At 45.6% G+C, this 57,671-nt stretch carries 48 protein-coding genes and 1 tRNA gene (1 of these 49 running past the window's edge); 26 read left to right on the forward strand and 23 right to left on the reverse strand.

The genetic code is table 11. The features are described from left to right. Window positions 1-81: 81 nt before the first annotated feature. On the forward strand, window positions 82-489 hold the full coding sequence (locus tag QUA36_RS07135; protein WP_333456549.1) for an IS110 family transposase: 408 nt from the start codon (window positions 82-84) through the stop codon (window positions 487-489). A gap of 79 nt (window positions 490-568) precedes the next feature. Then, the gene (locus QUA36_RS07140) at window positions 569-955 is read left to right on the forward strand and encodes a transposase (protein WP_333456411.1); all 387 of its coding nucleotides are present in this window, start codon (window positions 569-571) and stop codon (window positions 953-955) included. Between the two features lie 46 nt (window positions 956-1,001). Here QUA36_RS07140 and QUA36_RS07145 read toward each other — a convergent pair whose 3' ends face one another. Together QUA36_RS07145 and QUA36_RS07150 are read right to left on the reverse strand one after the other, a co-directional pair. Further along, a complete protein-coding gene (locus QUA36_RS07145; protein WP_333158103.1) occupies window positions 1,002-1,916 on the reverse strand; it encodes a DUF6999 family protein in 915 nt (304 codons plus the stop codon). After that, entirely contained in the window at window positions 1,916-3,784 is a 1,869-nt protein-coding gene (locus QUA36_RS07150; RefSeq protein WP_333456413.1) for a 3-oxoacyl-[acyl-carrier-protein] synthase III C-terminal domain-containing protein, read from the reverse strand. Before QUA36_RS07150 ends, QUA36_RS07145 begins: the two co-directional genes overlap by 1 nt. Window positions 3,785-4,030: 246 nt before the next feature. On the opposite strand from QUA36_RS07150, the gene QUA36_RS07155 reads away from it, so the two are divergent. After that, complete coding sequence (locus tag QUA36_RS07155) at window positions 4,031-5,047, forward strand: hypothetical protein (RefSeq protein ID WP_333158099.1); 1,017 nt, start codon at window positions 4,031-4,033, stop codon at window positions 5,045-5,047. Window positions 5,048-5,522: 475 nt separating this feature from the next. Here the strand turns inward: QUA36_RS07155 and serS are convergent, their stop codons facing one another. From serS to QUA36_RS07180, 5 genes are all read right to left on the reverse strand, one after another. Next, window positions 5,523-6,803, reverse strand: coding sequence for a serine--tRNA ligase (gene serS, locus QUA36_RS07160; RefSeq protein ID WP_333456414.1), 1,281 nt, complete (start codon window positions 6,801-6,803; stop codon window positions 5,523-5,525). A 368-nt stretch (window positions 6,804-7,171) separates the two neighbouring features. Then, a complete protein-coding gene (locus QUA36_RS07165; RefSeq protein WP_333456416.1) occupies window positions 7,172-8,806 on the reverse strand; it encodes an iron uptake porin in 1,635 nt (544 codons plus the stop codon). Between the two features lie 233 nt (window positions 8,807-9,039). Then, window positions 9,040-10,044 carry an ABC transporter permease subunit gene (locus tag QUA36_RS07170; protein ID WP_333456418.1) on the reverse strand — a complete coding sequence of 335 codons (1,005 nt, stop codon included), beginning with the start codon at window positions 10,042-10,044 and terminating at the stop codon, window positions 9,040-9,042. Beyond that, window positions 10,041-11,585 (reverse strand): sugar ABC transporter ATP-binding protein, encoded by a 1,545-nt coding sequence (locus tag QUA36_RS07175; RefSeq protein WP_333456419.1) that lies wholly within the window; start codon window positions 11,583-11,585, stop codon window positions 10,041-10,043. Before QUA36_RS07175 ends, QUA36_RS07170 begins: the two co-directional genes overlap by 4 nt. A gap of 175 nt (window positions 11,586-11,760) precedes the next feature. Continuing rightward, window positions 11,761-12,807 (reverse strand): ABC transporter substrate-binding protein, encoded by a 1,047-nt coding sequence (locus tag QUA36_RS07180; RefSeq protein ID WP_333229338.1) that lies wholly within the window; start codon window positions 12,805-12,807, stop codon window positions 11,761-11,763. A 769-nt stretch (window positions 12,808-13,576) separates the two neighbouring features. Between QUA36_RS07180 and QUA36_RS07185 the strand changes: the two genes are divergently transcribed. Both QUA36_RS07185 and QUA36_RS07190 read left to right on the forward strand, forming a co-directional pair. Further along, window positions 13,577-14,752: a glycosyltransferase family 4 protein gene (locus QUA36_RS07185; RefSeq protein WP_333456421.1), complete on the forward strand. Its 1,176-nt coding sequence runs from the start codon at window positions 13,577-13,579 to the stop codon at window positions 14,750-14,752. Between the two features lie 118 nt (window positions 14,753-14,870). Continuing rightward, entirely contained in the window at window positions 14,871-15,251 is a 381-nt protein-coding gene (locus QUA36_RS07190; RefSeq protein ID WP_190737398.1) for a hypothetical protein, read from the forward strand. Window positions 15,252-15,488: 237 nt separating this feature from the next. On the opposite strand, the gene QUA36_RS07195 is transcribed toward QUA36_RS07190, so the two are convergent. Further along, a complete protein-coding gene (locus QUA36_RS07195) occupies window positions 15,489-15,737 on the reverse strand; it encodes a chlororespiratory reduction protein 7 (RefSeq protein WP_333158082.1) in 249 nt (82 codons plus the stop codon). Window positions 15,738-16,035: 298 nt separating this feature from the next. Here QUA36_RS07195 and sir point away from each other — a divergent pair, with 298 nt between their 5' ends. From sir to QUA36_RS07220, 5 genes are all read left to right on the forward strand, one after another. After that, window positions 16,036-18,024, forward strand: a complete 1,989-nt coding sequence (sir, locus tag QUA36_RS07200; protein ID WP_333456423.1) for a sulfite reductase, ferredoxin dependent — start codon at window positions 16,036-16,038, stop codon at window positions 18,022-18,024. Between the two features lie 261 nt (window positions 18,025-18,285). After that, window positions 18,286-19,098 (forward strand): 16S rRNA (uracil(1498)-N(3))-methyltransferase, encoded by an 813-nt coding sequence (locus QUA36_RS07205; protein ID WP_333456425.1) that lies wholly within the window; start codon window positions 18,286-18,288, stop codon window positions 19,096-19,098. Between the two features lie 47 nt (window positions 19,099-19,145). Further along, complete coding sequence (locus QUA36_RS07210; RefSeq protein WP_333456427.1) at window positions 19,146-19,580, forward strand: lysozyme inhibitor LprI family protein; 435 nt, start codon at window positions 19,146-19,148, stop codon at window positions 19,578-19,580. A 59-nt stretch (window positions 19,581-19,639) separates the two neighbouring features. Next, on the forward strand, window positions 19,640-20,104 hold the full coding sequence (locus QUA36_RS07215; protein ID WP_333158074.1) for a hypothetical protein: 465 nt from the start codon (window positions 19,640-19,642) through the stop codon (window positions 20,102-20,104). Window positions 20,105-20,597: 493 nt separating this feature from the next. Next, a complete protein-coding gene (locus QUA36_RS07220) occupies window positions 20,598-21,755 on the forward strand; it encodes a tetratricopeptide repeat protein (protein WP_333456551.1) in 1,158 nt (385 codons plus the stop codon). A 104-nt stretch (window positions 21,756-21,859) separates the two neighbouring features. On the opposite strand, the gene QUA36_RS07225 is transcribed toward QUA36_RS07220, so the two are convergent. Then, a complete protein-coding gene (locus tag QUA36_RS07225) occupies window positions 21,860-22,339 on the reverse strand; it encodes a hypothetical protein (protein ID WP_333456429.1) in 480 nt (159 codons plus the stop codon). Window positions 22,340-22,656: 317 nt separating this feature from the next. Here QUA36_RS07225 and QUA36_RS07230 point away from each other — a divergent pair, with 317 nt between their 5' ends. From QUA36_RS07230 to QUA36_RS07245, 4 genes are all read left to right on the forward strand, one after another. Beyond that, window positions 22,657-23,274 (forward strand): alpha/beta fold hydrolase, encoded by a 618-nt coding sequence (locus tag QUA36_RS07230; RefSeq protein ID WP_333456431.1) that lies wholly within the window; start codon window positions 22,657-22,659, stop codon window positions 23,272-23,274. Window positions 23,275-23,276: 2 nt separating this feature from the next. Beyond that, window positions 23,277-23,888: an alpha/beta fold hydrolase gene (locus QUA36_RS07235; protein ID WP_333456432.1), complete on the forward strand. Its 612-nt coding sequence runs from the start codon at window positions 23,277-23,279 to the stop codon at window positions 23,886-23,888. A 144-nt stretch (window positions 23,889-24,032) separates the two neighbouring features. After that, window positions 24,033-24,305, forward strand: a complete 273-nt coding sequence (locus QUA36_RS07240) for a hypothetical protein (RefSeq protein WP_333158061.1) — start codon at window positions 24,033-24,035, stop codon at window positions 24,303-24,305. 2 nt (window positions 24,306-24,307) lie between these two features. Further along, the gene (locus tag QUA36_RS07245; protein ID WP_333456434.1) at window positions 24,308-24,760 is read left to right on the forward strand and encodes an HNH endonuclease; all 453 of its coding nucleotides are present in this window, start codon (window positions 24,308-24,310) and stop codon (window positions 24,758-24,760) included. Between the two features lie 33 nt (window positions 24,761-24,793). Here the strand turns inward: QUA36_RS07245 and QUA36_RS07250 are convergent, their stop codons facing one another. After that, window positions 24,794-25,225, reverse strand: a complete 432-nt coding sequence (locus tag QUA36_RS07250) for a VOC family protein (RefSeq protein ID WP_333058980.1) — start codon at window positions 25,223-25,225, stop codon at window positions 24,794-24,796. Window positions 25,226-25,236: 11 nt separating this feature from the next. Here QUA36_RS07250 and QUA36_RS07255 point away from each other — a divergent pair, with 11 nt between their 5' ends. Further along, window positions 25,237-26,049: a TIGR00297 family protein gene (locus QUA36_RS07255; protein WP_333456436.1), complete on the forward strand. Its 813-nt coding sequence runs from the start codon at window positions 25,237-25,239 to the stop codon at window positions 26,047-26,049. A 175-nt stretch (window positions 26,050-26,224) separates the two neighbouring features. Here the strand turns inward: QUA36_RS07255 and hetR are convergent, their stop codons facing one another. From hetR to QUA36_RS07280, 5 genes are all read right to left on the reverse strand, one after another. Next, window positions 26,225-27,130 (reverse strand): heterocyst differentiation master regulator HetR, encoded by a 906-nt coding sequence (gene hetR / locus QUA36_RS07260; protein WP_333077431.1) that lies wholly within the window; start codon window positions 27,128-27,130, stop codon window positions 26,225-26,227. Window positions 27,131-27,398: 268 nt separating this feature from the next. Beyond that, a complete protein-coding gene (locus tag QUA36_RS07265; protein ID WP_333434126.1) occupies window positions 27,399-27,560 on the reverse strand; it encodes a hypothetical protein in 162 nt (53 codons plus the stop codon). Window positions 27,561-27,983: 423 nt separating this feature from the next. After that, on the reverse strand, window positions 27,984-28,211 hold the full coding sequence (locus QUA36_RS07270) for a hypothetical protein (protein ID WP_333456438.1): 228 nt from the start codon (window positions 28,209-28,211) through the stop codon (window positions 27,984-27,986). A gap of 609 nt (window positions 28,212-28,820) precedes the next feature. Next, window positions 28,821-29,048, reverse strand: coding sequence for a heterocyst-inhibiting protein PatX (gene patX, locus QUA36_RS07275; protein ID WP_333158053.1), 228 nt, complete (start codon window positions 29,046-29,048; stop codon window positions 28,821-28,823). A gap of 98 nt (window positions 29,049-29,146) precedes the next feature. Continuing rightward, the gene (locus QUA36_RS07280) at window positions 29,147-30,949 is read right to left on the reverse strand and encodes an FAD-dependent oxidoreductase (RefSeq protein ID WP_333456439.1); all 1,803 of its coding nucleotides are present in this window, start codon (window positions 30,947-30,949) and stop codon (window positions 29,147-29,149) included. A 348-nt stretch (window positions 30,950-31,297) separates the two neighbouring features. Between QUA36_RS07280 and cysC the strand changes: the two genes are divergently transcribed. From cysC to QUA36_RS07305, 5 genes are all read left to right on the forward strand, one after another. Next, a complete protein-coding gene (cysC, locus tag QUA36_RS07285; protein WP_333456441.1) occupies window positions 31,298-31,822 on the forward strand; it encodes an adenylyl-sulfate kinase in 525 nt (174 codons plus the stop codon). 37 nt (window positions 31,823-31,859) lie between these two features. Then, window positions 31,860-33,581, forward strand: a complete 1,722-nt coding sequence (locus tag QUA36_RS07290; RefSeq protein WP_333456443.1) for an SLBB domain-containing protein — start codon at window positions 31,860-31,862, stop codon at window positions 33,579-33,581. Between the two features lie 143 nt (window positions 33,582-33,724). After that, complete coding sequence (locus tag QUA36_RS07295; protein ID WP_333158045.1) at window positions 33,725-36,049, forward strand: polysaccharide biosynthesis tyrosine autokinase; 2,325 nt, start codon at window positions 33,725-33,727, stop codon at window positions 36,047-36,049. A 422-nt stretch (window positions 36,050-36,471) separates the two neighbouring features. Further along, window positions 36,472-37,839 (forward strand): NAD-dependent succinate-semialdehyde dehydrogenase, encoded by a 1,368-nt coding sequence (locus QUA36_RS07300; protein WP_333456445.1) that lies wholly within the window; start codon window positions 36,472-36,474, stop codon window positions 37,837-37,839. A 144-nt stretch (window positions 37,840-37,983) separates the two neighbouring features. Next, a complete protein-coding gene (locus tag QUA36_RS07305; protein WP_333456447.1) occupies window positions 37,984-39,621 on the forward strand; it encodes an acetolactate synthase large subunit in 1,638 nt (545 codons plus the stop codon). Window positions 39,622-39,785: 164 nt separating this feature from the next. Here QUA36_RS07305 and QUA36_RS07310 read toward each other — a convergent pair whose 3' ends face one another. From QUA36_RS07310 to murA, 5 genes are all read right to left on the reverse strand, one after another. After that, on the reverse strand, window positions 39,786-39,971 hold the full coding sequence (locus tag QUA36_RS07310) for a hypothetical protein (RefSeq protein ID WP_333456449.1): 186 nt from the start codon (window positions 39,969-39,971) through the stop codon (window positions 39,786-39,788). An 88-nt stretch (window positions 39,972-40,059) separates the two neighbouring features. Further along, window positions 40,060-40,935, reverse strand: a complete 876-nt coding sequence (locus tag QUA36_RS07315; RefSeq protein WP_333158040.1) for a DMT family transporter — start codon at window positions 40,933-40,935, stop codon at window positions 40,060-40,062. A 170-nt stretch (window positions 40,936-41,105) separates the two neighbouring features. Then, window positions 41,106-41,187, reverse strand: a tRNA-Leu gene (locus QUA36_RS07320). Further along, window positions 41,166-42,035, reverse strand: coding sequence for a M48 family metallopeptidase (locus QUA36_RS07325; protein WP_333456553.1), 870 nt, complete (start codon window positions 42,033-42,035; stop codon window positions 41,166-41,168). Before QUA36_RS07325 ends, QUA36_RS07320 begins: the two co-directional genes overlap by 22 nt. Before the next feature lie 122 nt (window positions 42,036-42,157). Continuing rightward, entirely contained in the window at window positions 42,158-43,573 is a 1,416-nt protein-coding gene (gene murA, locus QUA36_RS07330; protein WP_333456451.1) for a UDP-N-acetylglucosamine 1-carboxyvinyltransferase, read from the reverse strand. Window positions 43,574-43,938: 365 nt separating this feature from the next. On the opposite strand from murA, the gene smc reads away from it, so the two are divergent. The 6 genes from smc (at window position 43,939) to QUA36_RS07360 (ending at window position 54,368) form a co-directional block, all read left to right on the forward strand. Continuing rightward, on the forward strand, window positions 43,939-47,829 hold the full coding sequence (gene smc, locus QUA36_RS07335; RefSeq protein ID WP_333456453.1) for a chromosome segregation protein SMC: 3,891 nt from the start codon (window positions 43,939-43,941) through the stop codon (window positions 47,827-47,829). Window positions 47,830-47,897: 68 nt separating this feature from the next. Beyond that, entirely contained in the window at window positions 47,898-48,923 is a 1,026-nt protein-coding gene (locus QUA36_RS07340) for a PRC-barrel domain-containing protein (RefSeq protein WP_333456455.1), read from the forward strand. Between the two features lie 55 nt (window positions 48,924-48,978). Further along, a complete protein-coding gene (locus QUA36_RS07345) occupies window positions 48,979-49,101 on the forward strand; it encodes a hypothetical protein (RefSeq protein WP_333456457.1) in 123 nt (40 codons plus the stop codon). A gap of 134 nt (window positions 49,102-49,235) precedes the next feature. Next, the gene (locus tag QUA36_RS07350; RefSeq protein WP_333456459.1) at window positions 49,236-50,261 is read left to right on the forward strand and encodes an SGNH/GDSL hydrolase family protein; all 1,026 of its coding nucleotides are present in this window, start codon (window positions 49,236-49,238) and stop codon (window positions 50,259-50,261) included. A gap of 81 nt (window positions 50,262-50,342) precedes the next feature. Continuing rightward, window positions 50,343-52,523, forward strand: coding sequence for a hypothetical protein (locus QUA36_RS07355; RefSeq protein WP_333456461.1), 2,181 nt, complete (start codon window positions 50,343-50,345; stop codon window positions 52,521-52,523). Window positions 52,524-52,535: 12 nt separating this feature from the next. Next, window positions 52,536-54,368 carry a DUF6798 domain-containing protein gene (locus QUA36_RS07360; protein ID WP_333456462.1) on the forward strand — a complete coding sequence of 611 codons (1,833 nt, stop codon included), beginning with the start codon at window positions 52,536-52,538 and terminating at the stop codon, window positions 54,366-54,368. A gap of 136 nt (window positions 54,369-54,504) precedes the next feature. Here QUA36_RS07360 and QUA36_RS07365 read toward each other — a convergent pair whose 3' ends face one another. The 3 genes from QUA36_RS07365 to rfbD all read right to left on the reverse strand — a co-directional run. Further along, window positions 54,505-55,479, reverse strand: a complete 975-nt coding sequence (locus QUA36_RS07365; RefSeq protein ID WP_333158033.1) for a glycosyltransferase family 2 protein — start codon at window positions 55,477-55,479, stop codon at window positions 54,505-54,507. A gap of 92 nt (window positions 55,480-55,571) precedes the next feature. Beyond that, window positions 55,572-57,362, reverse strand: coding sequence for a hypothetical protein (locus QUA36_RS07370; RefSeq protein ID WP_333456464.1), 1,791 nt, complete (start codon window positions 57,360-57,362; stop codon window positions 55,572-55,574). Between the two features lie 106 nt (window positions 57,363-57,468). Further along, window positions 57,469-57,671 carry the final stretch of a dTDP-4-dehydrorhamnose reductase gene (rfbD, locus tag QUA36_RS07375; RefSeq protein WP_333456465.1) on the reverse strand. 670 nt of this gene lie beyond the right edge of the window, so 203 of the gene's 873 nt are visible here — the last part of the coding sequence; its start codon lies off the right edge, out of view — the gene reads right to left on this strand; the stop codon is at window positions 57,469-57,471.

Below are 57,671 nucleotides of genomic sequence, written 5' to 3' on the forward strand. Positions count from 1 at the left end.
GTTTTAGGTCGGGGAGTTTTTCCATTCTTTGATCTAATGTCTATCTTGTCTTCTTGTCAAGGGGGTTGAGCAATTACCAATATTCAAGGGTTTGAGAGTTTGCATAACTGGCTCAAACAACAAAGTGTAGTCGAGCTCCATGCTTGTATGGAAGCTACTAGCATCTACGGGGAGGCTTTAGCCGAATTCCTCTATGGGAATGGCTTTCAGGTTAGTATTGTCAATCCAGCTCGGATTAAAGGGTTTGCCAAAAGCGAACTTCTACGAACTAAAACAGACTCCGTAGATGCGGCACTGATTGCTCGTTTTTGTGCGGCGATGAAACCGGCTCTGTGGACACCAACCGCGCCCGAAGTCAAGGAATTACAAGCTTTGTTGCGACGGCTCGAATCTGTCACAGAAATGATGACGAGCGAACAAAACCGTTTGGAGACAGCTACCTACGCCAACTGTTGCTGCCCTTACCCTCGAACATTTGGAGTATCTTAAACAACAGCAACAGCTAATCAAAAAACTGATTAGTGACCATTTTGACCAACACCCACACTTAAAACAACAGCGTGACTTGTTGACCTCAATTCCTGGCATTGGCGATTTAACAGCTTCTATATTATTAGCTGAAATTGGTGAGGTTTCCGATTACGATAATGCTCGTCAATTAGCAGCCTATGCTGGTCTAACTCCCAGCGAACGGAGTTCTGGGACTTCGGTTAAAGGCAAAACTCGTTTGTCCTGCACCGGAAACGTCCGACTGCGAAAAGCATTATATATGCCAGCAGTAGTGGCGATGCGTTACAATCCCTTGCTGAAAGCCATGAGTGAGAGATTATTGGGTCGTGGAAAGGTCAAAATGCAGGTGATTGGTGCGCTGATGAGGAAACTGGTGCATTTGGCTTTTGGGATTTTAAAATCCCAAAAGCCTTTCGACCCCAATTATTTGACTGCTACCCCTTGACAGGTCAAGACAGTATCTACGGTATTTAGGGTTATTTAATCGGAGTTTAGTTCATCTCTTTTTGCAGTTCCAAATACCGATAGAGATATTCCGAAATTATCCCGTGCAAAAACAAGTCGCGTGCCGCATTAAATGGACTGTTGGGCGCTAGCGGATGGCGATTAACAATTACATGATTCCAGTCGCAATTTCCGGTAATCTCGCTGACGTATACTCCGAAGTTTTCATCTAACTGAAGCGACATCACTGCTCGCGCAAATTCGTCGCTAGTCAAACACAGAGAATAAAAGACTTTAAACAATTCGATCGCCGATTCTAAATCCAGAATGTTTAGCCATCTGCGTTTTTCAAAATCTATAGCAACTTCTACTGGTTGAATACTATCATAATTTATTCCCCGTTTTTTGACGACTTCCAACCAGTTACGATTTGTCAGCATTGCCTGGTTGTAATCCCAGACAAAGTTATAGAGAATTAAGTCGTGTTCGAGAAACGCATTTTCAGCTAAATCGCTAACAGTGCGCGGATAAAGCTTTGACTTTTCTATCTGGGTGTCGGGGCCGTTGTCTATCAAGAAGTTGATAATATTGGAGCCGATGCAGATGTGTCGGACAATTAAGTAACAAGCTTCTGGCGAGACAAAGTTATTTAGGAAAAATGCAGCCGATTTGTGCATTAAAGTGTAAGCGCGAAATTGAAATGGCAACAGGCGCTTTGTTGTCATAATTACCGCCAGCAACAAGTTAGCAATTACTTTGATGGGAATGAGTAAATAATTGCGAGTCCAGTTTCGCAAATCCCGCATCATGTAGGCTTTTGCGACTAAATCGACGGGAATAGCTCGATCGCAAAACAGCACATCCCAAACATTCGGATCTCGGCGGTTGTAGGGTTTGGTAGCGTAAGGGATTTTTTGCTCATCTGGGAGATTTTCGGTATCTTGTTTTTGCAGCTTTTGCATTAGCGAATTTCCTCCAATTGCAGCAAATATAAACGAGCAGTAACGCGAGCGGTTTTGACAATGCGGCGGGCAATATCATCTGTCATCCATTCGGCATTAATCAAATTTTCCAGCTTGGCTAAATGCGACTCGTCATTAGATCCGTGATACGCTAAAAACGATACTTGTTCATCTTGCAAACCGAGAGTTTCTTGAATTTGTTTTGCCCACTTTCCCGCCAACCGATTGCCCAATCCTTCGATAATAAACATACTGCCAATTAAATCAACCGGATTTTCCCGCGATGCTTGGTGGAAGATAAAAGCTGATAGTGCTTCGCTGCCAATATTTTTATCATATTCCACAATTTTTGCCAATTCACCGCCCACAGAAACATAATTTTGTTCTAGCATTTGATAGTCGCGGTGTTCGTCTTGGGCATGGCCGATAAAAGTCGAGCGCAGGCGAAAGTCAATCATGTTAGAAGCAGCGCGAGCAATCCAGCGAGCTCCCTCTACAACTTGCGGCCGGAGATTGCACAGCAAAGCTTGATAATCTTCTATTGTAAACTCTCCTCGGTACAATTTGCGGACAATGGGAACGGAACGAATTTCGCGATCGAACTTCAGCCAAATCCATGCTAACTCCCGCAACAAATAAGCTTGCGGAGAGTTGGGGTGTGCAGGTTTCACACTTTCGAGAGGCGAAGCTTCGGGAACCTCATGAAAGTTAGAAATTTGAGAACTCATAGGCTTATGGGTATTTTCCACAGCAGTTAACATCATATATGCCGTGGTAAAGCGCCCGCTTTCCGGGACAAAACAAAAGATTTTCTGTCCTGGCTGCAACTTGCCCGAATTGAATAATTCCTCTAACATTAAATAAATCGAGGCGCAACCTGTATTTCCGCGTGTGTATAAGTTGGTAAACCATTTTTCTTCAGGAATCATGCAGCCTGCTTGTTCCAGAAGTTCTACAATTTGCCCCCGGAAAAAGTGAGACGAATAGTGGCACAGCAGCCAGTCGATTTCCTGCGGACAAACTCTCCCGCCTTTAATCAACTGCAGCCAACCTTCAACGCCTAATTTCATTACATTGTCCAGCAAGCGAATATTTTGCCGCAAGTCAAAAGCTCCCGCTGTGGCTGCATCGAGGTAGGAGGAATAATCCAACCAGCTTTTAGTTGATGTTTCGTTGGCTAATCCTGAATACATACAAACAGGATAAGCATTGGCGTGAGAAACGAGTTCAATCCATTCTATTTTTAAACTAATTCCTGTCGCGCTGGGATGGTTTTGGAGCAACAATGCTCCCGCACCGTCGGAGAGCATCCAGCGCAGAAATTCTGTATCGAAAGGCAGGGGTTTGCCCGCTTGCACGGAAGTTTTTGCTTCAAATTTAGTGTTTTTGAACAGGCGCGAGGGAAATTCGGAAGCAACGGCAATGGCGGTTTGTTTCTTGCCGAGTTCGATTTGAGAGGCGGCGTAATTTAAAGCACTAACTCCGGCACAGCAAACTCCTTGAGTTGAAACTATTTCTAGGGGAGATAATTCGGAAAGTTCCCCGTGTACTGTGCTGGCAAATCCCGGTACTAATAAATCTGGTAAAGTGGTAGCGCAGGCCAATAAGTCGATCGCCCCTGGTTCCAGATTTGACTGAGAAATCGCGTCACGGACGGCAAACGCTGCCATTTGGCTGTTAGAATATAGTGTTTGCTGCTGTTTGTCGATCGCGTAGTAGCGCTGTTGAATCCCGTTGCTGTTGAGAATTCGCTGCCTGACTCTCGAAGGGCGCGAGGCAATTTTGCCGAGATACTCTTCCATCTCATCATTATTAATTGGTTCTCCCGGCAAAAATTTTCCCATCCGATTGATATAAGCACTGTACATGGCGTAAACCTCTAAAGTTGCTAATTTACTCGGGTGCGTTGGTTTGTTAAATCAAGCCCAAAAATATCTAAAATTGATAGTGCTTTGTGAAGCAGTGAACTTGCAAGGAGCAAGCAGCTATCTTGTAGAGTCGCCGGAAATTAGGCAAGTTGAGCAACAGCGGCAACAAGTAACCTGAAGTAGGGTGAAGTTTATGGTAATTGAGCCAATATGTAACTAGAGTTCCTTCGCTGCTTCTCGACTGAAATGGATATTGCAAAACTAGATACTTGGTATTCTCCTTCTCAACGCCGCACGGCTGTTTCGCTGTTGATGAAACGAGTAGGCGTAACCCGCACTAGGGCTGAATGCTTTATCAGGCTTTGGGTTTACTTATCGGTGAAACAGCTTCAGGAAAGCCAGCCCCGTCTCAAACCACCGCTGGCGAAACTGGAAGTGCCAGCAACAGAAGTGCAGTGTACTCACCGGGAAGCCGCCGAACTATTTTACTGCGATTCCGATCGCGGGAGCGATCGCGCCGCCGGAATGATGTTAGATAAATTAGCAGCACTCGGATTAATCGCAAAACACTTTGATGGTAACGCTACGGCAATTCAAATTCAACCAGTTTCAGAAATTTTAGATGCCGCCGAACCTCAAAAGCCTGTACAACTCCACTTAGATGATTTCAACCCTCGGTGCGACGCAATTATCGTTGCCAATTTATTAGCCACCAATTACAACTGGATGAACCGAAACACTAACACCGTCCCCCACAAAATTGCTAAAATTCTCCGGCTTTTGACCGATCAATACTCAAAGGGAATGCGAGTTTTGCGTCGCTCAGATAATCTCAACCCAGTCGGGTTTTACTTACTTTATCCAACAGCTAGCGAATCAGAAGTCAATTTTTTTAATGCTCCTAGCAAAAGCCTTCATTTAAGTTCTATTTCCGATATCGATCCTTTCAAGATGGCGCTACCAGGAGATATAAATTGCCAGTCAGTATTTGTCCGCAGTTGGATAATCGAGCCAGAGTATTTGTCAGAATACCGCATTGCTTTTCTCGAAGACACACAAAAAGTTTTAGGCGAAATGCAAACAGATTTTCCCAATCTTTGCGACTTGTACACGCTGATGATTCACCCTATGTACGAAAAACTGTGCCTCGCTTTGGGATTTCAGAAGACTAGCAGCGATAGTCAGTTATCTGTTTATTGGATGTATCTAGCATTGGATAGATTTTTAGCATTAAATATCAAAGAAGCGTTGCTCAAACTGTAAGTAGAAGGAAGAAGGAAGTTCGGCAACGGATTCGCTCGACGGATGTAACGGATGCCAGGAAGAAGGAAGAAGGAAGAAGGAAGAAGGAAGAAGTCGATAAAAAATAGAACACCTAGATCCCCGACTTCGCCGAAGTTGTCGGGTATCTAACAGCATTCGGGTTTTACGTTATTTTTTAGTCCCCTTCTGCTGGGACGAAAGTTTGTATAGGAGCGATTTCAATCGCGGAGTAATATCAAATCTGGTAGCATCGTCTGGCGTCAAATCCAGCCTCCATTTAACCACGAAAGGTCAAGCGGAATTTCTCTAATTCATCTGCGTTAATCTGTGTTTATCTGCCCTCATCTGCGGTAAAAAAAAGAGAATTTCTGAACCGCAGATGACAAGAAGGGATTCACGCTGATTCATGCAGAGGTCTAGAATAGAGATAGGAATAATTCCGATACTAACCGATTTGATATAACTACAAACTTGTTTATAAAACTTCCCGTCCCAAATAGGGTTGTAAGGCTTCCGGCACTTTTACAGTTCCGTCTGGCTTCTGGTAATTCTCCAAAATAGCTGCCATTGTGCGGCCCACAGCTAAACCCGAACCGTTCAGCGCGTGAACGAATTGAGTGCCTTTTTTACCTGCTTCTTTAAAGCGAATATTTGCCCGCCGCGCCTGAAAATCTGCGACGTTGGAACAACTGGAAATCTCCCGGTATTTGCCCGCAGATGGCAGCCACACCTCTAAATCGTAGGTTTTGGCGGCCGCGAAACCCAAGTCGCCGGTACACAGTGCGATCGCCCGATAAGGCAATTTCAGCGCCTGCAAAACTCCCTCAGCATCCTGCACTAACTTTTCGTGCTCTGCCTCGGAGGTACTCGGATGCACGAGTTTCACCAATTCAACTTTATTAAATTGGTGCAATCGAATTAATCCCCTCGTATCTTTGCCGTAACTGCCAGCTTCGCGGCGAAAACAAGGAGTATAAGAACAGTGATAAATTGGCAACTGTTCTGCTGCCAAAATTTCACCTCTGTACAAATTGACCACCGGAACTTCGGAAGTAGGAATTAACCATAAATCATCTTGGTCGCACTTGAAACTTTCTTCAGCAAATTTGGGTAATTGACCCGTAGCAGTCAGGGATTCAGTGTTAACTAAAAATGGGGGAATAACTTCTACATAACCTGCTTTTGTGTGGCGATCGAGCATAAATTGAATTATCGCTCTTTCCAGGGCTGCCCCGGCTCCCATTAAGCTCACAAATCGGGGCTGAGCGATTTTTACTGCCCGTTCAAAGTTGATAATTCCTAACTTTTCGCCGATTTCCCAGTGCGGTAAAATACCGGAATTTTGGGGAATGTATTCGTCTCCCCAGCGCCGGATTTCGACGTTTTCCTCTTCATTTTTGCCGATCGGCGTTGACGGATTCGGCAAGTTTGGCAGCGGCAGCAATAAAGCTTCTATTTGAGCTTTTAGCTCTTTTTCCTGTGCTTGCAGTTCGTTCGACTCGGTGCCGACTGCGTTGCCTTCTGCCTGCAGTTCCTGAATTTCGGGAGATTCGAGGGGTAAACCCGATTTTCTTTTTTGACCGATGAGTTTGGCAATTTCGTTGCTGCGGGCTTGTAGTTGCGATCGCTTGCCTTCCAACTCCCGCTGCTGTTTGTCTAATTGCAAAATCGGCTCGATTTCATAGTTACCTCCGCGCAGGTTGAGGCTTTCTTGCACGGCTTGCGGGTTTTCTCGGATTAATTTGAGGTCTAGCACAGATTTATTCTAAATCTTAAATTTTAGAGCGGCTGGGACAGAACGAGATGATATAAAAGCTTTGTTAATCATTGGCATATTAAATCATAACTTATTCTGACCTAAATTCCTCGTTGGGTGTCACCCATGAAGGGTGACACCCCACAAATGTATGTTATAGTTGCAAATATTAGTAGATGCACCCTGATAATTTTCTACCCCAGCCAGCGATGGTAGGGGTTTTTTGTTGTCTGGCATGGAATTGAAGCCCTGGATGCACTATCAATCTAAAAAACCCAGTTTCTCGCGATTATCGTCTCAAATGAGGCAATTACGTCAAGAAACTGGGTTTTTGCGTCCTGGACTAGGTTACTAAAATATCTTTCCGGTTAAAAGTTAAAGCCCGTGCGAAGCAACCAAACCCATTGAGTGTCGTTGCGACTGTCATTCTCAGGATTAACAACGACCCAAGCAGCAGGGGTGATAGAAATGTTGTCGTTGACCTGAAAGCGATAGAAGGCTTCAATGTGATAGGAAGTATCTCGCTCGCGGCGCACATTACTGCTCGTCACGCGACCTGGTAAACCCACTAAAATCCCCGGTAGGTTGCCTTCACCTCCAACATCTGGGAAACTTATCCCGATCGCTGCATACACAATATCGGCGCGATCGTCCCCGTCAACATTTAGCAAAACCACGCCACCTCTACCATCAGAAACGCTGCTAACGCCAGAATTTTCGGCATTGGCGCGAGTATAAACGCCCCAACCGTGAACTTGCAACCGGGGAGCAAGGCGGTAAAATCCTTGTACGCCTACAGAATCGCTCGATGTAGCAATATTGTCCCCAAAAGGTCGCGCAGCCAAAAAACTACCCGTACCGCCTGTGAGGTCGGCTTTACCGCTTGGTGCAAAGGTACGAGAATAGGCTACGCCAATGGCTCCGCGATCGCCCCGGTAGGCAAGCTGAACCAGAGCATTGTAGGAACCGTTGAATAAACCGTTACTTTGCTGCGAGAGATTGGGATTGCCGGCAACATAGCCCACAGTCAGGGTGAGGTTTTTGACGATCGTCCAGTTGACAGCAGCACCGCCACCTCCCCGGCGGTAGAGGGGATTGTATTGTCCGAACTTCGAGGGAATTCCCTCACTATCGCTGGCGATGGTTGGAGGAGTCAGCAAATCCGTAATATCGGGATACCCAACACCTGTGGGGCCGACGGTCAGCGCCAGATTAGAGGTCAGCGGGGTGACATACAATACGTGAGGGACGGTGATTGTGTTATCGACATTGCCATCAAAGTTCAAGGCCGTCATATTTGTACCCGTCTCATCGGCAATCCTCCTGCCCAAGTTGCCGAATTCCAAACGGGTTCTCAGCATATCGCGACCAGTGAAGCTGGTTTCAAAATTTAATCGCCCCCGGTTGGCAACAATAGTGTTGGTGCGATCGCGCGAATCCCCAACACTGTTGCCGGAGGTATCTGTTACCACCACGATAATTTCCGCATTCAGCTTCGTCGTAGTCGAGAACTGATTCGCTTCTAGTTCGGCTGTGCGTGCATCGAGAGCATCGACTCGACCCCGCAACACCGATAATTCAGTTGCAAATTCTTCTTGCAGTTTTTGGACGATCGCTAAATCTTCCCCAGTAATCAGGTTGGTTGTTCCTGCGGCAATTAGTTCGCTGAGTCGATCGAGACAGCTATTCAATCCTGCTGCAAATTCGTACCGCGTTATCGCGCGGTTTCCTCTGTAGGTGCCGTCGGGATAACCGACAATGCAGCCGTAGCGTTCTACTAGAGATTGCAGCGCCTGAAACGCCCAGTCAGTCGGTTTTACATCCGAGAGTTGAGAGACAGAATTCACCTGCGCGAAGGGTTTTTCTGCCAAGGTATTTAACGGTTCAGGAGCAACTAATTTATCAATTGGTGCAGCAAAACTTGGTAATGATGTTAGTAAAAATACAGCAGGCGATCCCAGGATAAAAGCAGTAATCAGGTGAGGAAAATGCTGGATGTGCATAGGACAAAGCTCCGCATAAAGACCCGATCTTGCATCATTCTCAAGAACGGGCAAGATGCCCGTTCCACAAGAAAATTCACTCTTTGTGGAACGGGCATCTTGCCCGTTCCTAAACAAGTAATTGAGAAAGGTGCAATATCTCAGTTACATCCGTTAAATTCGTTACAGAATCCTTTGCCGAACTTCCTTCTTCCTTTTCCCCCTTGGGGGGGCAGGGGGGGGGTTGGCTTCCCCTACGCTGCGCTTGAACCGGTGCGAACTTTGTCAATCGTCACTGCGATAATTATCACCAGACCTTTCACAACTAACTGCCAGAAGAAAGACACATTCATGAGAGTTAGTCCATTGTTGAGCAGGGCAATAATTAAAGCCCCGAGCAAAGTACCCCAAATAGTGCCAATTCCACCTGTGAAACTCGTTCCTCCCAAAATTACAGCAGCGATCGCATCTAATTCGTAGCCTTGCCCCAACATCCCCGTCGCACTGTAGAGGCGCGACGCGCTCATTATTCCACCTAAACCAGACAGCAAGCCACTGACGCCATAGACAAATAACAGCACCCGACTCACCTTAATACCTGTCAACCGTGCTGCCCGAATGTTGCCTCCCACGGCGTAAATATGCCTCCCAAGAACAGTCCGCCGCAAAACAAACCAACTCGCTAAAACTGCGAGGAAAGCGATAATAACCAACCAGGGAATTGGGCCGACATAATTGTTACCTACCCAAGCAAAATTCAGATTTCTATTGATAACGGTAGTGCCGTTAGCTACTAAATAAGCAACTCCCCGCAAAGCTGTGTAAGAACCGAGGGTGACGATGAACGGAGGCAAACCTAAATAGGCAACTAGCGAGCCGTTAATTAATCCCAAAAATACTCCGGCTATTAACGCAGCCGGTACGGCAAACCAACCCAGACCTGGAACTAAGGAAACCAGCACGCCGACAACTGCCGTCACGCCCAAAATTGACCCCACTGAAAGGTCAATTCCGCCCGTCAAAATCACAAAAGTCATGCCGGTAGCTAGGACAATATTGATCGATGCTTGCCGAATGACATTAATCAAATTTCCTACGGAAAGAAAGTTGGGCGTTACCAGGGAAAAAATTATACAGATGGCAAGCAAAATCGGTAGGATGCCAGCAACTTGGATAAAATTTCTCCAAGCTTGAGTTTTACTTGTTTTCTGGCGATCGCTCCCTGAAGTTCTGCTGGTTTTTGTTTGCGTTTGACTCATGATTTTACTACCTCTTTTGCACCAGTGGCATAAGCCATAATGTTTTCTTGCGTAATCTTTTCCCCAGTCGCTCCGCCTACTTCACCGACGAGGCTTCCTGCGCGCATCACTAAGACGCGATCGCTCATTCCCACAATTTCCGGCAGTTCGCTGGAAATCATCAAAATAGCTACACCTTTGGCTGCCAAATCGCTAATAATTCGATAAATTTCGCTTTTTGCGCCAATGTCCACACCTCGCGTCGGTTCATCTAGCAAAAGTACCTTTGGGTTGATAGCCAACCAACGCGCTAGCAGCAACTTCTGCTGATTTCCCCCAGAAAGATCCATTGCCCTGATGCTCGGACTTGCAAGGCGAATCTGCAAATTATTAATAGCATCATTGACAACTTTCAACAGAAAATTTGAGTTAATAATGCCAGCTTTTGCTTCTCGATCGAGCACATTCATGGTAATATTCTCACCCGAAGTTGCCTCTAAAAATAATCCGAGAGCCTTGCGATCTTCTGGCACGTAAGCAATTCCGGCGGCCATTCCTTCATCGGGTGTCGAGACATTGAGAGGACGACCTTCCAGTTTTATTTCACCGCTTACCTTCCGATCTGCACCAAAAATTAGGCGGGCAAGTTCTGTTCTGCCAGCGCCAACTAAACCCGCCAAACCCAGAATTTCGCCCGCATGAATTTGAAAACTGGCAGGCTTTACTTTGTTGCCGTCGCTTAAATTTGTTACCTCAAGAACTACTGCACCCGGTGTTATTTGATGCTTGTTTTCGTACAAATCCTCTAAAGAACGACCCACCATCATTTCCACCAGGCGTTCTGCCGAAATTTCGTGCTTTTCAAGAGAGCCAATATACCCGCCATCTCGGATGACGCTCACGCGATCGGCAAGGGCATAAATTTCTGCCATTCTGTGGCTAATATAAATAATAGCAATACCCTCATTCCGCAAGCGGCGAACCACTTCAAAAAGCTTATCTGTTTCGCGGTCTGAAAGCGCTGCAGTCGGCTCGTCCATCACTAAAATTCGGCTATTATGTTTGAGAGCCCTAGCTATTTCCACTTGCTGCTGTTCGGCAATTGAAAGTGTTGAAACCAGGTCTCCCGCCTCAAAATTTGCATCAAGGTTTTTCAAGACCTCAGATGCCTTGCGCCGCATTTCATCTTGGTCTAAAAACGTACCCCCTTTCTTCAACTCGCTGCCCATAAAAATGTTTTCAGCAACTGTCAGATTGGGAGCGAGATTGAGTTCTTGATAAATAATCGCTATCCCTAAATCTCTGGCTTGAGCGGGGTCTGTCATCTTAACAGCTTGACCGTCTATTTTGATTTCACCTGCATCGGCTATGTAGGCTCCCGCCAGAATTTTCATCAGCGTACTTTTGCCCGCACCGTTTTCCCCCATGAGGGCGTGGACTTCGCCCGGGTAAACGGTGATATTTACATCGTGCAAGGCTACAAAACCGTTAAAGGTTTTTTTAATACCTTGCATTTCGAGGACGGGCTTAGTTTTAATTAAATCTTGAGTGCTATTTACCATCGCAAGTACCGTAATTATATGCGAATTACAAGTCTAGGTCTGCTGCATCAATTTGTAAAGTTAACTGCAGGTATATCTGTAGGTACGCATTGCCAACCCTTACTCCTGACAATAGCCGAATGACTACTAAAAAGAAGTAATTTCGCAAACAAACCAATTCCCAGCGATTCCTGATTTATTCACTTGTCCAGCCTTTATGTTGATTGACGTTTTCGCGAGTAATCAGCGCGACTGGAATCAGAATGTTTGGATTGGCTGGCTTTTTTCCTTTCAGAATGTCGTTCCCGACTTCAACGGCTTTGGCTGCCATGCGAAATGGATCTTGAGCTGCTGTAGCCACAAAGAGACTGTTGTTCTGCTTGAGCGCATCTAAAGCTTCAGGTGCGCCATCGACTCCCACAATAAAGAACTCGCTTCTTTGTGCCTGTTTGGCCGCTAATTCTGCACCAATGGCACAGGGGTCATTAATTGCAAAAACAGCATCAATTTTTGGGAAGGAAGTAAGCAAATCGCTCATGACTCTCAATCCGCCATCGCGGCTGCCTTCAGCGTTCTGATCTTTGGAAAGAACCTTGAGATCTGGATATTTGGAGAAGACACTCTGGCACCCCTGAACTCGCTCGACCACTGAAGCGACGGGAGGCCCGTTGATAATCACAACGCTGCCTTTTCCTTTCAAGCGATCGGCTATATATTGACAGCTTACTTCGCCAGCTTGCACGTTATTTGAAGTAACTGTGGCATCAACGCCTCCCTCTGCGGCGGTATCAACTGCAATTATCGGAATTCCGGCTTGCTTTGCTTTTTCGACAGCCGGGGCAATGCCTTTTGTGTCAGCAGCATTGAGTACAATCATGCTGACATTAGAGGCAATAAAGTTTTCGATTTGATTAAATTGCTGATTTAAATCGTCGCCGCTGGAAACGAGAGTTGTCCTCACGTTTGGACCGCCGATTTTCTTGGCTGCGGCCTCAGCGCCCTTGCCAACTTGTACGAAGAAGGGGTTGCCGAGGTCGCGGACTGCTACAGCAACTGATGAAAGTTCGGAGTTGCTTTTTTGCGTGCTGTTTTGAGCGTTCTGGGAAGCTGCGGTGCAACTCGCCAGAGTGCTGCTGAGTAGACTAAAAAGACTTAGTGCGATCGTTACTCGTTTCACCTCAAACTCCAATGAAGGCTCGTTTGGAGAGAGTCGCTCGTAAATATGACGTTGCCAACCTAACATTAGCTTTTGTCAGGTTTAAGCTCGAATACCTAATGTTTTAGGTGACAGGCTTTTCTTCGTACATGATTGTACCAAACCTTGTTTCTTTTCTTCTCCTAAAACTTTCTGTCTCGGCTCGTTAGACTGCTTTTGCAAACAGACAAGATACAAATATCAGTCTCTGTCCTCCCTGCAAAAAAAATCAACGATGCTTGATTTTTTTAAATGCTTTATGAGCATTAAATTTTGCTTTGCAGTGGTTGAGAAAATTTTAGGAGAATATTTTCGACAAAATTTTTCAGAAATTGTTTTTAAAACCTGGCAGAGTCATATTGAATTTAACTCTCTATGTTTGCTGATGATAACAGTTCAATACTGGCTCGATATCTATCTTTGGATAGACAAAACTTTTAGCAAAAACTAATGATGGGAGAGCCTCGATCGACACCGATATGCTGCTCCGCAGTCTGGTCGGATGCACCGCACCAACTCAATAAATCTTAAATTTTGGTTGGGGTAGGATATTGTAAAAAATCATTAAGTTTACAGTCAATTACGGTAGATTATAGTAAACTGCAAACAAAGTTTCGCACTCACCTATGCCACCCGTTAAAAAGCCATAGTAAAAAAGCAGATTGTCGCTCAAAACCAACGGTGAGAGTGGGCGAGTCTAATATTTGTCTGTAAAACCTGCAATTACAGTCATCATGACATGGTTTAAAAGCTCTGGACAATGGCGATCGCCCGGATTGGCAAAATCACTATACTGCAATAATTGTCTGCGCTGTCAATGGGTAAATCTGAGATGCGATCGACAAATTACGTGTTCTGTTTCCTAGAAATATTTGCCAGCGAAGGCGGCATTCAATCCTACGTTAAAGACATTTTCAAAGCTTACCTGTCCATAACCGCAGGGACAAATTCGCCGCAAGCTGAAGTTTTGCTGCTGCGAGATTCCCCACACTGCAACAATGCTTACGAGTCAAGAAATCTGAAATTTTATTACCTCAAAACCCAGAATCCCGGCTTAGGTCGTCTTAAGTTTGCTACAGTATTACTAACTCGCTTGCTGCAAAAACGACCGCAGCGGGTTTTTTGCGGTCACATCAAACTCGCACCGCTAATTCAAATTTTGTGCCAACCCTTGGGAATTCCCTATACAATTTTAACTTACGGCAAGGAAGTGTGGGAACCGCTTCCGCCTAAATATCAAACAGCAATGAGTCAAGCTGATAGTATTTGGACTATTAGCAGGTACACGCGCGATTCCCTACGGGATAGCTTCGCTTCACGCACTTGCGAAATTAACCAATTAAATCCCGAAAAATTCAAAATAGTGCCTTGTACGGTAGATGAAAATATATTTACGACTGGGCCCAAGCCACAGGATTTATTAGAGCAGTACAATCTGGTTGGTGATAAAATATTGATGACTGTAGCCAGATTGCGATCGACGGATATTTACAAAGGCGTCGATGTCACAATTCAAGCTTTGCCGCAAATAGCAAAAACGTTTCCGAATGTGAAATACTTAGTTATTGGCAGAGGAGACGATCGCTCTAGATTAGCCAAACTCGCTGATGATTTGGGAGTTACCGAAAGAGTAATATTTGCGGGTTTTGTAGCGACAGAAAATTTAGCAGCACATTACCAGTTGGCCGATGCTTATGTAATGCCCTCCCAGGAAGGGTTCGGTATAGTTTATTTGGAAGCGCTGGCTTGCGGATTACCCGTGCTGGCGGGGGACGCGGACGGGTCAGCCGATCCGCTGCAAGATGGTAAACTGGGATGGCGAGTTCCTCACCGAGATTCGGCAGCAGTAGCGGTTGCTTGTGTGGAAATGCTGCGAGGGGAGGATAAAAGGTGCGATCGCCATTGGTTGAGGGAACAAACCCTCGCAAGATTTAGTTTTGAATCCCTTTGTCAATCCTTGCAAGGAATTTTTCAACCCTCTCACTCTGATTAACTTATAACGTAGAGAGCGGTTTCTCCGTGTATGATGGGAAAATTAACTCGAACAACTGCGTGATTTTCTGAGTAGGATAGAGTTATGCCTACGTGCAAAGACACCCAAGGAGACCACCGTGAACCAAGGCACACCCAAAATATCTTTCAAGCTACCCCGTATTAGCAATTGGCTGATACTGCTGGGCATCGCGTATTTGTTGGTGTCTATTGGTTTGGGTTGGATAGTTAAATCAGTGTTGATTTTAGTAGCTTTTTTGTTGCTGACGCCTGTGGTCGCATTTTTCGCGCTTCAGTGGTGGCTGAAACGCAATTTAATTGAGGACAATTGTCCAGTTTGCCAATACGAATTTACAGCTTTAAATCAAACTCAGTTTCAGTGTGCCAACTGCGGCGAACCTCTGAAAATAGAGGAAGGTCATTTTAGTCGCTTGACACCGCCCGGTACGATCGATGTTACCGCAGTAGAAGTATCATCGGTTCAACAGTTAGAAGATTAACAATTGGGAATTGGGAATTGGGAATTGGGGATGGGGCATAGGGCATAGGGCATGAGTTAGTTGTTGGTTATTATTTGTTTGTTGTTATTTGTTATTTGTTACTTGTTGGTTCTAATAACCAATTCTCCATGCCCGATGCCCGATGCCCAAAATTACTTTTTGTTACTTGTTGGTTCTAATAACCAATTCCCCAGGCCCGATGCCCCATGCGCGATGCGCGATGCCCGATGCCCAAAATTACTTTTCTAGACGCACTGCATACCACTGCAAATATTTTCCTTGCCCGACATCTAATTCACAATAAGTATCAATTAAATACTTAGCTTGAGCTTCCACGCCAGATATTTTATGCACATCCTGCGGCAAATCTTCATGTTCCTCGGCTAACACGGCTTTCAGCTTTTCTAACAGTTCCGCCGCCGTCAAAAACTGCTCTGACTGGTTTGTTTCTAACACCACAAAGGTGTCTTCGTCATACAGTGACATAGTTTCAAAGGTTGAGGTTAATTATTTCTAAAGTTTCGTACACTTAAGCGAACCAAAGTATAAACTCTTAATTACAATTTTTCAGCCCCGGCTCGATCGTGTTACAATTGAACAACATCAGAATTCCTAGCGGATTACCGTTATTAACTTACTTGTTAACTTACTTGTTAACCGAGTTGTCAACAGATCCGACACAGCATTTCTGAGGAGATTTGTCAAGTACAAATTTGTCAAGTGTCAAATTGTCAAGAAATATTCGATCGGCTGTATCTAATTATAACTGGCACTATACATTCCCATGATCACATCTTCCACTTCAACCCCTGTTGCGCGCAAGCCCTCTAAATCAGAAGGTCTGAAAGAACGCAGCAACTATTTACGAGAACCCGTTGCGACTGAACTGTTACAAGAAACTACCCACTTCACCGAAGAGGGGCTTCAGATTCTCAAATTTCACGGCTCGTACCAGCAAGACAATCGCGACAATCGAGTTAAAGGACAAGAAAAAGATTATCAGTTCATGCTCCGCACCCGCAATCCCGGCGGGTTTACTCCGCCGCAATTATACCTAGCTTTAGACAAGCTATCTGAAGAATACGGCAACCACACGCTTCGCGTCACAACGCGCCAAGGTTTCCAACTTCACGGCGTGTTGAAAAAAAATCTTAAAGCAGTGTTTTCCTCAATTATTAAAAATATGGGGTCAACCTTGGGAGCTTGCGGCGACTTGAACCGCAACGTCATGGCGCCTCCAGCACCGTACAAAAATCGCCCAGAATACAAGTATGCGCTGCAATACGCCAACAATGTCGCCGATTTGCTGACACCGCAAACCGGTGCTTATTACGAAATTTGGTTGGACGGCGAAAAAGCTGTTTCGGCCGAGGAAGACCCCGCAGTGAAGGCCGCGAGACAGAAAAACGGCAACGGCACAATCTTTAGCGACAAAGAAGAACCGATTTACGGCAGCCATTATATGCCGCGCAAGTTCAAGTGTTCCGTTACGGTGCCGGGAGACAATTCAATTGACTTGTACTCTCAGGATTTGAGCTTGGTGGTAATTACCAATGAAGCTGGCGAGTTGCAAGGTTTTGACGTGTTTGCTGGCGGCGGTTTGGGCCGCACTCACAATAAAGAAGAGACTTTTGCGCGGGTTGCGGATGAGATTTGCTATGTTGCCAAGGATGATGTTTACGATTTGGTCAAGGCAATTGTAGCAACCCAAAGAGATTTTGGCGATCGCACAGACAGACGGCACGCGCGGCTGAAGTACCTGATCAACGACAAAGGTGTACAGTGGTTCCGCGAAAAAGTAGCCGAATATTTTGGCAAGCCCCTAGAAGCCTTTAAACCGCTGCCTGAGTGGAAGTATTTGGATTTCTTGGGCTGGAATGAACAAGGAGACGGCAAGCTGTTTGTCGGCATTTCCGTGGACAATGGCCGGATCAAGGATGAAGGTTCATTTCAGCTAAAAACTGCTTTGCGGGAAATTGTGCAGAAGTACAACTTGCCGATACTGGCGACGCCGCACCAAAACGTGCTGATTTACGATATTTCGCCGGATCTCAAACAGGAAATTCAGGGAATACTCGATCGATGTGGCATTCAGCGGGAAACTGCGATCGACCCCTTAGTTCGCTATGGGATGGCTTGTCCAGCAATGCCGACTTGCGGGCTGGCGATTACCGAATCTGAGCGCGTGATGCCGAGCATTTTAGAACGGATTCGCGCACTTTTAACCAAAGTGGGCTTGGCAGACGAGCATTTGGTGGTGCGGATGACTGGTTGCCCAAATGGATGCGCCCGCCCTTATATGGCAGAATTGGGGTTTGTCGGGAGTTCCCCGGAATCCTACCAGATTTGGCTGGGCGGTTCTCCCGACCAAACGCGGCTGGCAAAACCAATTGAGGAAAAGCTGCACGTCAAGGATTTTGAAGCTTTTCTGGAGCCGATTTTTGTTTATTTCAAGCAAAAACGGCAACTGAACGAGAGTTTTGGCAATTTTTGCGATCGCGTCGGGTTAGAATCTATCCGTCAATTTGTAACCAACTACCAATCTGCTGACTCGATGACAACTGAGATTAATGAATTAGATGTTACGTCTAGTAACGACGATGCAAATGAGACTGCCACTGCTGGCGGTGGCAAAGTCCGCCGTCGAATTAGCGTCCGCGATGAAATTTACAACGAGCTCAAGGAAGAAGCAGCCCGTCAGGGCAAGCCAATCACGCAGCTAGCTACAGAAGCCATTTCCACTTATTTAAAGAAGATTAAGGAGGAAGCATAAGCCAATTTGCGATTTTCGCTTTGTGATTTTCGATTGTATTCAATAGACTTCTGGCAACACTAATATAAAGGCAGAGCATTTGCAGAAAAAAACTTGAATTTGTAAAATAATTCTCGTTGTAGATGCTTTGCCTTTATTGTTTTTTGAACTGTTGAAACCCCGCCTGCCTATCTCGCCTAATTCTCTCTTCCTCTGCGTTCTCTGCGTTCTCTGCGGTTAAATAAAAAAAATTCTAATAGAAAACGAACAATCCCAAATTTAATGCCTCAATTACAAAGATTAGCAATTACTGCAGCTCAAATTTGCGATCGCCAAATCGACTTAACTAGGGAACAACAGCATTATTTAAATCGAGTGCTACGTTTGCAAGCGGGCGATCGATTTATTGCAATGGACGGACGGGGACATTGGTGGTTAGCAGTCCTAGAAGCACGGGAAACCGGGTTATTTGCCTCGATAACAGAGGAAATTGCTGTTAACAGGGAGCTACCCGTGGAAGTGACTTTGATGGCGGCTTTGCCCAAAGGAAACGGCTTTGACGAGGTTGTTAGACAGGCGACGGAGTTGGGTGTGGCAAGTATTGTGCCGGTAACGAGCGATCGAACTTTGCTCAAACCAAGTGCTCAAAAAGTCGATCGGTGGAAAAGAATTGCTGCAGAGGCGGCGGAACAGTCGGAACGTCAAATTGTGCCGACGATTTTAGAGCCTATTTCGTTTGAATTTGCTGTCAAAGATTGCAGTCAAAAATATCGATATATTTGTGTTGCTCGCGGGGACAATCGGCATTTGTGGGATTGTTTGTTGGGTAATTTAGAACCCCCCCAGCCCCCCTTGTTAAGGGGGGAGCAAGAATTCGATCCCCCCCAGATCCCCTTAATAAGGGGGGAGCAAGATGGGGGAGAATTATCGATTGTGATTGCTATTGGCCCGGAGGGTGGATGGACTGAGGGTGAGGTGAAAAGAGCGATCGAATGGGGTTTTGAAGCTGTTTCTTTGGGGAGTAGAATTTTAAGAGCGGTGACAGCACCGATTGTGGCTTTATCTTTAATTGGCGCGGCATTTGAGAAGTGCTAATATCAACAAATAACAAAGAATTCATCAGATAGGTGGGTTGACGGGCAATGAAAATAGAGTTGAGGAAAGCTCGATCGCTCTTTTGGTCGATTCCCTACGGGATAGCTTCGCTTCACGCGCTTTTGGCAATTTTCGGTACAACATCAGTTTCTGCACAATCTCCGAGCTTTCCCATTGCTCAACAGATTAATTGCGATCGCCCGCAAGGAGATGTGCAAGTCAGAGCTTGTATTCGGTTGAGGTACGAAGCCTCGGACAAACGACTGAACGAGGTTTACAAACAACTGATTTCCCAATTAAGTGGCGACGAGCGGGCGCTACTTTCCGAAGCACAATTAGGGTGGATTAAGTTAAGAGATAAAACCTGTGAATTTGAAGTTTATAAAAGTCGTGGCGGTACGGGTTATGGAGGTTTCCTCAATGAATGTTTGGAGCGCATGACGAAACAGCGCACTGCGGAACTAGAACAGTATTTAAAATAGAGATAGAATAGAAAGTACAGCGTACAAGACCTGACAACAATAAAGAGAAACAAGTATTTATGAAAAGCAGATCGCCCTTCACCCTCACCCTCACCCTCATCTCAGCAATTGTAACCACAACCGTACCAGCAGTTTTCGCCCAGCGACAGCCATCAGCCAACGAAATCTACATCGATAAAAATTGCCAGCGCAATCAGCAACTACCGCAACTTGAAAGATTCACTATCTTTAGCAGAAACGAGTTTACAGCTAACGGTCAAAACTACTGGTTCTACGCCGCCCGCTATCTAGACGGAGCCGTGCTTTTCTGTACCTCAAAACCCAACTTCAACCAACCTAAACCTCTAACAGCAAAACAAATACAATCCCAATTTATTGACAAAATAGTCCGAGACCCCAACAACAAAACAGCCTTTATCATCGCAGTCAGAAACGGAAATGGCCCTGGTGCAACAACCACAAATTACCGCTTAGATTTGAGCAATGTCGATCGCCCAAAAGTCACCTCTCTCTCTCCCTCCTAGAGCGCCGAGAAACCTTAAAAGAAGGCGAATCCCGCGAACACGCCTTCCAAGGACGGGCTGGTCAACCTATTACGATCGACCTCAAAAGCAGAGCATTCGACCACAACATAACACTGTTCGACACCAGTGGCAAAAATATTGCCGAAAAAACAGGCAACTCCCAGAATCGCCGAGAGTCTCAACTCACCCTTAAATTGCCTAGTAACGGCACTTATAAAATAGTTGTTAAAGGAGGCGATCGCACAAGCAAAGGTACTTACAGCTTAAGCGTTAATTCCAATCAGCTTTAACTTATATTTCTTTTCACATCCACTAAACCTCCCTCTCTACACATCCGCGTTCATCCGCGTTCATCTGCGGTTAAAAAATCCAAATCTTAATTTTTCCCAACAGCCCAAAATCCCAAACTAACATAAAAGCCAAAATGGTTAACCAGTGGCGGAACCAACCAAACATCAGCCAAGATAGAAACAACGCCATTCCCGCAACAGCCATGACAGACATCAACCAAATAGCAGCCGCCCTAGAGGGTAAAGACTACAAACAAGCTGCCCAACTCATCAAACAACTACAAAAAGAATCCCCCGAAAATCCGTGGGTGCAATACTACATCGCCCGCTACTACGAACTCACCAACAACCTCGAAAAAGCCCAAACAACCTACAAACAAATACTCCGCGACATCACCAACGCCAAAATCGTCTCCCAGACCCGCCAAGCTATTCAACGGATTGAAACCGCACAACAAAACCTGCGGCAACAAGCCATAGAAACCGCCAAAAATGACCCCAGCAACCTCGAACCCGGACTCCTCATCCTCGAACCCGTGAGTCCCGAAAACAAAGCCGCAGCCATTCAACATATCAGCAGAATATTTAAAATCGACGCCTACACAACGCGGATGCAAATCCAAAGCCGCGGCTGGAGACTATACAAAACAGGCCCCATTGCCGAACTCCGAATTTATGGTCAAGAACTCCTCAACGCCGGCATTCCCGTATTTTGGGCAACCCTAAGCGATATTCAAAAAATCCAAATCTTCCGAGTCCAGCACTTCCAGTCTCTCTCTTCCCCAGCCGTTGTTTGCAAAGATAAACTCGATCGACTCGGTGCGATCGAATTTAGCTGGTCAGAAGTTAGCCAAAGAGTAGAAGGCTTGTTGCCGATGTTCATCGAAGTCATGGACTACTCGCCCAACCGAAGAAAAGACCAATTTCGCCACAGAGAAATCAGGCAAGATTACGCTCAAATCTGTGACTTACACATTCCCAGCAGAAACTGCATTCTGCGAATTTGCGACCAAAGTTACGAATTTCAACAAGGAGTTGACTTCACCAAAGCTTCAGCCGAGATCCCCAATTTACCGAACCCGAAAAACAAAACATCGAGAGTCAAAAACTCTCAACAAATTCCTCAAAGTACCACCCGAATTAACTGGAATCACTTACTGGAAATATTCGATCGCCAGCTTGACGTTACAGTTTGGTCAGAATTTACGCCCTTTGCCGAGACTGTGCTCGATTACACTAATATGTTGAGCAAGATCGAATCTCATATAGAAGTCGAGCGCAAATCCGAAACTCCTTGGGACTCAGCTTTTCAGCTATACAGCGGATTAGCCTTCCTCAGAAACCCAGAAAATAGGGAATAGAACAAAGAGTTAAAATTAAAAATGAGGAATCCCATTTTTAATGTGTTAACGTCAGCATTGGGAATTATCCAATGCCCAATTCCCTATTATCAATTCCCAATTTCCTACTTCGTTTTTACCTGACGGGCCATTTCCCGGAAATTGTTCATGCTGGGGCCAGGACTCCGACGACTTCCAGTTGGTGTCGGCATTAAATTATTAGGAGCAAAAGTCCGATTCGGTTCAGCTTGACTCGGCACTTTGCCGTTAGTTGCTGCCGCTGCTGCTACCTTCACAGGTTCGGGAGTATTAGCAGGAACGCTAGCGACTGGTTCGTTTTCTTTCTTCGACTTTTTCTCTACCTTAGCCTTCTTAGGAGGTTCAGACTTCTCAGACTTCTCAGACTTCTCAGACTTCTCAGACTTAGCAGGCTCAACTTTTGCTGGTGCGATCGCAACAGGCTCAGCTTTCGCAGGCGCAACTTTTGCTGGTTCCTTCGCTCCCGATTCGCCCAAATCTAGGAAATATTCAGACTTTTTCAAGCCCAATAGTCTGCCGAAAAAGCCGAAAATACCGCCGAAGAAATTTTTGATAAAACCAAACATTAGACTTACTCCTTTTGTTCTTTTAGAGAAATTTGTACAAGCTTGTCAACAAAGTTAGATTACGAGGTAAGGCAACTTTTGTCTACATTTCTTAATCAAAATTTACATTTTGCTGTATCTAAGCTGCCTCATCAAAGCAAATTACTAGGTATAAATACCAGGCGACTTTGCACTTATTTACAAGTATCTCAGAATTTGTTAGCGATTCCCACTAATTGCCGATCGTACCTCGATCCGATTCGCTAGCTGTCCTAGTAGGGGTAAAACTCCCTAGGGGAGTGATTTATGCTGTAATCAGCAAGCAATTTTCTTTTCAAATGAACAGTTCGCTCGATCGCAATCCCGTCATCCTCATACACGGCATCTGGGACACAAAGATTATTTTCAACACAATGTCCGCCCGCCTCACCGAACTCGGATGGTCAGTCCACAGCCTCAACCTCACCCCCAACGACGGCAGCCTCGGCCTCGACTTTCTGGCCAAGCAACTCGCAGACTACATCAGTGAAACCTTCGATCCAGAACAATCTTTAGACATAGTAGGCTACAGCATGGGCGGCATCGTCAGCCGCTACTACGTCCAGCGACTCGGAGGAATCAACCGCGTACAGCGTTTCATCACCATCTCTTCCCCTCACAATGGCACCCTCACCGCTTATTCCCTACGCCTACCAGGATACCTGGATATGCGCCCCGATAGTGGCTTGCTGCGCGATTTAAATCAAGATGTGACAATGCTCAAACGCATAAACTTTACATCAATGTGGACGCCATTTGACATAATGATTGTACCGTCGAACAGCTCCCAACTACCAGTAGGCAAAGAAGTTAAAGTCAACGTTTTGCTGCACCGCCAAATGGTGACAGAACCCCTAAGTATTAACGCATTAGTTGAAGAACTAAAAGCACCTATTGAAAATATAATTCCTACTTGAAAATGAATAGCAATTTCAGCCACAATCCAGTCTTACTAATTCACGGAATCTTTAGAAAATCGGGAATTTTTCACAAAATGTCTGCCTACCTGACCCAACTGGGATGGTCAGTCTACACCCTCAATCTCTCGCCCCATTGGGGCAACGCCAGCATAGACGAATTAGCTCAACAAATAGCAGATTATATAGACAAAACCTTTGCGCCCGAACAGCATCTAGATATAGTAGGATTGAGCATGGGCGGTTTAGTAACTCGCTACTACCTGCAAAGGTTAGGCGGCATTAACCGAGTGCAGCGCTTTATTGCCATATCTTCTCCTCACAGCGGTACTTGGATGGCTTACACTCTCTGGGGAAAAGGCTGCGTTCAAATGCGTCCTGGCAGTGCTTTTCTCGAAGATTTAAATAGAGATGCAGCCTTGTTGGAAAAGCTCAATTTTACTTCGATTTGGACAGATTGGGATTTTATCATCGTACCCGCTTCTAGTTCCCAAATATCGGCTGCCAAAGAAGTAAAATTGTCTGTTTTCGCCCATGCCATGATGGCCAGGCATTCCAGCAGTTTAAAAGCGGTCGCTGAAGCACTGTCAGAACCATTAAAGATGGATAAATAGCTGGCTGTAGAGTAAAACGCTCTGCTTTGAAAACCCCGATTTTTTTTAAAACTAGGGGTTCGGTCTTCGGTATTTTTTAGTCTATCTAGACGGATTTAAAATTTATTGATATAATCTTAATTGAAACCCATAAAATCAACAATTATGATCGTCCTGCCCAAACTGGAAAAGCTGCGAGAGACTCTGCCTATAGAAGGAGCAGTTCGCATTGAATTAGTGGAAGGAATACCGATTTTCCGAGCCTCTACAACAGTCAAAAACCGCATAGAAGAACTGTTGGAAAAACAACAAAATTTGCAACTCAATCCCGAAGAAGACCAAGAACTGAATCTTTACGAAGAAATCGACGATTACCTCAGTTTTGTCAATCGAACTGTCCGCAATCTTTTCTTGGGCCAGATTCAGCCTACAGTATAGAAATGTCAGCTCGCCGTCAAATTCCTGAGAATATCCAAAATCAAGTTCGTCAGAGAGCCAACTGTCTGTGTGAATATTGCCATGCTTCCGAACAATGGCAGTATGTAGAGTTTACGATCGAGCACATCATTCCTCTCACTAAAAAAGGGAGTAACAATATTGACAATTTGGCACTAGCTTGCTTTCATTGCAACCGTCAAAAATCCGATAAAACTACAGCCATAGATACCCAGTCGAGTGTAGAAGTACCATTGTTCAATCCCAGACAAGATACCTGGAACGAACATTTTATTTGGTCGGCGGATGGATTATCAATAGTTGGTTTAACTACAATTGGACGAGCTACAGTTACAGCATTAGTCTTAAATCGAGAAAGAGTTATTAATATTCGTACTGCTGACAAAGCTATAGGGCGACATCCACCACCAGGTGATTTGATTCAATCCGAAAGTTGATATGCTGCAACTGGTTGTTATTTCGCGCAGCAATCAAACAGCATCGCCAACTTCAGCGTATTCGCTGCGGCCAAAAATTGCTTCAGCTTCGCAGTAATACTTGAATTCCAGTATATTGTGGAAAGGATCTTCTAAAAAGAAAGTACGGTGTTCTGTAGGCAAACCGACAAATCGCCGTCTCGGTTCTTGATAGAAATTTAACTTGTTTTGCTGGGCTTTTTCTAGCAACGCTTCCCAGTCTGCTTCGGAAGTAAAAATTAACCCAAAATGCCGGGGATAGATGCCTCGCTGAGGCGTTAAAGGTTCGCGGCTGACGTGGGCGACAATTTGATGGCCACACAAACCCATAATCGCAGAATTAGGCGATTCGCGACCTAGTTCGCAGCCGAGCCCGTCTACGTAGAACGCTTTGGTTTGGGCAATATCAGTCACGGGGAAGGCAAGATGAAATAATACTTGACTCATGGAGGTACTAAATGCAGAATTCAGAATTGTTCTTTAATTATTTATCTTGGTCTAATCCATGGTTGGTGGCGATCGCCCTAAATACAGTTTTACTCGCGATCGCCACCATTGCCCCAAAAAAATTGCTCACTCCCGCTGGCCAATTTCACGGCTGGATATTGGGCGTCCTCATCTGGGGCTGTTTGGGATGGCAAGGCTATGCTGTGGTGATGTTTTACTTTCTTGTCGGATCGGGAGTTACCCGCATCGGCAAAGCCCAAAAAGAAGCAGAAGGCATAGCCGAAAAGCGTTCAGGCGCGCGAGGCCCGGAAAATGTCTGGGGTTCTGCTTTGACTGCTACTCTTTGCGCTGTGGGAGTTTTGGCATTATCTATTTTAGGAGAGACAGGCAAGATGTCTGTGCCACAAGATGTTATTTCCCTGTTATTGCTGGGTTACGCGGCGAGTTTTTGCACCAAACTTTCCGATACCAGCGCCAGCGAAATCGGCAAAGCTTACGGAAAGCGGACTTTTTTGATTACTAGCTTGCAGCCTGTACCTAGGGGTACGGAAGGGGCCGTAAGTTTGGAAGGAACGATCGCAGGTATTGTCGGCTCAATTTTGATTGCGCTTTTGAGTTGGGCCGTCGGTTTAATAGACTTGACAGGAATTCTTTTTTGTGTTATTGCAGCTTTTATTGCCACGAACATCGAGAGCGTGATTGGGGCGACGGTGCAATCAAAGTTTGAGTGGCTGACGAACGAGGTAGTAAATTTTTTTAATACACTCATAGGAGCGATCGCTGCGATTATTTTAGCGGCGACCTGGAGAGCTTTTTTAGCTTAGTTAATCCTGGACACATTCGCGATCCAATAAACCGGGTTTGTTACGATAATTCAAACGATTAACGCAGTATTTTTCCAGAGAAACCCGGTTTCTGCCTCGCGAGCTATTAGCTATTAATCATTAGTCATTAGTCTCAATCAATCAACTCATGACTAATGATTAATAGTTAATCAAACTAAGCGTCGTCTTGCGGCCCAAAAACCATTTGTAAAATCATCGTCGGTTCGCCCCGCTTGTGATAGCGATCGGCCCAATTGCGAATAATTTCATCTAATTCTTCAAGGGCTTGGTCGAGCCGTTCCGGCGGAATATCCAAAGTCTCCATAATTCGCATCACATTCGGTTGTTTTTCCGCCCAATCCTTCATCAGCCGGAAATATCTAGCCGTATCCTCCACCATAGTAAATGTTCGCTCTTCCTGCTCTGCCGGAGAGTAAGTAGCGCGGGTGAGGGCATAAAACGGCATTCCCCAAGGAGAATCAATGCGAGTCACTGTCCCAGAATAGATCAAGCGCCGCTTAATGTGTTCTGCTAGAGCTTCGCTCAAAGGCATTCGCCTTTCTGGAGACATATCTTCTTGCGATCGCCTGTGCAGAAACTCAATCAACTCCATAAACTGAAAAGAATTGATCAGTTGAGCGTCTGGCGGATTAGGAGGAATTTTGCCTTCGAGATATTTTTTTTCATCTACAGTCAAATTGTTTCCCGGAATGCGAGGGCGTCCCGGCATCCAACCATACTGTTCCAGCCAGACATAAGGAAACTGAATCAAATATCTAGGTTCTTGCGAACCCAACATTTTCAGCAATTTTCCCTGAGTCAGAGCTTCCCGGACTTCTTCAACAATCACCTTCACCCGTTTAGGCTCAATGTGATGCAAGTGTCCGGTCATCCGCAGGTTGTTATCCTGCTCCATATAAGTCATATAAATGGCACACTTAGCCGCCGTTGCGGCCGCGTCTAGAAACGCCCCGTGCCTGTGCCCACTGGTTCTCATGGCGCTAAACGCCAGATATAGCATGATCTGATCCATTGCACTAGGGCTGAGGCTTTTGACCAGATCCAAAGAGTCATTTTTCATCACTATCCCCGAAATAGCCAAATTAGGAGGCATTTTGTCATCCTCCATTAAATTATTGCGAGAGCGCCGAATCAAGCATAGCCGACTGTCGCCGGAAAGCTTGCCAGCTACCCTAATATTCAGGTTAGTTAATTTCCCTGAGGTAACAGGGGCATGGGCTTAAAGGCTATCCACACCGCATAAGTGATTCTTATTGGTGGCCAATTTAAGTAGATTGCTGCACCCTCTGCGCTGACAGTTTACCTATATATAAGTTAGTTATCGCAAGTTAATTATAGTGCAGCGGTTGAAAATTAAACCCTACCTGTGGGGGGGAGAAGGTAAATAACTGTTGCGATGCCAGGAATTTGAGGCGACTCCGAGCCCCTAATTCTTGAATAGTCATGGATGCCCAAACCCGGTTCGATCGACTAAAATAAGGCTGTTGCATAATTGCGGGAAGATTTTGATGGTTTTGTGGGATGGGATCTCGTAGCCCGTCCGCTGTATTTTCACAGCAGGCGGAACACCCCACAAGAATCCTCCTCAAATTCTGCAACCCCAAAATAAGGCGTGGAGGGCGAGGGATATCGGTTGAAAAACTCAGATGATCAGAGGCCTGTGGGTAATTCCTGTTTAATTGAAGCGTTTTCAATACAAAACCGCCACATACTAGAATCTATCTCTAGGTAGATGGCGGTTTAAGGTTTATATGCTAACATTTTTTACACAAAAAAGAATCTCCTCAGAACTGTCCACAAAAAGTGCAGTTGTCGCTTAACCTGAAAAACTAGAATTCCAGAAAATCCGATCGAGCGATCGAATGAACGGCCCAAAGCAACTCAGTTGTGGTCATCACTTGCGTCCATTGCCATTAGAAATCTTGTAGCGGATGAGTGTAAACAGTAGGCTCAGTAAAATTTCTCCGTTCGGTGTCCCTCCGAGGACGGCGATTGGGCCTGTGTTCAGTTTGGGCTGACAACATATATTGAGCGGTGCCAGTTTCGACAATGGGGAGTGAAGATTCAAAAGCTTGAGCGGCGCTGGCACTCAAGGTAATGCCCAACAGGCTCAGTAAAGCAATTGCAGTGTAGGTTTTCATGGGTAGTATTCGTCGTGTCAGTATCTATTTAGAGATACGACATTACCCAGGCTGATCAGGATTAATTTCCCTGAAATTATCAAACTCTAGAATCAGCAATCCGAAATTAGGGATCACGAATTATAAGGAAGAAGAAGAAGAAGGAATCAGGCTTTAGTTAAGCTATCGCGCATTTAAATTGTATTCTAAAATCCTTGTATAAAAAGCGGAAAATTATCTTTCCCTCTCCCTTTCTCACCCTCTACCCCTCCAGAAGCAACAGACACTTTAGATGCGTAGCCTCTGATCTATGAGAACTGTCAGAAGTCGATGTAAAATGGAATAAATAAAATCTCTGGCTTCAGTAATAAAAAAAATCATAATTGCACTACCCAGAAGGTTACAATAATATACAAAACCGCCAAATACGAGCTTCAATCTCTCGATAGATGGCGGTTTAAGGTTTATATGCTATCATCACTCACATAAAAGAAGATCCTAATGACTGTAAACAAGAAATGCAGTTGCCTTGTAAACCTGAAAAACTAGCATCCCAGGAAATCAGATTGAGCGCTCGACACGGGCGGCAGAAACTAACTCAATAACGGAAATCGCTTTCGTCCAATGTCATTAAAATGCTTGTAGTTGATGAGTGTAAAGATTAGGTTCACTGAACTCTCGGCGTCCGCTGCCTCTTTCTGGAGAACGATCGCCCCTTTGTTCGCTTTGGGCGGATAAAATGTATGAAGCGGTGGCAAATTCGAGCAGTCCGACGAGGGATTCAAAGGCTCGAACGACAGTGGCGCTCAAAGTAACGCCCAAAAGACTCTGTAAAGCAATTGGTGTGTAAGTTTGCATGGGGTTAGTATCCGTGTCATTGTCTATTAACTGATACGGACTCTCCCCGATCGATCAGGATAAATTTCTGTGAATTTTTCGGATCTCTGCAAAAAACCTTACCCCTTCAATTCTAGGGCTTCCGCCAGCAGCCAAGCACCTGCCGAATTCAGCCTGCCCCATACTGTCAGAGGCTTTTCGGTTTCGCAATTCTGTAAAAATCTGTCGGTTTCCGAGTCCAAAGTCACGAGTTGCCAAGTTTGATCGGCTAAGGATGCAGGGCTTGTCAGCGTTATTGTCCAGTCTTGTTCGCCGAGGCGACGGAAAATGCCCGAAAATTGGCTGTGGGTATTTGCTGTTTGACTGCTTTGTTTCTCTACTGACTCCTGACATTCGCCGCTGGCGGGATATGCTTGGGGTCGATCGAGATAATAGCGTTGCCAATCGAGCCAGTCCGATCGCCCCCGTGTCAAATTAAATAAAGGAATAACCGCCGCACTAGCCTCGGAATCTTGCAGCAAAGCTTCCTGCAAAACTCTCACCGGCAAGTCCCGCAGCTGACATCCAGATTCCGCGCACAAAGCCGCCGCCATCCCCGCCGCCTGTCCAATATTCATTACCGTCGGTTGCAAGCGAGTTGCACCGTTGGCGATGTGAGAGACGGAAATATTTTTTTCGCACACTAGCAAACCGTCTACACTCGCAGGAATTAGGGCGCTGTAAGGAATGGTAAACGGAGTTCCCGTCCAGCGGCCGCCCCAGCGAATAGATTTGGGCTGCAAGGGAATGTCGCCACTGGTGTAGTGGTGATCATTGGCATAGTTGCCGATCGCAATTGTTTCACAAATTCCCTCAGAATTTATCGGCAACTTCGCGACTCTTCCACCGACAATAGGCAAAATATCTTGTTCTGTCACTGTACTTATCCCTCGCAAGCGCCGACTTTCTCGGTAGTAAGGATGTAAGGCAAAGGAAGAAAGAAGGGAAGAATTTTGTTGATTGTCGATCGTTGAAATCGGGAAAATATTCTGTGCTAAGCCGTACCGGCGGCCGAGTTGCGTTTGAATGAAACGGGCGAAACTTTGAGTGTGCCACCGACTTTCTTGCAGGAATTCTTGTCGAGATGCTTCAGATGCAATTAGTCGATCGACTCCTTCACCATAATCATTACCTCGAATCGGCCAATTAATCATCAACAATCCCCCTGGCAGCCTGCCGTAATTGAGAAATTGCTCAGGAGTGTAACCGTCCCAAGCACCAGTAAATCGATCGGGATTGTCTACAGGCGGCGCGGGAATTTCTGGCCCGGCCGCACCTTTACCAAAATCCTGCAAGATTGCCACCCAAGTCGGAGCTTGCACCGAATACCGCTCTGTGAGAGCATTAGAGGCAGCCGGCGCGCTGGGTTCTCCCCACTCGGCTTGGAATTCCCAACCCCAGCGGTGCCCAACTTCCGCTAAAGCCAGCAAATCTCCCAATTCCGTTGCATCCAAAGTGATTTTGGCCGAAACAGTAAAATCTGCAAACTGAACGCCAGAAATGCGATCTCCTTCATACAGGACATCGTTAGCTTTTTGTCCACAAATCCACTGTAAGTTCGGCAAACATTTAACCCAATCAGCGAAAATTTCAGCACCGATGCGGGGATCGTAAGTAAAAAAACTTACCCAGCCCCAATCCAAACCTCCCGGCTGTCGCTGCTGGAGTTCCCGCAAAAACGCGCCCCACAAACCAGTTTGAAAAGCTGCTAATTCATTGCCATCGGGGGCAGAAACGCCAGCGGAAGTAAGCATTCCTCCCAGCCAGGGGAATTCGCTTACTAAAATAGTTTTGGCACCTCGGCGGGCTGCTTGCACGGCTGCTGCAGTGCCGCCGGTGCCGCCACCGACTACCAAAACATCTGCTTTTAAGGTTGGGGACATGGGGAATAGGATTTTAGATTTTAGATTTTAGATTTTAGATTGCAAGAGGCTCATTCATCATGTAATGTGCGACCACAAGCACCCAGAGGATAGATGTTCGGCGTTTGTTATCGCGCATTGAATGTAAGGTGCACAAGTGGCGCACCCTACGGATTTTAAAATTACCTCTTTCTCCTCTTCCCTCTTCCTCTGTGTCCTCTGCGTCCTCTGCGGTTAATAAAAAAATTAGTTATTGTGAGAGTCTGATCGCATCTCAAATCAAAAAGAATTAGAAAATGGGGAACCGGGACGCTAAAGTCATACGTCGCGTAAATTCCCCACTATTCACTACTAACCAAGCAATTGAAAATGGAAAAAGGTTTTATTTTGTGGTTCACCGGGCTGAGCGGTTCCGGCAAGACAACTATCACCAAAGCTCTCGAACCCGAATTGAAGGCAAGAGGTTGCAAAGTTGAAATATTGGATGGAGATGTCGTTCGCACCAACTTGTCAAAAGGTTTGGGATTTAGCCAAGAAGACCGAGATACTAATATTCGGCGGATTGGATTTGTAGCTCACCTGCTGAGCCGCAATGGAGTAGCCGTAATGACCGCAGCTATTAGCCCCTACAGAGCAATTCGCGACGAAATTAGAGCAATGGAGCCCAATTTTGTTGAAGTATATATCACAGCGCCGTTAGAAGTGTGCGAAGGTCGCGATGTCAAGGGGCTATACGCTAAGGCGAGAGCAGGACAAATTAAGGGTTTTACGGGAATTGACGATCCTTATGAAGAACCGCTTAATCCTGAGATTATTTGTTACACAGAGCGAGAAAGTGTGGAAGAGAGTGTTAAAAAAGTTCTGACGAAGTTAGAACAGTTGGGTTACATTTGATGTTGGCGGGGTTGGATGAGGATAGGGGCAAAAAGCGATGGTGGTGAAAAGTTATTCGCACGGCGTGCAACTTGAGAAAAAATCTCACCCTTCTGTCCCCTTCGCAGATAGGGAGGGTGAAGAATTTCTCCCATTTCCTGCAAGGAAAGGGGCCCAGGCAGAGGTTTCCAGCAAAAGCTGCAAGCTAAGTTATTGGGCAAGCAATGCTGTCAAAAGTTTAATGATTCAAAGTTTAACAGTGTCAGTGCTGGTGGCGGTGGGTTCATCTCCTGTGGCAGCCCAGTTGATGCCTCCTCCTCCTCCTCCTCCTCCTGATGCGGGTTCTCCTGTTCCTGTACCAGTGCCGGGATTGCCGGGATTGCCGGCAAGTGAACCTTCAAGTGTACGATCGGAAGTTTACACTTTAGGCGCGGGCGATCGTATTCAAATGGACATCTTCAACGTCCCGGAATACAGCGGCCCCAACGGTCAACACCAAGTACAGGCAGACGGTTCCCTGAACTTGCCGTTAATTGGCAGCGTTGCGGTGTACGGTATGACCCTAGAACAAGCTTCTAATGTTGTTAAAGACAAATACGGCAAATACCTTAAACGTCCTTGGATTACCCTGAAACTGCTGGCGGCACGTCCTTTGCAAATTGCGATCGCGGGCGAAATCAACCGCCCCGGAGCCTATACAATATCCTCAGCAGCAGGCCCCGGAGGCACAGCAGAGCAAATGGGAACTCAAATGCCAACGATATCGCGGGCTCTGCGAATGGCCGGTGGAATTACCCAGTCAGCAGACGTGCGGCAAATCAAAATCCGCCGCCCCCAGCGCAACGCACCGGAACAAATTATTAGTGTGGATTTGTGGGAATTATTGCAAAACGGCGATTTGCGGGCCGATATGACTTTGCGCGACGGCGATACTATATTTATTCCCACTGTAACTAGCCTCAACCGCCAAGAAGCACCGACTTTAGCAGTAGCTAACATTACCGGGCAAAGCACTCAACCAATTAATATTGCTGTGGTGGGCGAAGTAACTCGCCCCGGTACTTATACTTTGGCAAAAGAGACTCAAAGTAGGGTACAAGAGAATGAAATGGGTGAAAATTCTGGTTTGTTTGCTGCCAGCGAAACCAACAGCGGGGAAACTGTTTTGCAGCAAACTGTAACGAGGGCAATTAAAATGGCGGGCGGCATTACGCCGGTAGCTGATATCAGACAAATACAAGTTCGCCGCCTGACACGGGCGGGTACAGAACAAATTATTAATGTGAATTTGTGGCAACTTTTGGAAGGGGGAGATGTATCCCAAGATTTAGCGCTGCAACAGGGAGATACGGTAATTGTTCCTAAAGCCGAAAACCTCGATGCAACCCAAGACGAACAAGTTGCTAATTCTAATTTTTCACCTGATACGATTAAGGTGAACATTGTGGGAGAAGTCGTGAAACCGGGAGCGATAGCGGTGCTGCCAAACACTACTTTAAATCAAGCGCTGGTAGCAGCGGGAGGTTTTAATAAAGCGCGGGCAGAAATGGATTCGGTGAATTTAATTCGCCTCAATCCTAACGGCACCGTTTCGCAGCTAACTGTTAAGGTTGATTTTTCTGCAACTGCCAATGAATCAACTAATCCCAAACTGCAAAATAATGATGTAATTATGGTAAGGCGATCGGGTCGCGCTACGTTCTCGGATAATGTAGGCGGGACTCTCGCTCCTCTCAGCCCGCTGTTAGGAATATTTCGGTTGTTCGATATTTTTCGGTGATTTGAATAGACTGGCATTAAGGCCTCAGAAACCAGGCTTCTAGAAAAAATTGCGGTTTGGTAATGAAATATCGAGGAATCAACCGATTTCCTGAAAATCCGCCACCAATACAGACGTTTAAACTAATAAGTTGTAGAAATCAAATGAAACCAGGGAAACAATCTCAAGTAGCACTGTTTAATCATAAAAAAGCCGCTAATCTGGAAAAAATGTCTTCTGGGCTTTATGAAGAAGATAAATTTTTAGGCAGAAACAAAACCGAGGCAGAAGAGTTAAGTTTTTGGGAAGTTTGCCGCAGTCGCTCCATCTTAGTCATCGGTGTAGCAGCGGCAGTGACTACCGGAGTTTTCGCCTGGACACTGAATCAAAAAAGCGAGTACGAAGGGCGCTTTCAATTATTAGTAGAACCAGCCGTTACGCAAAATACTTTAGCCAAAATCTACTCCGGTGAGCTGAAACTGCAACCAGCGGCCCCGGCGACCCAAGAAAAGGGCGGTTTTGACTACGAATCCCAAATTCAAGTTTTGCAAAGTCCGCAAGTAATGGCGCCGATTATTAAAGAGTTGCAGGCTAAGTATCCCGAAATAAACTACAATTACCTTTTGAACCAAAAAGCAGATAATTTGCCGTTATCTCAGGAAACCAGGCTGTCAATTAATCGCTTCAAAAATACCAAAATTATAGAAGTTAAGTATCGGGATTATGACCCGAAAAAAATTCAGTTTGTTTTGGAAAAAGTTGCGTTAGGATACCGCAACTACAGCGTGCAAGATACCACCACTCAAATTAGTCAGACTCTGGATTTTGTAAAATCGAAAATTCCCAACCAGCAAAAGCGCCAACAAGCTCTGCAAACAGAAATTCAAAAATTGCGGCAGCAGTACAATTTCATCGACCCGCAAATTCAAACGCAACAACTCGCGCAGCAAATCAGTGAACTTCAAACGCAAAGATTGGAAGCGCAAACGCAGCTCAATCAGCAGAGATTGCTCTATTCCAATCTGCAAAATCAGCTCGGACTTAACCAGCAGCAAGCGCTGATGGCCTCGGCTCTGAGTCAAGCTCCCCGCTATCAAGGGATGCTGACTCAATTGCAACAATTAGAAGGGGAAATTGCGATTAACTCGGCTACGTTTACCGACGAAACTCCGCAAATGCAATTGTTGCGAGAACAGCGCAAGAACCTGATTCCTTTGTTGAAGAAAGAAGCCCAACAAGTTCTGGGGACGGATTTAGCTAAGGTAAGTTCACAAGTGCTGGCTTTTCAAGATCCGGTGCGGATTAAGTTAATCGAGCAGTTTGTCGGTACTGCTAATTTAATTCAGGTGCTGGGTGTACGGAATCAAGTTTTGGAACAAGCTGCTAAGCAGTTGAACCAATACTCTCAAAAATTCCCGGTGATTTTGCGGCGCTATTCCGATTTGCAGCGCGAGTTGGATTTGACTAACAATACGCTCAATGGTTTGCTGGCAAAACAGCAAGCTTTGCAGCTTGAAGCTGTGGGCAAAAAAGAGGTGGCTTGGGAAGTTATTGCTAAGCCGGAAATTCCGCGTTACAAAAATGGCGAGTTGATGGCTGTTGCTCCGATTATGCCTTTGAATTTGGCTTTGGGGGGATTGGCTGGTTTGCTATTTGGTATGCTGGCGGCGCAGTTGGCGGAACGGTTTAACAATAAAACGGTGTTCCAAACTCCAGAGGATGTTAAACAGTCGATTCGCCTGCCTTTGTTGGGGGTAATTCCTGCTAGCGATAAAATTTTGAGACTTCCTCCTGCTGAGACAAGCCCGGTGGATGTGGCAATTTCGCCGATGCCGACGGATGCTTTTCAGGAAGCTTTTCGATCGCTCAATGCGAATATTCGCTTACTAAACGTTGAAACTCCGATTAATTCTTGCGTAATTACTTCTTGTCAAGTAGGTGACGGCAAGTCTACGGTAGCAGTAAATCTGGCGCGGGCGGCGGCTGCAATGGGGCAGCAAGTGCTGTTGGTGGATGGGGATTTACGGCGCCCGCAGGTACACGAAATGCTGGGTTTACCGAATTGGCAAGGGTTGCACAATGTGATTGCTGATGATGTGGATGTGCAACAGGTGATTGTGCGATCGCCCCGCGATGAAAATTTGTTTGTGTTAACTTCCGGCCCGGTTCCTTTCGATCCCACAAAGGTGCTTTCTTCCAAAAAAATGCAGCATTTAATGGCAGCTTTGTCAAGTCATTTTGACTTAGTTATTTACGATACTGCACCACTTTTGGGTTTGGCGGATGCGAATTTGTTGGCGGCTCACACTAACGGATTGATGCTGGTAGTGGGGCTGCATCAAACTGAGCGGGAGGCGCTGTTGTTGGCTTTTGAAGATTTAAAAATGGCGGGAATTCCGCTGTTGGGAATGGTGGCGAATAACGATAAAGGCAGCAGGTATTACTATCAGTCTTACGTGCAGGATTACGTTCAGGAACAGTCGGTTTGAGGGAGATGAATTGAGAAATGTGTAGTGGAACAGGCCGTCGCGCCTGTTCTTGAGAATGCAAGGCGGGCGGGACACCCGACCAGATATTTCCTCGATCTTGCACCATTAATTGTGAATCAAGCTTTCAGGGGCGGGCGTTCCGCCCCGCAAGAACATTTAACTTTTATGGAACAGGCCGTCTAGCCTGTTCTGGATATTTGTGCGTGATTTCAGAAAGACAAATTTTCTTAAGATTTGCGATCGAGACTCTGAACTATAATTAAAAGTAGAGAAATTTAAACAAATCGCGGGACTTGCAAATTGGCAAGACCTGAAAGAAAACGTGGCTGGTAAATTCCTATTTTGTAATACCTTGATACAACTCCCTGCCTCGGCTGAAAACTAGCAGGGAGTTTTGTGTTTTTTACACAGGAGATGAAACAATGGCTATTGCTACTATCAATCCGGCAACGGGAGAAACGCTGAAAACTTTCGAGCCACTTGCGGATGAGGTAATAGAAGCTAAGCTGGAATTAGCACAGCAAGCTTTTAAAAAATACCGCCAACTGCCGTTTGAGCAGAGAGCTCTGTGGATGCAGAAAGCTGCAGACATCTTGGAGCGCGATCGCGAAATTTATGCTGAAATGATGACCCTGGAAATGGGTAAAACGCTCAAATCTGCGATCGGCGAAGTGGAAAAATGCGCCTTAGTTTGTCGGTATTACGCCAAAAATGCCGCTCAATTTATGGCAGACGTACCGGCAACCACTGACGCTAGCAGCAGCTTTGTCCGCTACCAACCACTGGGCCCTATTTTAGCCGTTATGCCGTGGAATTTCCCATTTTGGCAAGTTTTTCGGTTTGCGGCGCCAGCACTGATGGCGGGCAATGTCGGGTTGCTCAAACACGCTTCCAACGTGCCTCAGTGCGCTTTGAAAATCGAAGAAATTTTTACGCTTGCTGGCTTTCCCGAAGGCGTTTTTCAAACTTTGTTAGTGGGCGCCGACAAAGTAGCCAATATCGTTGCGGACGATCGTATAAAAGCAGCAACTCTCACCGGTAGCGAACCAGCGGGTGAAAGTTTGGCAGCAAATGCGGGCAAAAATTTGAAAAAAGTAGTGTTGGAATTGGGAGGAAGCGACCCATTTATTGTGATGTCCAGCGCCGATTTAGCAGCAGCTTTATCAACTGCTGTGACATCCCGGATGCTCAATAACGGTCAATCTTGCATCGCCGCCAAACGCTTTATTTTAGCAGAAGAAATTGCCGACGAATTCATCAAAGGATTTGTCGAAAAATTGGAGCAATTAAAAGTAGGCGATCCGATGTTGCCAGAAACCGATATCGGCCCTTTAGCTACTCCCGCAATCCTCAAAGACTTGGACAATCAAGTGCAAACTTGCATCCAATCGGGAGCAAAAATTCTGACAGGTGGCAGCCCATTGTCAGAGAATGCCGGCAATTTCTACTTGCCAACTATTCTGGCAGATATTCCGTCGAATGCCTCTGCCCGTCAAGAAGAATTTTTCGGGCCCGTAGCTTTAGTATTCCGGGTTGCAGGCATCGATGAGGCGATCGAACTGGCAAACAGCACATCTTTTGGCTTGGGTGCGTCAGCTTGGACTACAGTAAGAGAAGAGAGCGATCGGTTTATTTCCGAACTAGAAGCAGGCGCCGTATTCATCAACGGCTTAGTAAAATCCGACCCGAGATTGCCCTTCGGCGGCATCAAACGCTCCGGTTACGGACGCGAGTTGAGCATCCAAGGAATGCACGAATTTGTTAACATAAAAACAGTTTGGGTGAAATAAGCTCCCACTCTATCAACCGATCGCACAAATCTACATAAGTCTGCGTTTATCTGCTTTTACCTGGGGTTAAAAAGTCCCATTTAGTATTTTTGCGATCGGTTGAAAAAGACCCACAACCCCCATTAACCGAGGAGAAAAACGGAAATGAACACAGCTCAACTATTGGTAAAATGTTTAGAAAATGAAGGCGTCGAATACGTCTTCGGACTTCCCGGAGAAGAAAATTTAGAAATTTTAGAAGCCCTGAGAAACTCTTCAATTAAATTTATTACTACTCGCCACGAACAAGGCGCCGCTTTCATGGCAGACGTTTACGGTCGTCTCACAGGCAAAGCCGGCGTTTGCTTGTCCACCTTGGGCCCTGGCGCAACTAACTTAATGACAGGAGTTGCTGACGCCAACTTAGACGGCGCTCCTTTAATAGCAATTACCGGACAAGTCGGCACAGACAGAATGCACATAGAATCGCACCAATATTTAGATTTGGTCGCCATGTTTGCACCTGTTACTAAGTGGAATGCTCAAATTGTCCGACCCAGCACGACGGCAGAAATTGTCCGCAAAGCCTTTAAAGTAGCTCAAAGTGAAAAGCCGGGAGCAGTTCACATTGACTTACCTGAAAACATCGCAGCAATGCCTGCTGAAGGAGATCCGCTCACCAAAGACAACCGCGAAAAAACTTTTGGCGCTTACCAAAGCTTGAATAAAGCCGCTGTGGCAATTTCCAAAGCAAAAAGTCCTCTGCTTTTAGTAGGAAACGGCGCGATCCGCGCTAGCGCCAGCGATGCTTTGACACAATTTGCTACTCGATTGAATATTCCCGTAGCTAATACTTTCATGGGCAAAGGTGTAATTCCTTACACTCATCCTTTGGCACTGTGGACGACGGGATTGCAAAAACGCGATTACATTAGCTGTGCTTTTGAAGAAACTGATTTAGTGATTGCTGTTGGCTACGATTTGATTGAATATTCCCCGAAAAAGTGGAATCCCGAAGGAAAAATTCCGATTATTCACATTGGATCTCTGCCTGCAGAAATTGACAGCAGTTATATTCCTCTTATCGAAGTTGTGGGGGATATTTCTGATTCCCTCAATGAAATTTTGCAGCGTGCCGATCGCATGGAGAAAGTAGACCCTTTTGCTAAGCAATTGCGGGCGGATATTCGCGCTGGGTACGAACAATATGCAGCCGACGACGGTTTCCCGATTAAGCCACAAAAACTCATTTACGACTTGCGGCAAGTCCTGGGCCCGGAAGATATTCTTATATCTGATGTCGGAGCTCACAAAATGTGGATCGCGCGGCACTATCATTGCGATCGCCCGAATACCTGTTTGATTTCCAACGGCTTTGCGGCGATGGGAATTGCAATTCCGGGTGCAGTAGCTGCAAAACTCGTTTATCCCGATCGCAAAGTAATAGCAGCCACCGGCGACGGTGGTTTTATGATGAATTGCCAAGAGTTAGAAACTGCTTTGCGAGTCGGTACTAATTTTGTGACGCTGATATTTAATGACGGCGGTTACGGGTTAATTGAATGGAAGCAGCAAGATTATTTTGGTCATTCCGATTTCGTCAAATTTGGCAATCCCGATTTTGTGAAATTTGCGGAAAGTATGGGTTTAAAAGGCTATCGAGTGGAATCTGCAACGGATTTTATTCCGATTCTGAAAGAAGCCCTGGCTCAAGATGTCCCTTGCGTCATTGATTGTCCGGTAGACTATCGGGAAAATGCGCGTTTCAGTCAATTATCTGGGGATATGAGTTGCAATTTGTAAGAGTAGCTAGAGCCCCGGCTTCTTAAAGAAGTCGGGGCTCTAATAATGGATATTTTTCGAGATAGAGTTTTGTAGCTTGTTTAAGATTGCCGATCGCTTCTTCTATGGTTTCGCCTTGGTCAACTGTGGGGACTTCTGGACATTCGGCAATGTACTTCTGCCAATTATTTTACCCAAGTATAAGAAGCATAAATCACTTCCTCTTCCTTCTGGCGATCGGTTGCAATTGGCTTCTCAATATCTCCGTAGAGTTTTGTTCCTACTTGTCGGAGTTGTGATATCAAATCCGGTAGCATAGGAATTAATATTACCCACTGCTTTCGAGACGGCGCCGTGCCTAATCGAGTCAACAGTTAACACTCAACCATTCAGTTTTTAGACCCGCCCGTCAACAGTCAACAATCATTCCGGTGGCATCGGAATTGATATCAAATCTAATCACTTCAAACCCAATAATAAGGCGATTCCGCCGATCGCACCAACTACCCCTAAAACAGCCCGAATGCTCACTCTTTCGCCCGCCAGCACCGCTAAAGGCAGTATAAATAGGGGACTGGTAGAACTGAGTGTTTGAGCGATTGCTGCGGGTGCATATTTCAGCGAAGTCTGTTGCAGAAAAATTCCCAGATATGTTCCTAAAAAAGCTGCCAGAATTATTGCAGCTAATATTTTTGAGGATTTTAATTGTTTGAAACTGTCAAGGTTTGTTGGCTTCAAAAAGCACAGCATGACTGCCATACCACCGCTCAAACGCAACGCCGCCGTCCACAGGGGATCGATATCTATTTGAGTGAAGGCGGCGCGGGATAAAATTGCTCCAACGGCGTGGGTTGTTTGTCCTAATAAACTAATACCTAATCCCTGCCAAAGATGTTTTGATGATAAGGTTGTTTCGGCTGTTCGTTCTGCAATTACCCACGCTACGCCGCAGATTGTTAAAAGAATGCCAGTACAAGCAATGAGCGATAACTTTTCTTGCAAAAATATTAAGCCCAATAAAGCTGTTAAAGGGGGAGAAAGGGTTTCTAAAAGCAGCGTTCGTCTCGCGCCTAAATATTTTAATACGATAAAGAAAGCGGTGTCTCCGATGCCAATTCCTAAACCGCCGCTAATCAGCAGCATTGCTAAAATATTAGGGTTGATTGCGGGTAAAGATTTTCCTAAAATTAGTAGAGTGGCAAGGAGCATGAAAAGGGCGATCGCACCTTTGAGCAAGTTTAGCACCACTGCGGGGATTTGCTGTCCCACTCGCTGCCAGATGGTGGAAGATAGAGCCCAGACAAATGCAGCGCCTAAAGCGGCGATTTCACCCATAAAATCTGTTGACGGTTAACGGTTGACTGTTGACTGTTGACGGTTAACGATTGTCATTAGTTACCAATTCGCAATTCGCAATTCGCAATTCCCGATTCCCGATTCCCAATATAAATTAGGGTTCCAGACTTATCATCTGGAACCCTAGATTTATTAAGCTTTTTTAGCAGTGGGCGGGGAGAGAATCGAACTCTCATACCTTTCGGTGTCAGATTTTGAGTCTGATGCGTCTACCAATTTCGCCACCCGCCCTTTTGGGTTTCACCATCATAACACACCGATCGATTTCCTGCAAGCAAAGATTCATAATCTTTTGAACTTGCCCAGCGATCGATCTCTCTGGCGCGTAATACTGGTACAGGATGGGACAACTGAGCCGTCTGAGCTTGTTTGAGCATTTCTCCCAATTGAGTGCTGCTGAGGTCATCGTAGGCCCGCGCCTGCGCCAAAAACGCATCTACATTCAGTTTGGGAGCTAAAGTCGGCGAACCTCCGGCCAGTTTCATCAACAGTGATGCTACCACTCTTGGGTCTTGGGTGGCGAGCAAGGCGGCGCGATCGCACGTAAATTCCGCACACCGCAACCATTCCAACATTTGCGCCTGCAAACCCTGGGCGAGCACGGCTCCCACAGGCGAAATTTGGCCGGCGGCCAACACAATTAAATTAGCCAGAGTCAGGTAAACTCCGTGCTCGCACTTCAAATGCCCCAACTCGTGAGCAATTACTGCCTTAACTTCCTCGTCTGTGAGCAAATCAATCAGAGAAGTGTGCATCACCACAAAAGGCTGTTTTCCCCGCATCGCAAAGGTGTAAGCATTTGGCATCGGATGCTGGCGGACATAAAGCTGCGGCGGTTCCAAATCAAGAGTTTTGCAGGCATCCAACAGCAATTGATGCAGGTGGGGCAATTGATTTTCGCCGACTTGGACGCTGGAAGCCAGATTTTCCAGCATGAAAAACTGTTCGCCAAGTTGTCCCAACAACTGCCGGACGATCAAATCCAGGCCGGGCAGTTGTTTGAGAGTGCTGGTAGCTTCCAAGTCTAGGGGGTGGCGAAACTGGTCTGCTTTCAAACCTATGAGGGGTATGTTCGACATTTTAGTCAGTTGGGAATGGGGAATGGGGAATTGGGAATTGGGCATGGGGCATGGGGAATTGGGCATGGGGAATTCTTTTGCTTCTTCCTTTTTTCCTCTTCCTTCTTCCTTCTTCCTTCTGACTACTTTAAACCCGATCGCACGGGATTGACAGGAGCCTCAGCAGTCGCCGGGTCTGTACCCTCTTTGACCCGTCGCAAGTTAGCTCCCAATTTTTGCAGTTTCACCTCTAACTGCTCATAGCCGCGGTCTAAGTGCTGCAAGCTGCTGATGGTGGTGACACCCTCGGCTGCAAGTCCCGCTAGCACTAACGCCGCCGAAGCCCGCAAATCTGTTGCCACGACAGGCGCACCCGACAGCCGCGACACTCCGCGCACAATCGCTACATTGCCTTTAAGGCGAATGTCGGCGCCCATGCGGTTGAGCTCTGCTACGTGGCGCAAGCGATTCTCAAACACGGTTTCTTTGATCAAGCTGTCGCCTTCGCTCAGCGTCAGCAAAGCCATAAACTGAGCTTGCATATCTGTGGGGAAACCCGGGTAAGGCAGAGTTTCGATGTCTGTGGCCGAGTGAGTTTTGCCGGGAACTATCCGCAAAATGTCGGGGGATTCTGCAATAATTTTCGCCCCAATAGTCTTCAATTTGGCAATGACTGCCGTCAGGTGGTCGGGAATTACTGGCGACAAACTGATTTCGGAGTGAGTGATGGCTCCGGCTACTAAAAATGTTCCGGCTTCGATGCGATCGGGAATAATTGAATAGTCTACCGCGTGCAGCTTGGGAACTCCCGAAATGACGATCGTATTCGTGCCAGCGCCTTGAATTTTTGCTCCCATAGCGCGGCAGAAATTCGCCAAATCTGCGACTTCCGGCTCTTGAGCAGCATTTTCAATCACGGTTTCTCCTTCAGCCAGAGTCGCCGCCATCATCAAAGTTTCAGTTGCGCCGACGCTGGGGTAGTCCAAATAAATTTTGGCTCCTTTCAGGCGGCGGTTTGGCCCTTTGACGTAAGCGTGAACGGTGCCGTGGTCGATGTGGACTTCGGCACCGAGGGCTTGCAAACCGCGAACGTGGAGTTCAACGGGTCGGGCACCGATGGCGCACCCACCGGGCAAGGGCACTTTGGCAAATCCCAAACGCGCTAGTAGTGGGCCGATGATGAAGAAGCTCGCCCGCAGTTGGCTGACTAATTCGTAGGGGGCTTGAGCGTCTATGAGGTTGCTGGCGTTGATGTCTAAAACGTCGCCGTGCTGCTCTAATTTGACTCCTACAGCCGAGAGAATTTGCCCCATGCGGGCGACATCGACTAGACCTGGAACGTTGCGGAGACGGCAATCCTCTGGGCATAGCAGGGCTCCTGCCATGACGACTAAGGCCGAGTTTTTGGCGCCGCTGATTTTGACGTGTCCTTTAAGGGGCTGGCGACCCCAAATTTGCAATACTTGTTGGTCGCTTTCAGGTGAAGCCGGCAGGTTAGATGAGTTCTGAGCTGGTGTAATGGGTTTGCCCTCCATAATTCGCTTCGTTACTTTATACATTATTAATTTTGGTTCGATTTTACCGGAAAGTTTTTATATGTCTAGGGGTTACATTAGGAATTCTCGGCATTATATTTGCCAAGATTCAGTCGGGGTAAGGCTTTTAGGTTTGAGCGCACAAATAATGTCGATCGAGTCTCATGAAATTATCTGTATCAAAATTTACGTTCATTTGTAGCGCTCGCTCGGATCACCAATCTTGTACCTTTGTCAACGAACTTTTTAAGTAAAAGCCGGCTGGGTTGTTGACAAAGGTGTAAGATATCTGTTCGATCGACAATGCTAGAAAGTTAACACATTGTCGATCGCCCCATTGCCTGTGCTACCCTGTGACAACAACCTAGAGCCAAAGCTACTCCTAGCATATGGTTCACATTAAACGGATCGAACTGACTAACTTTAAATCTTTTGGCGGCACGACGGCCATTCCCGTGCTGCCCGGTTTTACTGTGGTTTCCGGGCCCAACGGTTCTGGGAAGTCGAACATCCTCGACGCTTTGCTGTTTTGTCTCGGACTTTCGAGTTCTAAGGGAATGCGGGCTGAACGTTTGCCGGATTTGGTGAACAGCGCCCAAAACAAACGCGGTACGATCGAAGCTAGTGTGACTGCGACTTTTGCGCTGGAAGATGTGGGGGAGGAATGGTTCGCCCAGGATGAAGATGAGGAGGAAAATGCAGCAGATGAGTTATCTGTTGAAGCAGAGGAAGTTGAAGGGATAGAAATTGCCGAAACTCAAGACAACAACGGCCAATCATCTTCTGTCAATCAAGAATCGCCTCTCTCTGTTGAAGAAGCCGCAGGGATAGAAACTGCCCAAACTCAAAACAACAACGGACAATCATCTGCGGTCAATCGAAAATCCAAAATCCAAAATCCAAAATCGGATGAGTTATCTGTTGAAGACGTAGAAGAGATTGAAATCGCAGCAACTCAAGACAACAACGGACAACTACTCGCTACTAATAAAAAATCCAAAATCCAAAATCCAAAATCGGATGAGTGGAGTGTGACGCGCAAACTTCGGGTAACTCGCCAAGGTACTTACACTTCAACTTATTACATTAACGGTCAACCTTGCACGCTGACTCAACTTCACGAACAACTCAACCGCTTGCGAATTTATCCCGAAGGCTATAACGTCGTCTTGCAAGGAGACGTTACCAGCATTATTTCGATGAATTCTAAGGAACGCAGAGAAATCATTGACGAATTAGCTGGTGTGGCTCAGTTCGATCGCAAAATTTCCTTAGCTAGGCAGAAGTTGGATGAAGTTAAGGAGGTGGAAGAACGCAGCAGTATTGTGGAAAAAGAGCTGATTTCTCAGCGCGATAGACTGGCTTCCGATCGCACAAAAGCGGAAAAATATCAAAAATTGCGGGCGGAATTTCAAGAAAAGTCGCAGTGGGAAATTGTGCTGAAATTCCGCCACTTGCAGCAGCAAGAATGGAAGCTGCGAGAACAAATCGAAACGGGCGATCGCACTTCTGCATCTCTCACCGAACAACTGCAAGCAATTAGCACCCAAATTCAAGAAGCAACCGCCGAACTTGACGCGCTGAATGCCCGCGTTAAAGCGTTGGGAGAGTCGGAATTGTTGGCTTTGCAAGCGACGATTGCTACTCAGGAAGCGGAAAGGCGGCAACTGCAAAACCGCAAACAGGATTTGGAAAAAACTGCTGGGCAAATGGCGGCTAGTATAGCACAAACCGAGGAAGAAGTTCGGCAATTTAGGCAAAGTTTGGAGCAAATTGAGATAGAAATATCTTATGTTAAGTCTCAAATAGGAAGTTTGCAGGAACAGCGGGACGCAGCCCAGCAAAGTTTAGATGAAAGTCGGGAAGTTGCAAATGCGATCGCCTCGACGGCCGAAGTTTGGGTACAGCAGCAAACCGAACTGCACCGCCAAATCGAAACAATTCAACAAACTTTGGAACCGCAGCGTACAGAACAAGCTACGATTGGCGAAAGAGCCGATCGCCTGCAAAGTCAAATTCAAGAACAAAACCAATCGCTGCAAGTATTAGAACAGGAAATTACAGCGAAAAAAGAGCAGCAATCTCGCCTTGTGGAAACCAAAGGCCTGGCATCTTTGCAAGTAGAATCGCTGAATCAGATTTTAGTCGAAGCCGAACAAGAATTGCAACTGCAACAGGAAACTCAAACTCGTTTGTTGGAAGAACAGCGGGAAAGACAGCGCAAATTAGACAAACTAGAAGTGCAGTTTCAAGCACTGCAAGAAGCGACGGGAACGTTTACTGCAAAAATTGTCGCGCAAAGCGGAATTGGCGGAGTTTGCGGCTTGGTGGCGCAACTGGGCCGGGTAGAACCGCGCTATCAGTTGGCGCTGGAAATTGCGGCGGGCGGGCGCATGGGAAATATGGTGGTGGAAGATGACAGCGTGGCTGCTGCTGCGATCGAATTGTTGAAACAAAAACGGGCGGGAAGGATGACTTTTTTGCCTTTGAATAAGATTAGAGGCGGCAGGTATTCGGTGAATGAAAATTTGCGGCGCGCGGCTGGGTTTGTGGATGCGGCTGTTAATTTGATTGATTGCGATTCGCGGTATCAGGAAATTTTTGCTTACGTTTTTGGCAGTACGGTTGTGTTTAGCAACCTCAGCGACGCGCGCCGCTATTTGGGACAGTACCGGATTGTCACTTTGGACGGGGAAATTTTGGAAACTAGCGGGGCGATGACTGGGGGAAGTTCTACTAATAGATCTACTTTGCATTTTGGCACGGTTGAGGCGAGTGAGGCTGCTAGTGAAGCGCGGACGATCGCCTCTTTGCAAGAAAGGTTGGAGGAAATTGAGCGAATTTTGGAAAGGTGCAAAATTGCGATCGATCGCGCTTCTGTTGCAGTCAAAACTCGCAGCCAAGAATTGATGGAAGCAAAACAGAATTTGCGCGAACATCAGTTGAGATTGGAACAGTTGGAGTCAGAAATTAAGAATTTGCAAGCGCAACAGGAACAAGTGCGATCGCAAATTGCGAAAAATACACAGGAATTAACTAATTCGCGATCGAGATTGCAGTTGCTGGAGCGAGAATTGCCCGCACAGGAAACTCAATTGCAGCAGTACCGGCAAACTTTGGCGCAGTTGGAAGAGTCGAACAGTCACAGCGAATGGCAGCAAATGCAATCGAGTTTGCGCGCTCTAGAAGCGCAACTGCAAGAGCGAGAATTGGCTCTGAGAAACGTCCAGCAACGCCTTGTAGACTTGGAAAATCAATTTGGGCGTTTGGAAGACAAAATTAAGGAAGGTAGTGAGAAGTTGCAGGAATGGCAAGTGCAGCAAAACGCGGGGGCGGATGCACTCGATCGCATAGTTTCGCAGCAGTTAGAACTCGATCGGCAAATTGCGGAAGCTAAGGCGGCTTTGGGGGAAATTGAGGAAAAATTGGGCGTGCAGAAGGGAGAGCGCGATCGGGCGGAATCTCAATTGCGAGAGCAGCATTTAGCCAAACAACAGTTACAATGGCAGTTGCAAAAACTCCACGAAACCCAGCAAGAACGCCGGGAACAATTAGCCGCAATCCGCACTCTATTGGAAGCGCAGCGGGCGGAAATGCCTGACCCCGTGCCGTCGATTCCTGAAAATGTCGAGAAAGCCAATTTGACGGAATTGCAGCAAGAAGTAAAGGCGATCGCCAAACGCATTCAAGCTTTAGAACCAGTCAATATGCTAGCCTTGGAAGAGTACAACCGCACTCAAGAACGCCTTCAAGAATTAAGTCAAAAATTGACGACATTGGAAGGAGAACGCACTGAACTGCTATTGAGAATCGAAAATTTTACCACACTCCGGCGACGCGCTTTTAAAGAAGCTTTCGACGCCGTTAACGAGAACTTCCAGACTATCTTTGCGGAACTTTCTGAAGGCGATGGCTATCTCCAGCTAGATGACCAGGAAGACCCCTTCAGCAGTGGCTTGAATTTGGTGGCTCACCCGAAGGGCAAACCCGTACAGCGGCTGGCTTCCATGTCTGGAGGCGAAAAATCGCTGACGGCGCTGAGTTTTATTTTTGCGCTGCAACGCTACCGCCCGTCTACGTTCTACGCTTTTGATGAAGTGGATATGTTTCTGGATGGGGCAAATGTGGAGCGATTGGCTAGAATGATAAAACGACAGTCTGAACAAGCCCAGTTTATTGTTGTGAGTTTGCGGCGACCTATGATTCAATCGGCTGAGCGTACAATTGGTGTTACTCAAGCACGGGGAGCTTATACTCAAGTCATAGGACTGAAGTTGTAGTCCCGGAGTTTCTGTTAACGCTCGTGTTGAGTGATATATGTACTTAATAAATCAGGATTAAAGTTAGAATGACATCCGAACAAATCTGCCAACGCTCCGACCTTCTCGGCACTCAAGTCATCACCCGCGACAGAGGTAAACGCTTGGGGGTGGTTAGTCAATTATGGGTGGACATTGATCGGCGGGAAGTTGTGGCGATCGGTCTGCGTGATAATATATTCGCGGTCGCTGGAATGCCGAAGTTTATGTTCCTCAGCAATGTCAGTGAAATCGGCGACGTGCTGTTGGTGGAAGATGAGAGCGCGATCGAAGATGATGTTGATGTTGAAGTCTACAGCATTTTGATTAACAGCGAAGTTATTACCGAAACCGGCGAACTTTTAGGTAGGGTACGGGGCTTTAGGTTCGACCCCGAAGACGGTAAGTTAGTTTCTATAATTATCGCTTCCCTGGGAATCCCCCAAATCCCCGACCAAGTTCTTAGCACTTACGAGTTGGGGATTGAGGAAATTGTCAGCAGTGGCCCGAATCGCTTGATTGTGTTTGAAGGTTCCGAGGAAAGGCTCAGGCAGCTTAGTGTGGGTTTGCTGGAGCGCGTTGGTTTGGGCCAAGCACCTTGGGAACGAGAAGAGGACGAGGCAGGTTATTATCCGAAACCCGTGGCTACGGGAAATCAATTGGGCCCAGGCGTGCGGATACCTGCACCGGAAATGCGGAGCCGGGTAGCTGCGCCTGCGGTGGAGGAAGTTCCTTGGGATGAGGATTTAGAGTGGAATCGGCCTGCGGTTCGCCAGCCGCCGATGCGCGCGACGGTGCAGCCTGAGCCAATAATCGACGATTACGAGGATTACGAAGAGGATAATTGGGGCGGCCAGGAGGACGATTACGAGGAGGAGGAGTACGAGGAGAAGCCGCAATACACTCGCGCGGAGATTTCTCGCCCGAAGGAGCCGATCGTGCAGTACGAGTATGAGGATGATGTGGAGGCTGATGCTTGGGCTGACGATGAGGCGCCGAAGCCTTACCAGGCTCCTCGGGTGAATATCCCTGAGAAGACTAAGACTCCTGAGTACGAGGAAGAGCCTGGTTATTAGGAATTACTCAATTAGCTGAAACCAATATTTTGTACTCTTCTTAAGAACGGGCAAGATGCCCGTTCCACAATCAAGTTTATTTTTTGTGGAACGGGCTTCTAGCCCGTTGCTGATATTGGTGCAAGATGTGAGTTTAAACCAATATTTTGTAGGCACGGGTTTTACGAATAATATTTAATTCTCGCAAACAATCTAGTAGGGTAGGTTGGGGGATGCAGTGAAGGTGCTCAATTTAATTAAATTAGATCCATGAACTAGATAATACTGCCATGGCAGTTTACTATATTTTTGCTGACGTTTCATATTATGTTAATGAGCGAAAAAAAAATTGCTAAAAATGTTGCTTTCAGATTAATAACATATCTAATTTTTCCAATTTTTTTATCCACCACCACCGCTGAAATTGTCTTGCGAGTTGCGGGATACAAACCCTGGCAAATAGAAAATGTTGATGTTGCCGTCGAACCAAAAGGTAACTTTTTTACCAAAGACTCGGAACTAGGCTACAAACATTTGCCGGGAAAATTCAAGGTAACACTTAACGGCAATTACTCATTTAATGCAACTCATCTCAATAATAGTCTCAGAATAACAAATCCACTCAATACTTACAATCCATCCTCAAAAAAAACTGAAATTTGGATATTTGGATGTTCTTTTACCTACGGTTGGTCATTGAATGACAGCGAAACTTATGCTTGGTTGCTTCAATATAAATTCCCCAAATATAAAATAGTTAATTTTGGGGTTAACGGCTACGGCACGCTGCACTCGTTGATTCAATTCAAAGAAGCACTCAAACAAGGAAATAAACCCAAAATTGCGGTAATTGCTTATGCGGGATTTCATGACCGCCGCAATACTTTGTTAAGGGCGAGAAGAAAGCAAATGGCTGCTTGGAATAAACTGGGTATTTTATTCCAGCCCGATGCTAGGCTAAATGGAGAAAATAATTTTACCTACAAAATGGCCAAACTTGAATATCACGAGTTCCCGCTGATGCGGGTTTCTGCCTTAAGCCATTTTTTGGAGGTTAATTACAATCAATTTGAAGAGGGATTGTATAGAAGCCATGAGGTTTCTAAGGCAATTATTCAAGAGTTTAACCGGGTGGCCGAGGCTAATGGTGTTAAGTTAGTTGTGGCCGGAATTAATGTCGGTTCTGCTAAGATGTTGGGGGAGTTAAGTCAGGAGGGAATTTCTACGGCGGATATTTCGGTTGATTTGAAAATACCTGCCAATAATAATTTACCTCATGACCTTCATCCAAGTGCGATCGCAAATCGGCAATATGCAGAAAAGTTGGATGAGTTTTTGCAAGGTAGTGTTTTAAGGTAAGTTAATGAACCGCGAAGGCGCAAAGGGCGCGAAGGCAGAGAGAAAGAGGAAGTTTAGGAGTTATTTAGGGTTGCTAGACTGATGGGATTATTGGATTTTGGTTCTTTTAAATGGCCTCAAAAATTTATAATTGATGGGTTTTTACTTTTTTTACTTGTTCTCGTAACAGTTGCAGTAACATCAATCTATGTATCCAGCGAACATACTTTTTATTGGTGGGATTATGCGGGATACAATACCGCTACAGTCAACACGGCCAATTTATTTCGAGACTCGCCAGATAAAGCATGGCCTGGAGTTATAGAATCGCTTTCTAAGGAAAAAAACCTATTAATCTCTTTGCCATTAGTGCCGTTTATTCTCTTATTTGGCGAGTCTCGGCTGAGTTACATTCTCAGCGTATCCCTGATTTATGTGCTGCCGTTTCGCCTGTTGTTGGGGGCAATTTCTGCAAAGCTAATTCCAGTTTATCCGCGCCGGGTGTTTTGGTCAACTGTGCTTCTGAGTTTATTAATTCCGATGAGTTGGATACCGACTCTGCGGGGATATCTGGATACTGGCGGCTGTGTGTTTGTAGCCTTGGCAATTTGGGTTTATTTGCAAGATGTTAAGCTGAAATCTTGGTGGAAAATCCCGTTAATTGGGTTTTTGCTGGCGGTGGCTATTCTGTTGCGGCGCCATTTTGCTTATAGTGCGATCGCATTTTTGGGTGCAGCGACTTTACAGGCTTTCATCGAGTTTATTGTACTAATATACGGTAGGAAAACGGCATTGTCGTCTTCAAAAGACAAGAACGTGGCAGTGCCGTTTTCCTACAGATGCTTGTTTGAATCCACTGTAAAATTGGGCTTGATAGCTGTAAATAGCTTAACTATTTTAATGTTGGTAGCGGGAGATTTTACTCGCAGTGCTCTGACGGTTGACTACCGCAATTTGTATGTCGCTTGGAGTTTGCCTGTAAATGATATTTTAACTCGTTATGCGGATTTTTACGGTTTAGGAACTTGGCTGCTGGTAGTGATTGGTTTTTCGGCGGGAATTCTCACCCGAATCCAGGTTCCGGCGGCGACTATTTTTGTTTCGTTGTTTGGGGTTTTATCGCTGATTGAATGGCTGTTAGTGTTGCGTTACGGCTACTTGCACTATACAATTCATATTACACCGATCGCACTTTTAGGACTATCCACATTTTTCTGGACAACTTGGCTGACACTCAAGGGAAAAGTCCGGTATTTCATGCTGGGCGCGGCGGCTTTGTACCTGGTTGTAAATGCCGCAGTCGGGTTAATTCCTCTCAAAATTGATTTGTCAAGACTGTTTGTGGGTAATTTTCCGCCGTTAGTGCGATCGGACTACGACGAAGTTGTAAAATTAGTAGAGTTTCTGCGAAAATTAGCACCGAATGAAGAACCGATTTATATTGCCGGTGCTTCTAACAGTTTTAATGCTAATATCCTGCGACAAGCCAACCGAAAATTAAACCCGCCGGAGGGTTGGTGGAAATTAAATACAATCGGGAGGCCGCAAATTGACTCGCGCGATACTTACCCGCTACCGGAGTTGTTGCAGTCACAATATGCGGTGGTTGCTACACCTTTTCAGCAGGTGTTACCGAGTGACGAACAAGTTTTGCGATCGCACGAACAAGATGTTGTTAAAGTTGTGTACGATGCCTTTACTCAAAACTGGGAGATTGCCCGCGATTTCCAATTGCTACCGGAACAGTTTAAGCTAGAAAACGGCGTGACTGTCAGCGTTTACCGGAGGATGCGGCCGACGGATACAGCAACGGCAGTTAGGACTCTGGATGCGATGCAGCGGCAAATAGTCGATCGACCGGGCACGCAGTTAGATTGGATGAGTTTGCATCAATCAATCTACACAAGTGCCAATTATTCAGTCAGTCAAAAATCAAATAACCTATATAATATTGTAACTCATTCAATTAAAAACAGCAATAAACTCGATACATCTTTCATCTATTTAGGTTCCATCTCAGACAAAGCGAAAGTTACCGGCAAACTCAATTTACCTAACAAACAATGTCCGGGAATTGCCCTGCGCTTGACTTTGTGGGACAAGCAAGGTAAATTAATAGACTCAGCAGAGATGGCTTACAGTCAAAAAAGTGCGATCGGCTTAAATCTATTAGTTGAGGGCAAAAATCCCCTTTATCTGCTGCTTGAGGTATTAAGTAGCAGCAAAGAAGATTTAACAAACCAATGCCAACTGGAGATTAACAATTTAGCTGTCAGTAGGTAAATTGAACCGTCAATGCAGAAACATCAAAAATCCAACTGGTATTTTAATCTATCTCTCTCTACTTTTGTCATCATCGGATCCCTGATGGCTACGGGCTATATTTTTCCCATTGGAGGCAATTTTCCCGAAGTGCCGCCCATTCAATTTATGTTAAATCCTGAAATGTATAAAAATGATTATTACGTTCAGGAAATGGTTAAATTTAATCCGAGATACTACTATTACTATATCATTTATTTGCTCGCAAACTTAGGAACAAGCATTCCCCTAGCGCATTTTATTTATCAATTCCTATCCTTCGGTTCATTTATCCTAGCTTGCTACGCCATTATCAATATCTATACTAATTCCAAACTGCCTGCCGCAGCGATGGCTTTTTTATGTATAGCCGCTTCATTTACAGATGTTGGTAACACGCTGATATTTTCCACCAAATCAGTACCCAGTACCTTCGCAATGGGTTTGGCAATCTGGGGAATTTACTTTAGTTTGCGCCAGAAATGGCTGACAGGATATTTCTTTTTTGGACTGGCTTGTCTGCTGCAATTCTTAGTGGGTTTGTTACCGGGATTGATGATGGTTCCCGTTTTGGTAATTCAATCTGTAAAACAGCGGAAGTTTAAAACATTGATTTTGGCGATCGCACTTTTAGCAGCAATGGCAAGTATCGTTTACGTACCGATGTTATTAACAGGTACTACCAGCACTCACACTATCGACAACGCCGAGTTTGTCTACATTCACGCGAAAGTCCGCAACCCCCACCACATCCTCCCGTCAAATTGGGATGTCGGGAATTGGTTCAACTTTATATGTTTCATAATGGGTGGCTTGCTGTGCATCAAAAATTCCGATTTATTGCCAAAAGAAGACAAGGTTAATTTTTATGTGATTGTTGGTACATCCATTTTTGGATTGTTTCTAAATTACATATTTGTAGAGATTTATCCGCTGGCTTTTATCGCCAAACTACAGTTAGCTAGAACTGTACCTTTTGCTCAATTAATTATATTTATTGCTGTTGCTTTGACCGTCGAGCAACTTTACAGAGAAAAACAAATAGCTATTAGCTTGTCGCTGTTAGCTGTACTAACTTTGCCTTTTAGGGGCATCATTTTCTTAGGATTATCAGTTTGGCAAACAAAAAATTACGTATTGCCCAAACGATATAATATATTGTTGTGGATTTTTGCAGCAGGAACGGTTATTTTCAGCTTGATATATCCGCTGACTGATTCATGGGAAATAATGGGCGATCGAATAATTAGCATCCCAGTTTTTTTCTCAATCCTCGCCTTCCCATTCATTTTAAAAGAAACATCCCTAGCTACATCTATAAAACAAACTCTAACTCACACATTAGCCTTAATAACTACCACCACCTTAGTTTTCGGAATAGCAGGAATTCTGCCCAAACCTATATTAAATCTATTTCAAACAAGAGTTAATATCAATGCCGTTCCCAGAGATGACTTAAGCAAATTAGCTGTGCGATTTTCCCAAAGTAGCAGCCGCGATTCACTCGTATTAATTCCACCTTCAGTTACCAACTTCCAGTTTTTCTCCGAAAGAGCGATTGTCGTCAACTTCAAGAACTTTCCCTTTACCGAAAAAGGCATCAAAGAATGGCAAACCCGCATGGAAACCGTTTTAGGGGTTCCCTTAAACCCGCAAATGATTTGGGGAGGAAATGACTTTTTCATCCGACGCAGCAGTGCAGATTTAGTCAAAGTAGCGAGAAACTACCATGCCGATTATATCCTGACTCGCATCGATTGGCATCCAAATATTGACGGAGAAATAGTAGAGCAAGAAGGCAAATGGATACTGTTTAAAATTAGATAATAGGTAATTGGTAAAACTTGTTAAATCCAAATATGACTTTTATCTTAGTCTGCGGAGGCAGACTTTGCTTGTGTAGAAGCAATTTCAATATCCGATTTATCTGCGTTAATCAGCATTAATCAGCCTTAATCTGCGGTTAAATATCAAAACCCGAATCATCAATAATTTCGCTAATTTGCTTGTCCACATAATCAGCATCCACATTCCGCGCCATCAACTCAGCTAAAATCCCCAAAGAAATCAACTGCACCGACAGAATTGTACACAAAATCCCAAAAAATAACAAAGGTCGATTGCCGATCGGCCCAAAATTCATCCCCGCCAAATTCAGAAACCAAATAACTATCAAATAACTCAGCGAAACAGTTCCAACCAAGCCAAAACACAATCCCAAGCCGCCAAACAAATGACCCGGTTTGTGTAAATACTGCGTCGTGGCTAACACCGTCAACAAATCAATAAATCCCCGCGCATAGCGTTCCCAGCCGTAATTAGATTTTCCGTGCTTTCGCGGATGATGTTCCACAACTACTTCGCCAATTTTAAACCCTAAATTGTTGGCTAAAGCTGGAATGTAGCGGTGCAATTCCCCGTACAATTTAATCGACTGCAAAACTTCCCTACGGTAAGCTTTAAAACCGCAATTCATATCGTGCATTTGCACCCCAGTCAGCAAACACGCAACAGCATTAAATAGCTTGGAAGGTAAAGTTTTAGAAAGCGGGTCGTTCCGCTGTTTTCGCCAACCGGAAACTAAATCAAATCCCGATTCTAAATGATGTAAAAACTTGGGAATTTCAGCGGGGTCATCCTGAAGGTCAGCATCGAGAGTAAAAATAATTATCCCTGCTGCATTGCGAAATCCTGCTGAAAGCGCGGCGGATTTGCCAAAGTTGCGGCGCATTTTAATCGCTTTAATTAGTTTGGGATGTTGGCTGGCTAAATCTGTGATTTCTTGCCACGAATAATCGCGGCTACCGTCATCTATGAAAATGACTTCGTAACTGTCACTTTCTGTTTGGAACATGACAAGTTGGATTTTTTCAAACAGTAATTTTATGGTGGCTTCTTCGTTGTGAACGGGGATTACGAAGCTGAGATGTTTTGGCATAGGGCTATTCTATTTCATTTGTGTTGTCAATGAGATTTTTTTATTAACCGCAGAGGGCGCAGAGGGCGCAGAGGAGGAGAAGGAGAGGTTTTTTAGTTTTTATTGATAACTTGGGAGTTTCGCAAGGCTACCCAACCTTTGCGGTTTTTAAAGGAGGCATAGGCTGTCAATAATTTATCGGTTGGTGATGTTTGAATGTATCCTCTCCAAGCTGCGAATTCGTAGGAAGGGCCAAACAATTTAACTAAATCTGGGCGGGGAAATCCTGACATGGCAAAACCTCGAACGACATTTTCTTGGTTGAGAATGGCAATACATTTTACATTGTTTTCGGGGTCTCCTACCCAGCCAATTACTCTGGAGGCGGCGGGGGCGAGTTTAGTTACTGTATCAAAAAATCCGGGTACTCCGTCTTTGGGCGCTGACAGTAAATTTCCGTCGATTTTTGTGTCTAATGCTGCACAGAAATTGTGTTTTTTGATGTCTCGGTTAAATGGCACTAAGTTGTTAGTTTTTAATGCGTCGATTAACCCGACAAAAGCGGCGGGTTTGTTGCCTACGCGGTCTTTAATTAGCGTTACGTCGGTGATGCCTAATTGCAGTGATAATGCTACTAACGGTTGATAGGTTGCTCTGTGGGCGATCGCCATTGCAGTTTCGCCTCCCACCCCGTACATTAAAATAATCGCGACTGTGGCGACTGCAAACAGCGGTGTCAGCCAACGCCCTTGGATTCTTGGTGTTGGCTGCCACTCGCGCACCCACAATACTGTCAGCACAATTGTGCTCATCCAAAACAAAGCTGGGAGTGTGGCGTAGCGGGAAGCGGTGGCCTGTTCGACGCCAAATCCCGATCGGCTAACCGCGGCCATTAACGCCGTTTGCAGCGTGTAAAGTTGGATTGATAGCCAAGGCAGCCAATCCGGGCGATCGACCTTTTTTATAAATAGCCAATAAGCCACAAAACCCGTCGCTGCAATCAAACCAATTATACCAATAATTGAAGCAAAAATAATATTTTCGCTAAATATTCCGCCGAGATAAGTGGGAATATATTCGAGAGTTTTGAGCGGGTTAATTTTAGTTAAAGAAGGGTGATGAGAAGGAGTTTTATAAGTTAAAAAATAAATACCAATCACCGCAATCGAAGCAATGAAATACAAATAAGTTATTCGCCGAGGAAACCGCAGCACAACAGCAGCAGCACACAATATCGGCCACAAAGCTAAAGGAGTGCTGTAACTAATACAGCCTAAAACGCCAAAAACAATGCTGCCAATTACCCACTTATTTTGTTTCCATCCTTCGTTACCAGGCTCTGCCTGGGAATTAATATCCAGAGGCTCCGCCTCCCTCTTACTTGACAAAAGCTTCACATAGGATTGCAAACAAAATATCGAACAAATCACAAATAAATTAGCAATTATCCAGTGAACACCGCTGAATCCCCGCATCCAATTGTGAGCCGCCGCCGGAGTAAAATTAAAAATAGAAATGCAAAGCAGTAGCGAGATAAATTGCCGGGGAAAACGCCTCAATTTTAATGGAAGCAGAGCAATTAATACGTGGCACTGAATCCAAGCCAAGAACCAGGCAACTAAACACAAACCAATATTTGAACCTTGGGTGACAACTATATTCAAACCATAAATAATTGCCGGAATCAAGACAAAATGCTCGTTCGCCCGAAATATCCAATTAAAAGGATTTGTAGAGAAACCGTCTACTGAATAAAAATTCCACGTCATCCACCAATAATCAAAATTAGACAAGTCTCCCGCTTGGGATATCAAGTACAAAATATATGACGCTGGTATTAGAATGCCGAGAACTGATGCGGCAATTAAAATATATTGTTGCTTGGTTTTCATGGATTCAGACATGGGGAGATTTTTAATTGGTAAAGGCGGGTTTAGGTGAGAAACTTTGGAAATAACAGGTAACTCATTAACAAAACCCGCCCTCGCGTTTTGAGTTTTCCTCAATTTTTTATTTCACTTCTCTTGCCAGCATTTTTCTGAGTCCTTGCCGCCAGTGGGGAGGATACGTGCCTAGAAGTGCTGATATTTTTACCGTAGAGAGGACAGAAAAAGCCGGACGTTTTGCGGGTGTCGGATATTCGGAGGTGGTGATGGGAATTACGCGCTGAACTTTTAGGGGAAAGCCGAGTTGTGCTGCTTCCTCAAAAATGG

Origin of the sequence: Microcoleus sp. Pol10D4 (genome assembly GCF_036701555.1) — a bacterium.
Classification (GTDB): domain Bacteria; phylum Cyanobacteriota; class Cyanobacteriia; order Cyanobacteriales; family Microcoleaceae; genus Microcoleus.

What these genes read in the sequence shown, in the direction of transcription:
- QUA36_RS07145 (WP_333158103.1), bottom strand. Translation starts at nt 1,916, where the DNA reads ATGCAAAAGCTGCAAAAACAAGATACCGAAAATCTCCCAGATGAGCAA.
- QUA36_RS07150 (WP_333456413.1), bottom strand. Translation starts at nt 3,784, where the DNA reads ATGTACAGTGCTTATATCAATCGGATGGGAAAATTTTTGCCGGGAGAA.
- QUA36_RS07155 (WP_333158099.1), top strand. Translation starts at nt 4,031, where the DNA reads ATGGATATTGCAAAACTAGATACTTGGTATTCTCCTTCTCAACGCCGC.
- QUA36_RS07165 (WP_333456416.1), bottom strand. Translation starts at nt 8,806, where the DNA reads ATGCACATCCAGCATTTTCCTCACCTGATTACTGCTTTTATCCTGGGA.
- QUA36_RS07170 (WP_333456418.1), bottom strand. Translation starts at nt 10,044, where the DNA reads ATGAGTCAAACGCAAACAAAAACCAGCAGAACTTCAGGGAGCGATCGC.
- QUA36_RS07175 (WP_333456419.1), bottom strand. Translation starts at nt 11,585, where the DNA reads ATGGTAAATAGCACTCAAGATTTAATTAAAACTAAGCCCGTCCTCGAA.
- QUA36_RS07180 (WP_333229338.1), bottom strand. Translation starts at nt 12,807, where the DNA reads ATGTTAGGTTGGCAACGTCATATTTACGAGCGACTCTCTCCAAACGAG.
- QUA36_RS07185 (WP_333456421.1), top strand. Translation starts at nt 13,577, where the DNA reads ATGGGTAAATCTGAGATGCGATCGACAAATTACGTGTTCTGTTTCCTA.
- QUA36_RS07195 (WP_333158082.1), bottom strand. Translation starts at nt 15,737, where the DNA reads ATGTCACTGTATGACGAAGACACCTTTGTGGTGTTAGAAACAAACCAG.
- sir (WP_333456423.1), top strand. Translation starts at nt 16,036, where the DNA reads ATGATCACATCTTCCACTTCAACCCCTGTTGCGCGCAAGCCCTCTAAA.
- QUA36_RS07205 (WP_333456425.1), top strand. Translation starts at nt 18,286, where the DNA reads ATGCCTCAATTACAAAGATTAGCAATTACTGCAGCTCAAATTTGCGAT.
- QUA36_RS07210 (WP_333456427.1), top strand. Translation starts at nt 19,146, where the DNA reads ATGAAAATAGAGTTGAGGAAAGCTCGATCGCTCTTTTGGTCGATTCCC.
- QUA36_RS07215 (WP_333158074.1), top strand. Translation starts at nt 19,640, where the DNA reads ATGAAAAGCAGATCGCCCTTCACCCTCACCCTCACCCTCATCTCAGCA.
- QUA36_RS07220 (WP_333456551.1), top strand. Translation starts at nt 20,598, where the DNA reads ATGACAGACATCAACCAAATAGCAGCCGCCCTAGAGGGTAAAGACTAC.
- QUA36_RS07225 (WP_333456429.1), bottom strand. Translation starts at nt 22,339, where the DNA reads ATGTTTGGTTTTATCAAAAATTTCTTCGGCGGTATTTTCGGCTTTTTC.
- QUA36_RS07230 (WP_333456431.1), top strand. Translation starts at nt 22,657, where the DNA reads ATGAACAGTTCGCTCGATCGCAATCCCGTCATCCTCATACACGGCATC.
- QUA36_RS07235 (WP_333456432.1), top strand. Translation starts at nt 23,277, where the DNA reads ATGAATAGCAATTTCAGCCACAATCCAGTCTTACTAATTCACGGAATC.
- QUA36_RS07240 (WP_333158061.1), top strand. Translation starts at nt 24,033, where the DNA reads ATGATCGTCCTGCCCAAACTGGAAAAGCTGCGAGAGACTCTGCCTATA.
- QUA36_RS07245 (WP_333456434.1), top strand. Translation starts at nt 24,308, where the DNA reads ATGTCAGCTCGCCGTCAAATTCCTGAGAATATCCAAAATCAAGTTCGT.
- QUA36_RS07250 (WP_333058980.1), bottom strand. Translation starts at nt 25,225, where the DNA reads ATGAGTCAAGTATTATTTCATCTTGCCTTCCCCGTGACTGATATTGCC.
- QUA36_RS07255 (WP_333456436.1), top strand. Translation starts at nt 25,237, where the DNA reads ATGCAGAATTCAGAATTGTTCTTTAATTATTTATCTTGGTCTAATCCA.
- hetR (WP_333077431.1), bottom strand. Translation starts at nt 27,130, where the DNA reads ATGAAAAATGACTCTTTGGATCTGGTCAAAAGCCTCAGCCCTAGTGCA.
- QUA36_RS07265 (WP_333434126.1), bottom strand. Translation starts at nt 27,560, where the DNA reads ATGCAACAGCCTTATTTTAGTCGATCGAACCGGGTTTGGGCATCCATG.
- QUA36_RS07270 (WP_333456438.1), bottom strand. Translation starts at nt 28,211, where the DNA reads ATGAAAACCTACACTGCAATTGCTTTACTGAGCCTGTTGGGCATTACC.
- patX (WP_333158053.1), bottom strand. Translation starts at nt 29,048, where the DNA reads ATGCAAACTTACACACCAATTGCTTTACAGAGTCTTTTGGGCGTTACT.
- QUA36_RS07280 (WP_333456439.1), bottom strand. Translation starts at nt 30,949, where the DNA reads ATGTCCCCAACCTTAAAAGCAGATGTTTTGGTAGTCGGTGGCGGCACC.
- cysC (WP_333456441.1), top strand. Translation starts at nt 31,298, where the DNA reads ATGGAAAAAGGTTTTATTTTGTGGTTCACCGGGCTGAGCGGTTCCGGC.
- QUA36_RS07290 (WP_333456443.1), top strand. Translation starts at nt 31,860, where the DNA reads ATGGTGGTGAAAAGTTATTCGCACGGCGTGCAACTTGAGAAAAAATCT.
- QUA36_RS07295 (WP_333158045.1), top strand. Translation starts at nt 33,725, where the DNA reads ATGAAACCAGGGAAACAATCTCAAGTAGCACTGTTTAATCATAAAAAA.
- QUA36_RS07300 (WP_333456445.1), top strand. Translation starts at nt 36,472, where the DNA reads ATGGCTATTGCTACTATCAATCCGGCAACGGGAGAAACGCTGAAAACT.
- QUA36_RS07305 (WP_333456447.1), top strand. Translation starts at nt 37,984, where the DNA reads ATGAACACAGCTCAACTATTGGTAAAATGTTTAGAAAATGAAGGCGTC.
- QUA36_RS07315 (WP_333158040.1), bottom strand. Translation starts at nt 40,935, where the DNA reads ATGGGTGAAATCGCCGCTTTAGGCGCTGCATTTGTCTGGGCTCTATCT.
- QUA36_RS07325 (WP_333456553.1), bottom strand. Translation starts at nt 42,035, where the DNA reads ATGTCGAACATACCCCTCATAGGTTTGAAAGCAGACCAGTTTCGCCAC.
- murA (WP_333456451.1), bottom strand. Translation starts at nt 43,573, where the DNA reads ATGTATAAAGTAACGAAGCGAATTATGGAGGGCAAACCCATTACACCA.
- smc (WP_333456453.1), top strand. Translation starts at nt 43,939, where the DNA reads ATGGTTCACATTAAACGGATCGAACTGACTAACTTTAAATCTTTTGGC.
- QUA36_RS07340 (WP_333456455.1), top strand. Translation starts at nt 47,898, where the DNA reads ATGACATCCGAACAAATCTGCCAACGCTCCGACCTTCTCGGCACTCAA.
- QUA36_RS07345 (WP_333456457.1), top strand. Translation starts at nt 48,979, where the DNA reads ATGCCCGTTCCACAATCAAGTTTATTTTTTGTGGAACGGGCTTCTAGC.
- QUA36_RS07350 (WP_333456459.1), top strand. Translation starts at nt 49,236, where the DNA reads ATGAGCGAAAAAAAAATTGCTAAAAATGTTGCTTTCAGATTAATAACA.
- QUA36_RS07355 (WP_333456461.1), top strand. Translation starts at nt 50,343, where the DNA reads ATGGGATTATTGGATTTTGGTTCTTTTAAATGGCCTCAAAAATTTATA.
- QUA36_RS07360 (WP_333456462.1), top strand. Translation starts at nt 52,536, where the DNA reads ATGCAGAAACATCAAAAATCCAACTGGTATTTTAATCTATCTCTCTCT.
- QUA36_RS07365 (WP_333158033.1), bottom strand. Translation starts at nt 55,479, where the DNA reads ATGCCAAAACATCTCAGCTTCGTAATCCCCGTTCACAACGAAGAAGCC.
- QUA36_RS07370 (WP_333456464.1), bottom strand. Translation starts at nt 57,362, where the DNA reads ATGTCTGAATCCATGAAAACCAAGCAACAATATATTTTAATTGCCGCA.